The following is a 57,671-nucleotide window of genomic DNA, read 5'->3' as shown; positions in this document are numbered from 1 at the left end:
TGCGCCTTATAACCGCGGAAATCTTCCGGAAGGTGTCATCCGCTGTTATGACTGGAATGATGTTGTATGTCATATTGAGCAATTCAGCAGGAACGGTATTAACCGGTGAAGAATATTTTTTTACTTAACGCGCATGCCATATCTATGCAAGTTTACGAATAATAAGATCAAATCTTGAAGAACAGGTATTCCTCGTAAGTGAGATGCTGTTCATAGAGTTTCGTGGCCAGGTCTTGTCCGATATAGCGAAGATGCCAAGGTTCGTAGGTATATTCCGTTAGGTATTCTTTGCCCTTCGGGTAGCGGATGATAAAACCGAAACGATGAGCGTTATCTTTCAGCCAGACATATTCGTCCGTATCTCCAAATGTCTCTTCCAGACCGAAGTTAACGCTCTGGCAGGATACATCCATTGCCAGACCGGTTTGGTGTTCACTTTCACCGGGTCTCGCACTGATTTGGTTGGCTTTTTCCTCGGTCCCGTACCGCCGGGTAAAACTCGCAAATAAATCCTGCTGCGTTTGATAGGAGCGATAGCCTGATACACCATAAAAAATTACACCATTTTCTTTCGCAGCAGAAAATAATTCCTCGAGCTTCGCAGCAGCTTCCTGACGCAGCATTCTTTTCTCAGCTTTTTCCTTAAAAGTAAAAGGAATGTTGACTTCAACCAGATCCGGTGGAACATAATCGGAGGGAAGCTGATTTTGTTTATTCACTAAAACAGCGATGCTGGCAACATCGTGATAATTTATCGCTTCCTTACTCGCAGCGCCGATTCTTAGCATAAAGGTATCAACCGGAACGTTTTCTGCAGATGTTTGCGAACCCTGAGAATCAGGGGAAGCATCAGGAATGCTCATTTGAATACAACCGCTTATGAAAAAAATCCCAAATAGAATGACAAGCAAAGAAAAAATCAACTTATTTTTCATCGTTTCTCCTGTATGAATCGTCGAAGTTACTCAGCGGTTAGGAAACAGCGCTCAAGAGACCAAGTTTTGCCCCACTTTGTAAATATCACCGGCTCCGAGCGTAATAACGAGGTCGCCTTCTTCAAGGGTTTGGTCAAGATAAGAACTGATTTCGTCAAGCGTTGGAAAATAACGGGTGGTAATTCCTTTTTCTTTCATCAAGTCGGCAAGTTTTGCTGAAGAGATCGGGTTGACCCCGGCTTTTTTTTCGCGCGCCGAGGAAAAAATTTCTGCCAGCAAAACCTCATCGGCATCCTGAAAGGCCTGAGAAAACTCATAAAAAAGTTTTTCAGTCCGGCTGAAGGTATGAGGCTGAAATACTGCCCGGATTCTTCTGTCGGGGTAGGAAAGCCTTGCTCCATCCAGAGTCGTTTGGATTTCTGTCGGGTGATGGGCATAATCGTCAACAATAACTGCCCCGTGTTTTGTGCCAAGACGTTCGAATCTTCTTTTGGTACCATTAAAGCCGCTCAGCGCCTGAAGCACGGTATCCATCGATATTCCGAGCCTGGAAGTCAAGGCTATGGCAGCCAGGGCATCCAGAATGTTATGTTTTCCTGAAACAGTCAAATGCAGCTTACCTATATTTTTTTTATTCATCATCACATCGAAACAGCTTCCGTCATTATCGAAAACAACGTTTGCAACGCTGACATCAGCATCGGCCGAGAAACCAAAAGTTGTAACCGTTGCTTTGGTCTTAATCCTATCTATATTCGGATCGTCATGCCAGATAATCAGATTGCCCTCAGCAGGCAGCTTGCAGGCGAGTTCGGAAAAAGCGCAGACCACATCATCCAAATCCTTAAAATAATCGGGATGATCCAGTTCCATGTTGGTAATAATCAGGTGCTCGGGAGAGTAATTTAAGAAGTGCCTCCGGTATTCGCAGGATTCGGCTAAAAAGAGTTCTCCCTGGCCGGCATGGGCGTTGCCGCCAATACAGGGCACGTCGCTGCCTACGACAATCGTAGGGTCCAAACCTGCATCAAGCAGGATTTTTCCAGCCATGGCAGTTGTCGTAGTCTTGCCGTGAGTCCCAGTTACACAGACTCCTTTTTTCTTGGACATCAGTTTGCTCAGAAATTGAGGGTAAGTCAGTACCGGTATGTTAAGCTCTTTGGCTCGGCTAATCTCCGGGTGACTGTCGCAGTAAGCGGCAGAGGTGACAACCAAATCAGCGCCGACAACATTCTCTGGGTCAAAGTTTAGGACCTCAATGCCTGCCTTCTCTAATACAACGTCTGTAAAAAATCTTTGCGGCACATCGGATCCGGTAATCACGGCATCTTCTATCAACGGTGTAATCTGGGCAAGGGCGCTCATCCCGGTTCCTTTTATGCCAACAAAATGAATATGTAATTGCAATGTGCATCTTTCCTTCCGGTATTCTATTCCTATTACATTATACCCAAATATCTTGAAAAAGGTATCTGTCAATACGTAAATCAAAGATATTCTTCCTGAAAACAGTTAACATGAGAATTAGAGCTGTTCAGCCTTCCAACAATGCCATTAACCTCAAATCGGTAGGGAAAAGCCGCATTTAATATTATAATACAAATACGACTAAAATATAAGATTTATACGCATTTTACAGCTTAGTTTATAACTGCAATGTTCTGTCACAAGAAGGGAGGAAAAACGCAATGTCCGGATATGCAGCACTACCTGACTCTGAAATCTTAAATGGCCGGGAGCTTGACGGTCTTATCGTTAATGATAAATTTGTAAGTTATTACCAAGTAGAGTCTGCTCTTTATAATTATCCCAAAGTGTTCGAAGCAGGTGTCATCGTTAACAGCCAGGATGGTGAAAGCGTGATCCTCAAAGTATATCTTGCGCTCGAAGATTCTTTTTCGGCGAAGGAAGAAAGAGAACAGTACTGCTTGAAGGTAGAACAGTATATTAGAAACAGCTTTTCATTTAAAATGCCCATCCGGGTATTAATTCGTGAAAAACTGCCGATGACCAGATCTGGAAAAATCCTGCGCTCTGTTCTTCGTGATTATTAAGATAAAATGTTTATAATTGAGTCAAATTTAAACTAAAAAAGGACCTTCTTAAATTGAAGGTCAAAAAATGAAAATCAAGAGTAGAATTGTAATGAGACTAAATGAGTAAAACGAAGACAATATAATAATAATCATAAAATACACAAAAATCAATAAATAATATAACCATATTATCCATCTTAAACCATAATCCCCACGGAATTATGGTTTAATTTATAACTGGGAAAAATTAATATTTTAACTTTAAATAAAACAATCGAGAATCAACAAATCATAATCAACCTGCGAATATTATTGCCTGAAGCTGCAAAAGATAGTACTGGAAAAAGGGAAATACCGTAAGGTAAATAACCTTTTTCGAAGGCTATCCGCCCTGTAGCGGAAACAGATACCCGGTCAGTTAGGCTACCGGGTATCTTCATGATCGCCATGTACGGCCTAATGCCGCAGTGTCATGGATAACAAGGAGCAGCAATCTTATGCCTGATTATTATTGACGTGGATTTTGCCGCGGGAGAAAGAGAAGAAAATACCAACAGCACAAAGGCAGGCTGAGATCAGAAAAGCAAGGCGAATACTCTGTATAAATTGCGGATAGTATTCAGGGGTAATCTGGTTTTTGCCGACAAATATGGAAATCAGCAGCGTAGCTGTAGCCATACTCAGCATCTGGCCCAGAACCCTCATCACAGATAATGAGGCGGAGGCAATCCCGTAATAATGATTATCTACGGAACTCATGACTGCATTGGTATTCGGAGAAGAGAATAAGGCAAATCCAAGACCCAGCACCATCAAAGCAGCTATGATCAGGAACAGAGAAGTATGCGGGCCGATAAAGGAAAGCAAGAACAAGCCTGCGGCGGTTCCGGCCATGCCCAAAGAAGCAATTTTGGCAGGCTCTTTTTTATCGGATAGACGTCCGGCCATAGGGGAAATTAAGGACTGGATAATAGGCTGGATGATCAGGATGATTCCGGCATGCTCTGAAGACATGCCCTGGACGTACTGCAGATATAGACTCAGAAGAAAAGTTACGGAGTAGGAACCAGCATAATTGATTAATGCTGCTACGTTGGAAAAGGCAAAAACCCGGTTATTCTGAAAAAGCCTGATTTCTAACACAGGATTCGGGATCTTGAGCTGGCGTTTCACAAAGAAAACAAAACAAACAATGCTGAAGAGGATTAGGATAATCCCGAGAATATCCGGTAAAATGCTCGAACCATAGATAAGCGCAATCAGGGTAACGGCGAAGATCAGACTGCCTGGAATATCCAGTTTATCATTTTTGGCATCGGCCCAATCGCTCTTGACATATGTAATTGTTAAAACCGTGATCAGGACCCCCAAAGGAACCAATACCAAAAAAATGCTTCTCCAGCCCCAATACTCGGTTAAGAATCCGCCTAGGAAAGGCCCGACAGCAAGTCCTACATATATGGCTGAAACATTAAAGCCCAGGGCTTTGCCGCGTTCTTGCGGGGGAAAGGCCGAGGTGATCAGCGCCATTCCCGCAGTTGCGATCATCGATGCACTAATTCCCTGCAGGACTCTCATCACGATTAATAGTTCAATATTTGGGACAAAACCTGTGATTAACGTAAATGCAGTAAATGAAATTATCCCCCATTTATAAAGCCTGGTCCGGCCAAGGATGTCGGCGAGTTTGCCGATAGGAAGAAGAAACACAGCCGAAGACAACAGGAAAGATGTCGCAATCCAGCTTAAAACGACAGCATCTGCTGCAAATTCCTTTTGAATTGCAGGCAGCGCGATGTTGATAGATGAAATCATAAACGGAGTCAGAAAAGAACCTGCGGTTGCTATAAATAAAAGGGTGCGCTTAACCGTTTTGCTGTCATCGTGGGTGTGGTCATGATGGTCGTTCATAAATACTCCTTTTTGGTTACATTTTTTGACCCTTGTTCCTTTTATTAAAACAAAAACACAAGTCCTAGATTATTATAAATGATTGTTTCTAAATCGTAAATTAATGTTTTGATGTATAAATTTTACATTTTAACGACATCCTATTAATAATTAACTTTTTAAGGAGGTTGTACATGAATATCTGGCAGAAGATTGCCCTTGCAATTATTATCATCGGGGCCATTAACTGGGGAATGATTGGCTTTTTCCAATTTGATCTTGTCAATGCCCTCCTCGGGGGGATCAGTCCGCTCCCTCCGAGAATCGTCTATGCGCTGGTCGGACTCAGCGGCCTGTACTGCATCACACTCTTATTCGTACCGAATCGCGAATATGAGAGAGAAGGACGGATCCAGCATAATCCTTAACGAGTTGGCAAAATTACTTAATAAGTCCAACAGGAAAAAGGAACCGAGTATCTCGGTTCCTTTTTCCTGTTGGGTTTTAGTCTGCATTTACAATGGCGACAGGACATAGGTGTACAGTCTTTTATTCAGCAGGTTGTCGGGCGGGAATTTTCTGGTATTTTTCCCTCGATTCTTTGTAATACCTGTTAAGTTTCCTAAGATTAACCGTCCACAGGTAAATGAAATACGGTAAAAACAGCGTAAGCAGAATCGGAATTTCCGACATCAAAATAAAGTCAAAAAAACCGTGAAGCAGGATAGGAACATATAAGGATTTTTTGAGGTAAGCTCTTTCAAGATGAGGATGATTGGAGAACTTTGCCAGGGAAAGGTAGTATCCCATCGTCACACCAAGCAGCACGTGGGTCGGCACTGAGAATATTCCTCTGGAAAGGCCTACATACGGGTTGGCTGAAAAGTTTACAAGAACATACATGATGTTCTCGACTGTTGCGAAACCCAACGCGGCAAATACGGCATAGACAATCCCGTCCAGCTTTTCATCAAACGCCGGATTCCGATAGACTGTCCGCAGGACAACTGCCCTTTTGAAAAATTCTTCGGTCAGTCCGGCAACGACAAAGGCATTGAAAAAAGCTGCCGCTACCCCGGTAAAGATGTTCAGGGACGTCAGAAATTTTTCAAACAGCACGATCGGAATGACTGCCAGCGCACCCAGGATAAACACTTTTATAAGAAGAGGCAAAGGCTCTTTATCGAAACGGTCGGTATAATAGACTGCCAGGCCCAGGGCAATTACAGGAGTAAGTGCAATTACCAATATTCGCAGATCGAATAGCAAAAGATCACATCCTTTTCTGTAAGTTTATCTCCTGTGAAGTACATCTTCAACAGCAAGCAGCTTGAATTATGTTAAGTTTTATTATTTGCAGCCGGAGCATCAAACATTCCTTAAAATTTTCTCATTTTCTCATTTTCCCACATTTTTGATTAATTTACCCTTAACAAATTATTTTTCTTATGTTATACTGTTAAAGCTTATGGGTTACCAAACATGCCGATGTGGCTCAGGGGTAGAGCAGCTCACTCGTAATGAGCAGGTCGTCGGTTCGATTCCGACCATCGGCTCCAGAGAAAAACGAGACACCGCAAGGATTTGCGGTGTTTTTGCTTTTTATAAACTGTATGATTTTTGTCCAAACGTTGCAACAGCGTTGCAACCCAGTTTTTTATCGTTGCAACGCTGTCTCTTTTTCTGAAGATTTTTTCTTTTTTCTGAGATGGCCGTCGATTTTTATGGCAGCTTTTTCTTTTGATTTTCTGCGGACACGGGTATAGATTTTCGTAGTCCTAATATCCGTATGTCCGAGTATTTCTTGTATTACCCTTAAGTCTTCTCCTTCTTCCAAAAGGATCGTTGCGAAGGTATGACGGAGTGCATATAGCTTCACAGGGGGTATATCACTTCTCTTTAAGCATGCTTGAAAGGATCTGTAGAAGTTTCTATACTCTACCGGCTCCCCGGTGGGCGTAGCGAAGACATAACCCTCATCATTATATTGATCCCCTGCCAGAACCTTCTCTTTATTTTGATTGTAACGATGGATTCTGAGTGCTGCAGCTACTCTTCCGGGAATAACAAGAGTTCTTTTACTCTTTTTTGTTTTTGGATCTTGGTTAATAACTTTTGTTTTGGTTTTTGCATCAATATCTTCATTCAAAACTCTTTCCCGGGTTTCTTCAATTGTGACAGTTCTATCTTTTAGATTAACATTATGCCATTTTAAAGCCACCATTTCTCCAGGGCGCATCCCCGAACCGATCAAAAGCAAGTATCCTGCAAAATACCGATATTCCATTATGTTAGTTAGAAACCTGTCCATCTCATCATCTGCTAAAGTTTGGGTTTCTTCAGTATCGGCTTCAGGAAGATCCATATCATCAGCAGGGTTAGAGAATAGTTTTTTTCGTCTCTTTGCATATTCAAGAATACTATGCAGTATACGATTAGCTTTAATTATCGAAGCCGGCGATAACAGAAACTGCTTAAGGGGGGTACGGTAGAAGTCGGCAATCTTTTTAAGCATTTCATAATCCGGCCTATCTTTATTTTCCTCCCAAGAAACGTAGACAGATAATTCAATCCTCAGTTCTTCTGCTACATCAATTTGTTCTAATCCTTTTTCTTTTCTAAGTTCTTTTAGAATTTTACTTATCTTTCCGTCTTTCCGTGGAGTCTTTTCCATGGTATTTAAAAACACTTGAATAATGTGGGGATCTTTCTCCAGCTCGGCTAAAGTGTAATCACCTAACGCGGGAAAGATATGATTCCTTAAACAAGTTTCATAACCTCTCCAGGTGGTTCCCTTTATTCTGGAAGCGGTTTTCCAAGTGCTTGTCCAATCTTCAAAAGTTGTTTGGGATGGGTTGATAAAGGTTTTCTTATTAACCCGATCTAATGCCTCCGCAATCTGATCGGCAACCTCTTTTCTGGTATTACCATGAAACGGGGGGCGAATCAATTTCCCGGTATTAGGATCTTTCCCAAGGGTAACCTGACCTTTCCATTTACCATTTGGTAATTGGTAGATCGTACCTTCGCCGTTACCTTTTTTCTTTTTTCTCTTCTTTTCCTTTTCGGCCATAGATTTATCCTCCAACCGAATGAGAGTCTATTTATTTATTAGCTCTGTTCCCTCTTGTAAAATATCAATGTATTCCCTGAAGTTGAATTTTTTATTTCTTTGCTGGCTTGGATTGTCTAATATTCCTAAACGACAAAATTGATTCACCAAGTTGTTGGCAGTAGGATAAGATGTATCCAATAAATCAGCAACTTTACTAATTGTTATCATTGGATGTTCAAAGAGTTTATCTAGAAGCTTAATTCCGTTTGACGCGTTTTTTATCGTACGGTTTATTAAATAAGTGTATTTTTCCTTTAAAGAAAGAATCTTCTTTGCGGTATCAATGGCCTCATCGGAAACTTCTGCAATTCCTTTTAAGAAAAAGACTAACCAATTCTCCCAGTCACCCTTTAATCTAATATCCATAAGCCTATCATAATACTCAATTCTATTTCGTTTAAAATAATAACTCAAATATAGTAATGGCTTACCAAGTATTTTTTGTTGACAAAGCCAAAAGGTTATTAGTAAACGACCCATTCTTCCGTTGCCATCTAAAAAGGGGTGAATAGTTTCAAATTGGGCATGAATTAAACCAATTTTAATTAAAGGTGGTATTTCGTCTTTTTCATGGATAAATATTTCTAAATTATTCATTGAGTCTATCATGGCTTCAGGAGTAGGTGGTATAAATGTAGCGGTGGACAAAGAACAACCGGCAGGACCTATCCAGTTCTGTGAACATCTAAATTCTCCCGGGTTTCGCTCACTTCCGCGAACATTTTTTAATAGAATTTCATGGATTTCTGTAATAAGTCTTAAACAAATAGGTAAGCTATGTAATCGCTCAAGTCCATAATTCATAGATGCGATATAATTCACAACTTCTTCAACGCTTTTTTCTTTTTCTATGTTATCTTCTTCATCGAGGACATCTATTAAGGACGCTTGTGTTCCTTCAATTTGAGAGCTTAAAACTGCTTCTTTTTTTACATACATTGCTACAAATAGATCAGGGTTAGGTAAAGTTTGGGTAATTCCGTCAAGCCTACCTAGTTTTCTATCAGCTGATGATAAAAGGTTTATTAATTCAGTGTTGTATTCGATGGGATGATTTGGAGGTAGTGGGTTAGGGATATAAGCAGAATATCCTGATGATTGATAAATATATTGTCCGGCACGTTCTTTTAATTTCATAAGATTACTCCTGACCTTAAAAACTTTAATAGTAACACTTAAATTAAAGCATTATTAAAATTTTTGCCTATTTTCTTTAATAAGATTCGCTACCGGGTGTTGTTATTAAAATATTTTTTAATAAAATCTTATTCTCGGAGATCTAGTTAAAGAAATAAACAAATTTCTTTTATGACTTGAAATAGATAAGGTTGTCCCGATCGGACGGCCTTATTTTTGTTTTCGGGAAGTTTAAAACGGGATATCCCCGAAGTTATCATGAGTTGATGCTACTTGCTCATCGGCTTGTGATTCACTCCACCGTCTTAAAATTTTATTACTGAGAAACGTGGATTGACTACCGCATTTATAACAATATCTTGCATTACCGGGTAAAAGAATACCACAAGGCTCATAACTATGATTATTTTCATTATCATCATTTGTACATCTATTTACTAAATGACTCCCACAGATAATACAATGCTCTCCATCAAGAGATGTTTCCTCATTTTCACATCTCGGACAAACCTTGGCTTTACTTTTATCATCTAATTCATAACCTGAATAAATCATCTTTCCATCCCCCCAATAGACCCTTTTCTTCCCGCAGATCGGGCAATACTTGGCATTTTCGATAACAAATGAATGACCGCATATTACGCAATATTTTTTGTGGATGAAATCATGGAAATTTCTTTCGATTTTTATTTCAAGAAGGTCAGGAAATCTTCTTTTATTTAACTTGGCAGAAAAATCTTTATATCTATTTTCTGCTGCTAATCTTGATAGGCCACATAATGTTATTAACCTTGTGGCATTATCAACTTTAAGAGCCTCTAATACTATCGGAGGAGCCAAAACTCGAGAAGCGAAACAGTCTGCCTCTTTTTCTAATACTTCATATTCGGTTTTTGTTAAGCCTGCCCTTTGAACTCTGGTCTCTTCAAAGTCAATTAAATGACCTAGCCGAACATGCCCAATTTCATGCAGTAACGTCCATCTTATTCGTCCTTTACTCGCCACTCTTTCGTTATAAATAATAAACTGCATGTTATCTACGCATTTTGCTGTACCATCATTACTCTTAATGATATCCCTAATAACATGTTGAAAAGAACAATTCATAGCCATTGCGTATTCTGATGCTGAAACTATCGGTAAATCAATTCTTGCTGTTAATTTAAATGGATCTACAGGTAATCTATTTATATTTTGTTCAAGTATAAACTTCTGTGCAATACTTAACGTTCGATTATATCTTAGTTTATCAGGAATTTTTTTTGAATGCATCTGGGAATAACCTTTCAGCAAATTTTCTAAGCTCAGCTGCTTCATCGGAGGTCATGTTGTTACCGGCTCTTGCGATTTCACGTATATCTGAATTGGAAGATGTAACAACCCCTTCTTTAGAACAGCTTTCTGAGTTTATATCGATAATATCAATTCGAATTTCCTTATACTGATCTAACTGGCAAGTTATTGAATAAAACTCTTGTTCTAATTGTTCAATCTGTTTTTGCCAAATATCAATATGCATGATTAACTCTTGTTGATTTATAGTTCCTGCGTTATTTTCAAGATCTTGGATGTTTTGGCGTAATACTTCAGATTCTTTTCTCTTAACACAAATTATTTCATAAATTTCTTTTAATTTTGTTTCTAATGTAATAATTTCTTTATTTACCTCATCTAAATTTAGATATCCTGCAGCATCCATAAAATCTCTATATGTTACATTTCCGTAGGCTGTTTCAGCCAACTTTTTTAAAATATCAGGAGTTGGCGGAATATCTCTTTTTAGGTTCAAGAAATTAGAAATATAAGCACGAGAAACTCCGCTATCGCGAGAATAATCTTCATTCGATCTATCTCCACGCGCTTTCTCTAATAGATTTTTGAACTTTTCTTTATCAAACACATTAAACACACTCTCTTTCGTAAATATAATAACACTTATATGGGTTCGTGTAAATATATTTTCGCTACCTCAGTAACGTTACCCTATTGACGATATTATTTGAAAGTGTTACCATATTATCGTAAATGAAATAACGAGGAGGCGGAGATGTGAGAGCAAATATTGAAGCTGTACAAAAACATCTTGAACAAAAGTTTCAAGGCAATAAAACTAAATTTTCCGATGTTCTAAGAATCAATAGGGCTCAATTATCTAAGATTTTAACACACAACGAAGGAGCTGGAGCATTGTTCTTTGGGGAACTGATTAGGTATTGTGATGAAAATAGTCTTAATTGGAGGGAGTATATTTTTTTACCAGATGGCGTTACTATGGTTACGGATGAATTTCATAAGAATGCAGTGTAGACCTCAATAATTCAATAAATTCTGTACTTAACCAAATTGAGAACAAAGCGAGGTAAAAAAATAAATTACTGATAGAGAGGAGGCGTAGCTTTGGAGCCTGCAAAGATAATGGACTTTCCTAATCAGAAAAGGCCAGAGACGCTCTTAACTGTAAAACAAGCGTCCCAGGAATTTGGAATCGGCAGAGATCGACTATATCAGTTAGCTCATACCGTTCCTAAAACCGGATTCCCTGCCTTGTGGTTCGGCCCTAAAACGGTTAAGTTTCCACGTGAAGCACTTCGAGAGTGGCTTAGCAGCGAGAGGGGGCGACAGGCGTTATTTCAAACCATGAAGGGAAAATAAAAAGAAAGAGGAGGGTGTGTAACTATGAAGGTATACGAAAGAATTCAAAATTATTTGAGAAATAATGGGCTCAAACAAAAACATGTTGCTGATAAGGCCGGGTACACAGAAAAGCAATTCAGCGCAATGATGACCGGTCGCAGAAAAATCTTTTCTGAGGACTATATTCAGATTTGTAATGTCTTACATGTCCCGGTAACAGCATTTATACCGGAATGATAAAAGAAAGGAATAAACATGCCAAATCTAACCATGATCCAATCTGTTAAGAAGGAAAAGCCTAATCTAACACATATTTATCTTAAAAATTTAAGGCTCTGTGCAGAAAAAACGCTTTTATCAGATAATAAAAAACTTAAAGCCTTTTATTATCTGGCTAAATTCATAGTTGCCGATATGTGTACGAAAAAATTTGATCAGCAACAGAAGCTTAATCTTGTCATGACAGATAGCCTTCTGTTGGAGGGGGTTAGTGTCGATAGGTTTGTTCAATTCTTCCCGATCACAAAGAAATACAACGGTAAACACGAATGGAAAGACTATTTCAGTGTTATTGGGTCACTTAAAGAAAACGGGCCGGTCATTAAAGAACCATTTGAATTTCTTTGGGATTATGACAATTTGCTTACGAGCTTTTACCTTGTAGAAAAAATGTCCTTAATGTCGCATGCATATGAAGAGGAAGCCGCTAAAAGCATTATTGAGGAATGCTTTGGAATTAAGCCAAAACAGCTGCTCAATATAAATGGCAAAGAGGTCTTATTCGACCCAGACACAAGCAAAACAATTCCGGTAAAACCTCATAAAAGAAAGCCGAAATGGATTAAGTCGGTAAAGTGATTAAGCTTACCCGATGATATCGGGGAACCTATGAGATAAGTACCATATTTTGTGAATGTTTTAAAAAGAAAGGGGTTTCACTATGTTGAGTTTTAACCAGGATAAAATCTACACGGAGATTTATGGCCTTAGACAGAAGAATGAGTTATATAACGATGGACTTAAGGAGCTTGAGGTAGCAGTAAAAAATAATGACCATAACGATATAAGCGACGCCATTACCACACTGGAAACGGCTACGATTGATATTACTTATCACAAAGGTTTTCAGGATGGAATGCAGTTTATCTTAAATACTTTAAATGGAACTGAAGCAATTGAATTCAAATAAAAAAGCATTAACTATTCACCACAACAGTTAATACCCGCAAAAAATATTTCATTTAAAATTATAACAAGGTAAAGATTTGTAAACCTAAAAAAAGGGAGAGGTTAATTATGCAACCAAAAAATATCGTGCCAGATGAAAAATCTGATGATTTCATGAAGATTTTTAATAATGTGAATCTTGGTATTTACCCACTTAATGATATCCAGCGCACTGTCGGACAGCTTCAGGCCCAGTATTCTGATTTATTTACATTAAGCTTAGCACTATATCTATTAGGCCATATAGATGGAGTCAGAAGCGAACGTAAGCGCAGGAGAGGGAAAGTAGCAGTATGGATTGTCAACAGTAAACTAGACAGATTTGTTAAGGTAAATGGTTTTATACTCCAGAGGACTAAGGTAGCCTAGTGTTGAATGAATTCGCTTTTCATTGAACCACTTAATATAAGACTTCAATTCATTCTCTAGGTGTTCCAGTGATACAAAGCGTCGGTTTTTCACAAACTCTGTCTTAACTAGTTTGAAGGTAGCCTCGGATACGGCGTTATCATAAGGACAGCCCTTCATACTCAAAGAACGCTGAATATTAAAGGTTGAAATTACTTCATCAATTAGCTGGTTTTTAAACTCGCTGCCACGGTCTGTATGAAACATCCTAATATTATGTAGATTGGACTTCACGCTAGCAAAAGCCCGATATACCAGGGCAGCGTCTTTCGCTTTGCCACAGCTCTGTCCAATTATCTCCCGATTAAATAAATCAACGAGAAGGCAGATATAATGCCATTTGGTTCCTACTCGAACATATGTCAGGTCGCTAACAACGGTCTCCAATGGCACCGCTTTTTCAAATTCCCGATTCAATTCATTCTTGATTTCAGCTTCGTTGCATTTGGTTTTGAATGGCTTATATTGAGCTACTGTGTATGTTGAAACTAAGCCATTTTTCTTCATCAATCGACCGATTCGGCGACGAGAGACTGTTAAATTCTTCTTTTGAAGCTCAATCTTAATCTTTCTGGTACCATAGACCCGTTGATTTGATTCAAAAATCTCGATAACGTGCTGCTCAACATCGTCTTCAACTTCCTGATAGGTTGATTTGTAGTAATAACTACTGCGATTCACTTGTAGGACTTTACACATTGCTGATACCGAGTATTTGTGGGCATTTTGCCTTATCACGTCTACTTTCGTCCCATGATCAGCGCGGCTTGCTTTAAAATATCATTTTCCATCAACAAGCGCTGGTTTTCTTTGCGAAGTTTTATGAGTTCTTTCTGTTCATCACTAAGATTATCTTTTTCACGAAATGAACCTGTTTTCTCATGTTGTTTCGTCCATCTGTCAAAGGTTGAACCACCTATATCATATTCCTTCAGAATTTCGGCTCTCGGTTTGCCGTTCAGATATAACTGAACCATTTGATTCTTGAATTCATCGGTAAAAGATCTTCGTTCTCTTTTGGTCATTGTCTTTTGCTCCTTTGATTATTACTTTTAATTTACAAGACCTTAAGAAAACTGTCCAGTTTAGTGTAGCCTATTCAGTATGAACACTATAAGAGTTTTATCAAGGAAAGAAATGATCGATACCCCGGCATTTCTTACTACGGGCGAAATAGAGGACTACGGCTTTGTGGTTTTATCCGCAAAGCCGGTCCCAACAAAATGCCCACTGTGTCAGAAAGAGTTAGTTCGCTTAGGGGTAAGATCCCTATACAAAAATACAATAATCAGCTGGAAAGAAAATCTTGAACCCTGCACCTGCGAATTATCAGTAAAGAATGAAAAGTCCACACTTATGAAAGGCTTACTTAAAATTGAGATAGCAAATAAAGATGGCAATAAAGTTTTAAGTGTCCATGAGGATTCCGGAGAGCTCTATTTTAATCTATTTGAATCAGATAAAAATGGACATTCAATCTCCATGGAGAAAGAGAAATTCTTGCGATTATTTTCACGATTATTAAATCTTGATATCACGACCAAGAATAAACCAGAACATGAGCCTTTGGAACTGATGATAATGTGGTAATGCATAAATATCTAAGTAGAAGGGGTAGGAGTGCTCAAATGGCTGCGGATGTTCAAGTTGAAAACGGATACACAAGAATAGCAAACGAAATATTGGAACACATTGCTAAATTGAGGCTAAGTCCTACCCAATACAGCCTTATTTTTGTGATTTGGCGCTATACCTATGGGTTTGGTAGGAAAGAACATAATATGTCTTTAACCTTCCTTGGAAATGCAACCGGTTTCGATATTAGAAACATTCGGCGGGAACTAAAAAGATTAGAAGAGAGAAAAATTATTATCCAAACCATTAATAAAACCAAACGAGTAATTTCATTCAACAAAAACTATGATGGATGGATATTATTGCCGGACAAAACAAACATGGGTGAAATCACCCTGGGTGAAACTGCCCTGGGTGAAATAGACCATGGGCAAAATCACCCCCTAAACATGGGTGAAATCACCCAAGGATCTATGGGTGAAACTACCCACCAAGAAAGAAATAAAGAAAACTCTAAAGAAAATATATTAGGCGAAAATTTTTTCGCCGGTGAGAGTGCACCCCATAATTCCGGGCAGGATCTTTTTGAGGAACCAGTCTTAGAAGCAAAAACAAATGAGCCGTCAAAAAGATCTTATAGGACCAAGAAGAATAAGGAGGAGCGTTCATTCCCTGTCTTCGATGAGGTATGGAAGAAGTATCCCCTTAAGAGGGGAAAGGGGCAAATTAGGGATTCAACCAAAGATAGCATCGAAAAACTAGGAATTGAGATTATTGCAAGATGCATTGACCGTTATAAAAAAGCAAAGCCAAGCTGGCAACATTGGCAATATGGCTCAACATTTTTCAATTCTGGCTATAAGGATTTCTTAGATGGGAATTATGAGGAGAGAGACGGGCCAGAAAATCAATATAACGGTCCCTTTGGGGTGACGGTGGCTAATCCTGAAAAAATAATCAGACGGGATGATTACTGATGGACAGTACAGAACTCAAGGAATCATTAGGGCAACGAGCCAGAGATATTATTTTATCGGGATTAAATATTAAGCCAAACAAAACGGAATTGATCCTGTGCCCGCTACATCCCGATAAGAACCCCTCTATGTCATGGTTTAAAGACGGTCTAATGTGGAGGTGCCATGCTTGCGGCGGAAAGATCGATATTTACGATTACCTAACGAAGTTCGAAAATTTAAGTTTCATCGAAGCAAAAGAGAGGGTTGCCGACATGATAGGCTTTACCCTAGAGCCTAACCGAGCCACTAAAAAGCAATACATTCTTCCGCAAATTAAGATGCGGGAATTATCAAAAGCAGCGATTGACTTGATGGCGGTCCGTAAGATAACGAAACAAACCTTGGATGCATGGAGAGTTAAGGAATCAACCTGGAACGGCGTCAATGTATATGTTTTTCAGTATTTTCAAGATAACACCCTGAAGCATGTGACATATCGGGAAATAAAGCAGGGCGGATTAAAAGGCGGTTGTGAAAAGAATACCGAGCCAATTCTCTGGGGGATGTGGCATGTGGAAGATGGTAAGCCCTTAGTGATTACAGAGGGCCAGCCGGACGCAATGGCAATCTGGCAAAGTGGATACAAAAACGTGGCAAGCGTCCCCAGTGGAGCGAATAGCCTGACATGGATTGACACTTGCTGGGACTGGCTGAAAGGTCGAGAGGTCATCTTATGGGCCGATAATGACAAAGCTGGAATAAACATGGCCGATAACATTTCCCGCAGGCTCGACAATGTGAAAGTAGTTCACGCCGAAGACCTGAAAGATGCTAATGAAGTCCTTTACAAATACGGACCTGAAAAGGTTTTGGAAATCATTGAAAGCGCATCAAAGCAAATACCGAACGGTCTCTTGGATTTATCTCATGTCGAATACAAAATAGCCAACGAATCAGGGATTGAGACAGGTTTTTTTGAATATGACAGCCATGTCGAGGACTGGAAGGAAGGAGAATTGACTATAGTTTTCGGCAGGAACGGAGAGGGAAAAACGACTTTTATAAGTCAGATTATCGCTCACTGCCTTGAGAAGAAAGTCAAAACCTTCTTGTATTCCGGGGAAATGTCAGAATTTAAAATTCAGGACTGGCTTTATAAACAAATAGTTGGCAACAAACAAGCCCATATGCAAGAGACTCAGGCAAAGTACAGGATAAAGAGGGAAATAAAGCCGGAAATAGTCAAGCAAATTAAACAATGGCATGAAGGGATACTTTATCTATTCGATCGGAAGGAAGAGAAAATTGCTAAAGACCTGGATAAATTCTTTGAGTTGATGGCTCTAGCTGCCAAACGCTACGGAGTGAAACTTTTTATCATTGATAACCTGATGTCGAAGCTGGAAGAGAATGCAGACAGCCTTTATTCAGACCAAGCTAATTTTGTCCAACGCTGTAAAGACTTTGCCGGCAACGGCAGGGCTCATGTAGTTCTCGTAGCTCACCCGAACAAGGAAAAGTGCGAGATCAAAAAGGACGAAGGGAACCTTACTAAAACCGATATTTCCGGCAGTAACAACATCCCTAATAAGGCCGATAATATCATAGCGGTTGAGAGGGTATGGAGCCCGGATAGAGAATGTGACGCGATCATTACCAGCCTGAAAGACCGTGAATCTGGAGAAAGAAAAGCTTTTAAGTATAATTTCAGTCCAAGAACATTGAGATTTTATAACAACTGCACCAGGGAGGAAGTAATTTACGGTTGGGAAAACCGTGAGAAATACGAATGGGGAACCGAAGTACAAATACCTTGCCCTTGGGATGAGGTGGAAACATGAGCGGAATAAAAATTACCTGGTTAGGGCTTAGAAATAATCGGGAAAAGTTAATATGGGCAGATGCTTTCCGGACGGGTGTTGACGCAGGGGAACGGATGAAGGAAGAGGTGAGGGGGCTTGCCAGAGACATTGGAACTCAAGAGAGAATACAATCGACTCCTGGAGAGGCAGAAGAGGGCTGCAGAATGGATGGACTCCCCGGATCGGACGGACGACTCTCGGGTAGAGAAGTGGATGCCAGAGTTTCAGAAAATATTAGCCGGGTTAAATGACATCATTAACACGCTTGGCTTATGTAATACTACAGAGAAAGAACGCTTAAACGGTTTTCAGATATGAAATTATCCAGGAGGACAAGAGAATTGAACAATACAGAAAAAACAAACCCTTATGAGGTTTTAATCCAAGAACTAAGTGTTATTACTAACAGAGTAGAGTATCTAAAAGACTTAGAGCATCGGATTAGTAATGAGCAAGATCCCAAGGAAAAAGAGCTTATGTATAATACCTATATTTCTGTATCAAAGCTGAATTATAAAGAGCTTCAGGACTCAAGCATTAAAGCTATGGCTGCAAATATTGAGACGATTACCAGGGCAAATGATGCATCAGAAAAGTTAATTGTGCAAAATGAAGTATTAAAAGATAAGCTGTTTGAAGAAAGAGAAGCGCACGAACAGTTTTATGATCACCTTTGTTTCTGTATGATGGTTGATCCTAAAGGGACATTTGAAATGATTTTAGACCAGGTTGAGAGATCAGAGAAGATTAAAGATCAATCCGGGACGGCTTGGGAATGGTCACCTGGCTTTCCACTTATGGCTAGGGTTAGGATGGCATATAGATTGATTTTTGGGGTTAAGGAAAGAAGAGTACTTCAAGAACTACAGTAATTTTGCAGTATGACGAGGAGGGGTTAACTTGTCAAAGAAATTAGACCCAGAAGTGTTGAAAATAATTAAAACCGCAGTAAATAAAGCAGCTCAGGACAGTGCAAACGCAGTAAATCATATTGATATAACAAATCATAATTACTTCAGGGAAACAGAGATTTTACTATACAATTACCCAGCATTAAAGCTTAAGGTTTCCCAAGATGAAGAGTTCCTTTACGACCCGGAAGCTTATACTGAGCCGGAAAATAAAAGGTCAAAAGACATAGTATTATATACAAGTCGTAGTACCGGTAGCCATGGCCTTGACATAATGCAATATACTCAAAGCATTAAATCAAGCATGATGCGAACTAGGCAAGAAGTTATGAGAATTGAGAGAGCTTTAGAAACAATATATGACGACAAGTATTATGAGATCATACCGATGAAATTTTGGGATGTAATGACTATGGAAGATATTGCGGAAAGATTCGATTGTGAGGAAAGAACAATAAGGCGTAATAAAAACAGACTGGTAAATAAAATCAAGATCATGCTTTTTGGTGCTGATGCATTGAATGAAAATATCCGCTTTATGTCCGGTTCATAGCGGAAACCGTGTCCTTGTAGGGGCCTTTTACCTATGTTAGAATTTGTATGATACAAATATTATGCAATAAAAGGAAAAAGCCCCTTTATTATCGAAATACTGGAAAATAAGGGGGTTTTTGCATATGTCCAAAACAATAAAGATGAAAGAGAGAACACTTTTAATTTATAGTGAGGTAATAAAACAATACCCGGATATTTTGGAACTCCTTGGACAAAACAAAAATATTACCAATGAATTTATAGAAGGGTTACCGGAAAGACAAAAGAATTTCTTTGAAAATATGTATTTTCCTACCCTGAAAATCGCTATCGATGAATGGGAGGGTGATCTTAAAAGAATACAAGATAAGGGGCCTGATCCATCAAATTGGATGCGTTGTTCACTGGACAATGTAAAAAATAGACATATATTTTACATTGAAAATAAAATAAATAAGAATTCTCTAAATGTAGGAAGTGAGTGTATCAAACATTTTTGGGATTCTTGGAAACACGATTACAAAGGCAAAAATATAACTCAATTAAAAAAAGAAGCAACTAGAAATAGGTTATTAAGCGATTTGAATGATGTTATACCGGGAATCCATAGAATAATTGGTGAATGGAACAATAAAATCGATAACTGCGAAATAATAATACCGATGAGCTTAGAAAATCCATACTTCGAATTAGGAAACGAGGCATCCAGGTTATTGGATTATTACCTTGAGGAAAGAGTCGGTATTGACTGTTCAGAACAGTTTGGGGGCATATTGAAACGGCAGAAACAATTGATTCATGAGATTGATGATTATATTTCCGCTCATCATAACGATAAGTATATACCAACAAAGGAAATACGTTCTTGGTTAAAGATAAATGGTCAAAAGGCCATCCTCGATATGCTTAAAAAGAATGGGCGAATTACATGGGGAACAGCTCATAGAATTGAAGAACCATCCTTCATAAAGCTTATGGTTACTGAACTAAATCCCAAAATGATGGAAATTGGATTTAGAATAGATATTGATCATTACAAAAATGGATATATTTTAGAACCAGTGAACAGAGACAAGGTCCAGTTATTTTCAAAGCATTCAAAACTAATTCAATTCTGCGGATATTTATTGTTTGATGAAAAACCAATTGATGAATTTACTTTAGATAATTTGCTTAAATGTTGTTCAATTAAAGATAATGATAATATGATTTCAGTGTTACTCATACTAAACAGGATTTTGTCCCGGCATCATTATGATTTTGAGATTGAAAATTCGTATATTGAAGGCAACGAGATAATAATTCATAGCATTCTAACCGCAGAGCGTTTCATTGGTAACATTAAAGAAATTGTTGATAAATTCACGGGGCTTGCGGTAGGGAGTACGCTTATAAATGAAGATGAGTTTATAGCTTATATTGAGAATATTCCAGGGAAAAGATATTCCAAAGAGGAATTTAAAGATTATCAAGGAGTGCGCAAAGATTTTAATGCAAGATTTTAAAATAGATATATTACTATTTTGGTATATAAAAAGACCGCCTGAAATGGATGGTCTTTTTTACGATGCATAAAAACTTTGAACATTTCGCATAAAATATCATAAAGACCAATCATGAACCCGGAGTGATCAAAATATGTGTGACAGTAATACCTGTAAACAAGTTGAAGTAATAAACCCAAAGCAAAGCAAAAAAATTGTAATGGTTGATGCTTGTATAGCAGATGAGATCCAAGAATTAAACGACAAAGGTGTGTTAACTTTAGGCTGCTGTTGTGGCCATGGTAAAGCTGGGCAAATCCAGATATATCAAAATGAGTCAGGATCGTGGAAAGAAATCATTTCTCCACCTATAGCCCTTATTGATGAACAAAGCATATATTTAGCAAAAAAATTGGAATATATTCCATTCCCTTTTTATTATGCAAACGGTCAGAAATGTAATATATGGCAGATGCATCTAAAAAGTGGTTGTATTACAGAAAAAGATTGCAGGGAATGGCATCTAGTGCATGCTATCCCCTGCGTGACTTAAAGTACTAATAATTTGAGTTACCAATACACCAATAGCAATTATCAAATCCTTCATTTTTAGCCTGTTGATGGGTATCCGGATTAAAGGTTTTTACATGGCTGGTATTAATTTCATCAATTCGACATCCGGATTTTTCATTATCAAGATCGTGAACTTCATTAGTATTGGTGTTTCCGATGAAACGTTTTCCGTTAAACGGATAGGAATAACGCCTCCCCATAATATTTCCACCTCCCTTCCAAAATAAGTATAAACCTTATCGATTGCGGAGGATGTCGAAATATAGGTCAGAAGAGAGAACAATGAGCCGAAAGGCTCTTTTTTATTTGGGAAAGGAGTACATTGTCATGACAATAGGACAATACATAAAAGAGAGACAACCAATTACATACGCTAAACTTATGGCCATGATAGATAAGCCTATAGGGCTTGGTGAGATATGCGGATTGATGGCACACTCAGCGTATAAGAGAGTAGGGAGACGGTGGAGGCAAACACGAAATGGATAAAGTAAGAATAGGCGGCACAGAGTACGACATTAAAATAGTGGCCGGGCCATTATTGGTAAACAGTCGTGAATGTAAAGGTAAAATAAGCTATGACTTAGCTTTAATAGAGATGTTAGAGAGTATAGGCGATCAAGCGAAAGAAGAGACGCTATGGCATGAGATACTACACGGAATTGTCAGGGATAGAAATTTAAGCCTTGACGACGAGGAAGAAGTGGTTGAGACATTTGCCAGGGGATTACACGCTTTAGTAAAGGATAATAAATTATTGCCTGGGCAGGGTTAGGAGTTGAGAGTTATGGCTAAAAGTAAATGGCCAGATGTAAAAGAAAAATTAATACTGGTTGAAGCTTGGTGCCGTGACGGACTCACAGAGGAGCAGATTGCCGCTAAGTTAGGCATTGGAGTATCGACCCTATCTAAATATAAGGTCGAACATATGGAGATTGTAGAAGCCTTAAAAAGGGGCAAAGAAATTGCTGATGCTGAAGTCGAGAATTCGTTATATAAAAGAGCAAATGGATATAAATACGATGAGGTTACAAGAGAGCTTGTTATCGCCAGGGATCTGCACGATGAGCCGGTAAGGGATGAATACGGGGCGGTAGTCAGGGAATTAAAGGTCACCAAGGTAGTAACAAAAGAAGTGCAGCCCGACACAACAGCACAGATATTCTGGCTAAAGAATCGTAAACCGAAAGAGTGGAGAGATAAACAGGAGATGGATCTCAATGTTAAGGAAATGCCGGAGATCACTATAAAAAGGTCAGAATAAATGAAAATGTCCACTCATTAAAGACAAAAACAATAAATAGTGTCAAAAATTACGGGGGTGAGACTTAAAGTGTCCACCATAGATAGACAAAAGGGTAAAATCGAGGTTGAGGTCCTACCAATATACTTTGATTATGTCCTAGGAAAGAATTACCCCGTTGTGATACTAGTTGGTGGCCGTAACTCCGGGAAGTCGTTTTATATGGAACAACAGGCTGTAATGAACCTGAATAATAAAAAGAATTATAAGCTGCTTGTCGTTGAAGATGTTGAAACAAATATCGGCGAAGGTGTAAAAAACGGTATAGAGCAAAGAACCGGTGAATTTGGCCTGGATAATTTTTTTGGCAGCACAAAAGTACCGGCAGAGGTTACGCACAAAGTAACCGGCAATAAAGTAATATTCAAGGGCTATCACTCCGAAGCGCAGCAGAAGCAAGTAAAATCTCTTAACGAAATAACCGCTTGTTGGTACGAAGAAGGAGAAAACATAACCTATAAGCAGTTTAAGGCTTTGCGAATGCAGCTTAGGGGAGGTAACGAAGAAGATCGGCAACTATTTATAACAATGAACCCTATTATATCAGACGGCTATATCAACGAAGAATTCTTCCAAAAGCCTCCCGATAAGGTTTGTGAATGGTTTAAGGATGGCCGACCAAAAGTATTTGAGAGGATCATAAAAGTTGAAATAGAAAACGACAGCGGAGGGACAGAAATAGTCTCTCTTGTTTGTTTGGTTGTTGTTACAACATACAAAGACAATAAATACCTTACCCCGGAACAAAAGGCCGACATCGAGGAATTAAAACAAACTGATCCAGAAATGTATGAAATGCTTGGAGAAGGGAAGTTTGTAAAGCCAGCCGGAACATACTTTAAGGAGTTTACAAGAGGGATCCACGTTATCGAGCCTCACATCATACCAGAAGATCACAAGCGGTACAGAGTATTTGACTATGGTTTAGATATGCTGGCTTGTTACTGGGTGTCCGTTGATAACGAAGGGCGCGCCGAGGTCTACAAAGAGCTGTACGAAAGCGATTTAATCGTCTCTGAGGCAGCAAGGCGAATAAAAGAGGTCAACGGCAACGACAAAATTTATGAAACCATCGCACCGCCTGACATGAGAAACAAACAGAAAGACACAGGCAAGAGCTTACAAGAACTATTTTATGAAAACGGTATAAGCTTATTTATCGCCAGCAATGACCGAGTTACTGGCTGGATGAACCTTAAGGAGTGGCTAAAACCTTACGATAGGCCGAACATGGAAACAGGAGATGCAGATAAAACGTCCGATCTACGAATATGGGATAATTGCACAAACTTGATAAACTCGATATCTAAAATACAAAGGGATGAAAAGAACGCTAACGATTGCGCAACTGAGCCTCACGAATTAACCCATGCCCCTGATGCACTAAGATACTGGACGGCGGGGAGGCCGTGCCCGGCGAAACCTAAAGCGCAAGATAAACAAGTAAAGCTCATCGACAAGCTAAAACCAAAACCTAAAAGAATAATCTAACACCTTACGTGGTGTTATTTTTTACGAGGTGAAACATGGGGATAAAAGATACAGTCAGAAAAGTAGCCCAGGCAATCACGGGCAAAAGCATAGAGTTGGGCCGTATGTATGACTACTCCACAAAAGAGAGCAGAGAGGTCACAATCCCGTATCTCTATGAGTATGCCAAAACAAACCGGTCACCCCAAACGGCAAAATGGGTAATGTATGACCAGTATTACAATAACCAACATGTAGCCCAAAAAGAAATATCCGAGGCATGCAGGGAAAGAAAAATACCATACATCCCGGCAGTAATAACAGACCCCTTTATTCATGTCGAGAGTCAAATCATTCCCGATGTCCCAGACTTTGAGTTTAGCGGTAGGGATGACGACTTAGACAGCGTTAAGGCCAAACAAAGGGAGTATGTTGTCCGGTTCGTGGCTGAGAATAATAAACTTGAAAACATGAACACCGACAACGAAAGACGGTTAAATAAACTCGGTAACGCTCTATGGAAGGTTGCATTTAATTACGGCATAACCGGGCCGGGATACAATGGAGAAATCGTTATCGGCAACCCCTCACCACCAAACATCTTTCCTGACCCGTCGGCGGTAGAAGTAGATGATTGTGAATTCTTAGATTACGTTTATCCAATGCACAAGATGAAAGTAGCGAGAGAGTTTACCAAAGATTTAATCCGGTTAGGGTTATCCGTCCATGAATTAGACAGCGGAAATGATACTAAAATATTCAATTCTCAAACCCAAGACATAAATGATGATACATTAGAGATCGTCGAGCATTGGTTTAGGCAACCGGTAGAGGGCAGCGACACCAAGGAATATGGAATCGACGGCAGAACAGTAAAAAGAAAAGTATCATGGGAAGCTGGGGACATAGCCTGCTCAATCTTTATTGGCGAAAGGGAAATTCGTTATATCCCTAAGTATTGGGAAAACACCGGCAAGCAAAACAAATCATATCCGTTCGTAAAATACTGCAAAATTCCAGTAGATCAAAGCTTTTGGGATATGTCAGAGATAGCCCCGATAAAAGAACTCACAGATGCAGCTGACAGAGAGCTATCCACAACATTGCTTAATGATGCCTTTATGGGAAATGACATAATCTTGATGGAGGAGGAGGCTTTAGTTGAGGAAGTAGATGCCTTTCCGGGTGCAATATGGAGAACTAAACAAGGAAAGTCAGATGCAGTACAACGCCTTGGGGGGCTTGGAAGCTATAACGAAGGCCTTAAGGGAACAATAACTTTTATCCGAGAACTCATCCAAGAAACAGTCGGAAACTTTGATTCATCCAGCGGAAAAGAACCTGTAAGAGTGACAACGGCCTCTGGTATTGCTCAACTCAATGAAAAGGCCGATGCCAGAAAGACAATTAAAAAAGCGGACAGACTCACAGGATTTGAAAGACTATACGAATTAATAGATTGGACAGCGTTGGAATTCTATGATGATTCTCGGCTAATATTTATCGGAGCCAAAACCGAAGAGGCTAAGAAAAACTTTGGACAGACAAGAGTAGCTAATCAACCTTATCAAAATATTGACCCAACACAAGGGCCGATTTCTTTTATGTATAATGCCAATAAAATGCGGTCATTAGATATTGAACAAACAGACCTAGCGGGTGAAGCAATGTATTATTATCCCCGTATTGACGCTACAGTCCACGCTGGGGATGGAATTAAAAAGAGCAAAGCATTTACCTTGTCGGCGACTGAAAGTCTCTTAAAAATCAATATTACGCCTCAGAATTACAAGATTGTACAGGCGATGGTTGATATTATGGATCTTCCTAATCGAAAAGGAATTAAGGAAGATCTTGAAAAGCAGTTTACCCCAATGCCTCCCAATAACAATTTAGGGAATGGCGTGGTAAATAGCGAGCCTAATATTGACGATATAATGTCGCAGTTTACCCCAGAAGAAATGGAAGCGTTAAAGAATCACCCCGAGATACTTGACGGAATGTTAGGGGGTGGAATGTGAAAATGATTCATAAAGCAAGGGATTGCCCCTATTAAAGCCGCGAGGCTTATTTTATTGCCTAATCTGAGGCTGGCAACTCGGAAAGACGAGGAATTAACGGTCTGACGGGACCTTAAACACGGAAGGGAGAACCATGGCTATTGATGAAAGCGGAAATGTAACGTTCACAGCGGAAGAACAAGCAAAGGTCGATTCAATTGTCCAGGAAAGACTTGCCAGGGCAAAAGCTGAAAAGCCAGCCGACTATGACGATCTTCAAGAGATTGCAAAAGAACTGGAGGCATTTGATTTTACCGGTACTCCAGCGGAAAAAAAAGCTGCTATTAAGGCTGCCAGGGCTGAATTAACGGCACAAAAGGAACTTGAAGAGCTGCAGAAACAAGCAAAAACAGAGGGAACTTCCCCTGAACTTCTGAAAGAAATCAAGGAGTTAAAGAAGGAAATTGGAGAACTAAAGGGCGAACGCCAAGCCCAAAAACAGGCGGAGGAATCGCGCAAACAGGCCGACGAAAAAGTCAATGAGCAAATAGCAGCCATGCAGGAAAAACACTCAGATGTTGACCTGAAGGCTCTATTGGAAGATCAGAAATTCGTTAAGTTTGCCAAAGGGAAAAACCTCCCATTGGTAGAGCTGTATGAAGATTTTGTTGAGTTCGTTGGCGAAACTGAAGCGGCCACAATCGCAAAAGTAAAATCCAAAGAAGAACGTTCAACGGGGAGCGGAAAGAACAGCGGTTCACCCGGAGGTAACTACGGACTTACAGATAACCAAAAAAAATTAGCCAAAGAAAACGGCATGACTGAAAAACAGTATGCCGACTTTTTATCTCACATCAAATAAGGAGTTGATTTTTAATGTTTGAATACGCATATGATCTATCCGGCGTAACATACCCGGTAATGGGAGAACATGATATTCTTGACGCAAACGATATTAGAAAAGGCGAGTTAATTAAATTACTCGCGCCTGCTGCTTCTGTATTAGGCGGTAGAGTGACCTCATTAACCGCAACCTATACTTCGATTGCTGGAGTAGCTGCAGAAGATAAAGTTGCCAATGATGGCAAAGTAAAAATGAAAATTTATGAAAGCCCTTCGGCAGTATTTAAGGTTGATGCCATCACCACTTCGGCACTTACTGCTGGCTCTGGCTCTGGCACATGGGGATGCACCGACCTTATCTCTGGAACTACGACCGGCAGCGACGAACTGTTAAATGGCGGGAAGATCAAGATTAAAACCAAAGCAGCATCTTCCACAATGACCAAGAATGTCGGTGATGTTATCAATATTACCGCCTATGACGCAGTAAACAGCACAAACGGTATTATTACCGTAGCTGTTGGAACCCCGATCACTGGTGATGTAGCGTATCTATTCCCTCCGATTAGTGGAAAGTTCGTTCTTCCAACACCCACAGACACTGATCATAATATGGGGATTGCCATCCCTGCCGCTGGGACAGCTGCCGGAGCCTGTCTGATTGTTGTAGGCCACGACCTAGAAAACAACAAAATCTTGGTTAAAGTTGCCTCCAATGTTCACCAGTTTGCAGGCCACGCATAAACCGAGCAATTAACCTAAACGCCTTAAGGGGCGTTTTTATTATGCAAATTTTAAGGAGTGATATAACATGCTAGACGTTTTAACATGGGCTAATGATATGTATCCTGTCGTTTTAAAACGATTCCAGGATAGGTACGACAAAAGAACGGACCTTATTAAATCCGTAATCGGGTACGAAGCCCTTAAAACCTCGAACCAATACGCTGATGAAGGTATCGGTGGTTATGGGTATGTACCCGATTATAACGGCACACTCATTACCGAATTGAACCAAAAGAGAGGCTTTAAAACCATCTATACCCCGAAAGAAAAGGCCGCAAAGGCAACTGTGCATTATAAATATGCAAAGGTTGACCAATCCGGCGAAGCTAAAAAAGCGGGAAATAAGATGGCCGATTCTCTCGCTATGACTCAGGTAAGAGACTTCTATAATCTCTTTGCTAACGGATGGAATGCGGCCTATACCGGTTCAGACAGCGTTCCTTTATTTTCGGCATCACATCCGATCAATAACGAAACTGGAGCCGCAACCTATTCCAATGCTGGCACGAGTACGTTTGCAATATCGTCCATCACGGCAACTCAAACAGCAGCACAAAGATTTGTTACTTTTGACGGGCTTCCATTTGATTGCAACTATGATCTTTGTCTTATTTCCCCCGAACTTGAGCCAAAAGCTGTTGAGTTTTTCGGTAAAGAAGCAAAATTAATACCGGAATCTGCTGAGAATGGAGCAAATCCTGTTTATGGAATGAAATTTATTCCCATTAAAGGATTCACCGCAAAACAGTGGGCTGTAGCTGATTCGCTGCTCCTAAAAGAGTACATGAAGCTAGTCGAGATTACCTCGCCTATGGTTATTCCTAATAAGCCTGATAATCCCCTAATTCAGGAGTATATCGGCTATATGGACTATATCATGGGTTGGAGTGATTCAAGAATGATATACGGACATAATCCAGCGTAACAAGTGGGAGGGTTAATTCCCCTCCCTTATTCCTTTGAAGGAGTTGATAGAATGGCAACGAGATTTCCTAACGGATTTAAAGATTCAACCGGAACAAAAATTACCTCATCCCTTAGTACAGTTACTCAAACAAGCGCAGCCGGTGACGCTGATCATACCAAGATTGCCGCTGATATTGCCGCTCTAGTAGCCGCAGTAAACGCGCAAAAGACACTAATTGAAAAATTACTTTAGGGAACCTCACAGGGTTCCCTTTTACTTTGATTAACAACCCAAACAGGAGGGATAAGTCCATGTATAGCTACATCGAACCATATTCAATAAAAGATATAATCATAAATTCTTCTTTAGCGGGAACGGAAGCAACGGTTGCAATAAAATCACGCAAATTCATGCTATCTAACACCGGAGCACAGCCGATGTATTTCAAGGAAAAATCAGTCGATAATGTGGCAGCAACAGCTTCGAATGCCATGTTGGTACCTGCTAATACTGTTTTCCCGCAGGTGCTCACCGCGCAGACATTATCGCTGATTTCTAACGTAACTGGAACATCTTACGCGATTATGATTCTTGATATGTAAGGAGGATCTGAAATGCCTACAACATTCCCCACCTCAATAGATTCATTCACGAGAAAAACGGATTATATTTCAGATATCTTATCCGAAGACATAAACGATCTCCAAGATGCCACGATAGCAACGCAAACCGAATTATTAAGAGTGGCAGGAGAACTTGCAACAAATACATCAACAGCCACAAGCGCAGCAAACACAGCAAACGCAGCAAGTACAGCAGCAACAGCTGCCACGGCAGCCGTAGCAACACTTACTGAACAAGTTGAAGCACTTGACCCAGTAAAAAGTAACCAATACGGTATCAATCCGCTTTATCCGCCCGCGCCTATGGTGGCAGCTGTCGGTGACGGCATTGCAGATGATACCGCCGCATTGCAAGCAATTCTAAATACTTATGGATGGCTGGATATCCCAAGAGGAAAATACTTTAAGATCACATCCAAATTAAGTATTGTCGATAAAAGAATAACCGGCCCTGGTTGTTTAAGCGGTGGGATTATTCAATATACCGATGCCGAATCCGTAATTGGTATTGGTGGGAAATGCTATATTGCCGATTGCTATATCGGCCACGCATCTTTGCCCTCATCCCCTTATGCTTATGGATTAGAAACCGTTGCGGCGGTTGAAGACGTTTCATTTATTGGCAGACTTCTTCTCGAAAATAACTCTGACGGGATCTATAACGAAGATTTTAATATCTTCAGCGCAACGATTCAGGATATCCGCTCGACGCGGTTCACCCATTCGGGCTTTTGGTTCGGTGGTAATGGAAATACCGGTTGCTCGATAGATAACCTTTATTGTGTGAACTGGGATGACTATGGTTCTGGAACAAAACTTAGCGCGTATTGCGGAATTTATTTTGCTGGATACACCGATGGAGTTGTCGGACAAATCAATATCGAACACGGGAATTACGAGCAAGGCTTAGTAATGCCCGATTGTGAAAACTTCGTTATTAAGAGCCTGCACCTTGAGGGTTATGTCGCTGACTCCGATTATGATTCCATGATTTATGTTGGTAGCGGTAATGTACAAATCAACTCAGCAACCGCGATATTCGATACCTTCGATGCTGCAAACATAACCGATTATTCCTTTATCAAACTCGGTTATGATGCAAAAATTCGTATTGGCAGCGTAAAACATCGGGATAACACAAAAACCGGCAGCCCGACATTGCACCGTTTCTATGGGGATGGAACACAAGAAGCCGGGGCGAGCGTTTATGTAGATAATTATTCATCAGATGTCTTTACCGGCGGAGATTATTTCCCTGTAAACACACAAGCAAATCCAGTTTTGAAGAAATTGAATGACTTTGTATACTTCAGCCAATACAAAGGAAATACCGCAGTAGCTTTAGCGACCTCCGGGACGATTGCTGTTACAATGACGGACTCTGAAGTGTTTACGATAACACCGGCAGGAGCATGCACTTTCAATGCTTCGGGTGGATACGCAGGGAAAAGATGTAGCTTTATCGTAACCACAAGCGGAACAACGTCCTATACCTTAACCTGGGGAACAAACTTTAAAACTACCGGAACTCTTGCAACTGGAACAACGACAGCGAAGGTATTCGTTGTTAATTTTGTCTGCAAAGACGGAACCACTTGGGTTGAAACCGGAAGAACTGCGGCAATGTAAAGGGGAGGATATTAAATGGCCAAGTATGGACTAACGAAATACGGAGCCGATTCCCCGGGATCAACTTTATCTACCGGAAGTATGAACGGGAGCAGTCTGTTGACTGCTCTTCGTGAATTAACAGGGGAAACAATAACCTGGGATACTGCTTTGCCTTGGTTTAATGATGCCATCAGCGAACTAACCGATAAACTTAAGATTGAAGCCAAGACAACGATAACAACAACATCAGGCACAAGTAATTACCCCATACCCTCGGACTGCCTTTCTATTGTTAAATGTGATAAAACATTTACAACATGGGCGAATGAAATAAGCTTTGATTCTGACCCGGGAACCGGAACGGTAGATCTCTATTATTACCGCAAGGTAAACAAATTATCATTAGAAACAGACATTCCTACGGATATTCCCGAAAACTATCACTATGCTTTAGTGTTATTCGGCGCTATGCGGTTTAAGCAGTCGGACGAAGAAACGGAACAAGCCCAGGGATACGAAAGGCAGTTCAATAATAAAAAGTCGCTCATGATTGAGGAAATAAGAAACAAAGTAAGGCAAAAGACCGTTAAGGCGGTGTACTATGACAACTAAATCATTATACGAAGCCAAAGACCTTTCGGGGGGCCTTAACGTCGGAACAAGGCCACACTTGATCAAAGAGAATCAAGTCCAGGATTGTCAAAACGTTGATTTCCTTCCGGGAAAAGTCTCAACCTGCAAAGGGTATTCACTTTTTAATAACCGGGCCTCAGATCGAGCATATACCTTCATTAAACAGGACGGGTCAACCCAACTGGTAGAGCAGGTTGGAGATAAACTTTATATTGATGGAGTAGAAAAAAAGTCCGGGATATCCGGGTTTTTATCTTTTGAAACCTTCAAGGGGTTATTGTTCTGTATCAATGAAAATCACGCCTTTATTTGGGACGGAACATACGAGCAAGTGTGGGGAGTAGAAGCGCCTACGTCTGCATGTACGGCGACTGTAAGTGCGACAGCAGGAACACCGGCTGAACAGCGGGCCTACTATGTAACCTTTGTCAATAATAAAGGTCAAGAGAGCAATTCATCCCCTATATCAACATCTGTAACTCCAGCCAGCAAACAAGTCAATTTGACCAATATCCTGACCGGCGGGACGAACATAGTAAAGCGGAAAATATATGCCTACGCTACTTTAAGCAAGGGCGGTTCTTCTGTAACAGACTCTTGGTATGTTGGAGAAATTTCAGACAACACGACAACAACCTTTACGGATAATATCTCGGCTGAAGTGCTTGTTGTCAGTGATGTTCTAGAAATAGACAACGATCCTCCGGGTAAAGCCAAATACATCCTTCAGCATAAAAACAGGATCTTTACAGCGGTTAATTCAATGCTGTATTTTTCTAAATTAGATAGCCCAGAAGCCTTTCCTATTGATAATTATATTCTTTGCAACGACTCAGGCGATAAAATTACCGGTCTATGGCTCTTAAATGACTATATCGTAATAATCAAAGAACGTTCAGTCTTGATGCTTAAATGCGACGGAGAACCCACAGAATGGATACTCCGAACAGTCCATAACCAAAGAGGATGCCCATACCCGAACACAATTCAACTTTTGGATGACAAGATTGTTTTCTTGGGGCATGACGATTTATATGTTGTCTTCCCTTACACAGAGTATTCGACCATCCTAAAAGAAAAAAATATAGATCCAATCGGGGAAAGAGTCAAGACGTTACTTTCTGTAAGCCCTGGGGACATTCCGGTAAGTGCCGATTATGACGGCAGGTATTGGCTTAAAATCGGATCGTATATCATTATTTATGATTATCGGAGAGATAACTTCACCAAGTATGTATTCCCGAATGCCCCAAAATGGTTCCACGTTACCCCGGATTATAAACTGTACTTCAGCGTGGATGCCGGGACCATGTTATATGGAAATTCCACGACATTTAACGGGCAAATTATACAATCATATTGCATTGGCCGCGACGTAGATATGGGCCGCAGAAGCCAAAAAAAGAAAATTAAGCGGATCTATACCTACTATAAAAAACAGGCCAAGGGAGACAAAATGTATGTCCAATTCGGAACTGATGAAACCGGATATACCAATCCAATCATAATCGAATATACAGACGGCTATATGGAATGGGGTTCGGGAGAATGGGGAGAGCTATGGGGCGGATCTGACTCACCCGGTAAACAATCGAATACTTTATCTGACCAAAACAATTATTTTAGGATCAAGTTCGGTTCAACGACTGATCCTTTTGAATTTTACGGGTATGGCATAGTTTACAAACTTAAAAAGGTGAGGTGATACCATGATCTCAACTGTGACAAGACAAAACGACTTTGTCAATGGCACCCCGGCAGACGCCGAAGCAGTTGACCAAGACTTTGATGCCTTATATACAAAAGTAAATGAAATAATCTACGCTATCCTAAGTTCGGACGAAGGTCAGAGTTTGGTTGATCAAATGAATGTTCCGGAAATAGAAGGCGTCGGGACAGGATCGCTCTTAGCCATATTAAGGGGATTTAAAACCCTGATGGATTCCATTGTCTTAGGAGGACTGCCGGACAACAGTGTCACCTTAAGCAAACTCGTTACTGCTTTACAAAAGAATCTTGAGGTTATGAACAAATGTCTTGCAAACGAATTAGCCCATTTAGATCAAATTAGCCAAGAAACGCCGCAGTCTTTACCGCTCAGTAACAAAATATATGATCTTTTCGATGGCACGAATAATTATTCATCTGGAATCATTGACACGACAAAAACCTGGACAACAGCTGATATTATTTCTGGCGCGACAAGTATCACCGTAGATGATACTACGGGCTTCACCGCGAAAAAAGAGTACACAATCCAGCAATCCGATAAAAAAGAGAGCTTTATTTTAACCAGTATCACTGATAATGTCCTTACGGTCCCGGCTCTTACAAACTCTTTCGGGAAGGGAGCGGTTGTATACCGGTCAAATGCCTTATTGGATCAAGGTAAATTGCGTGCCGGTACGGTCCGAAGCAGCGTATTTCCGATTAAATTATCCGATCCTTCTTCTCTTCCTCCTGGAACCTGTAACGGCGTTGCTTTTTCGGCAGACGGTACTTACATGGCAATAGTGAGTTCTACAGCACCATATTTGGCAATTTACAAAAGATCCGGAGATACGTTTATCAAATTATCGAATCCAACCATTATGCCTGGTGCAGCGTGCTATTGCGTAGCGTTTTCACCGGATGGCAAATATTTATCCGTCGGCCACGGAAACACCTATAGGCAGACTCATTATATGTGTTCCGGCGATGACTTCACGGCGGTAACTGTTCCGACAAGCTATCCGGCAAGCGGTTATGTTTACGATATGGAATATTCCCCCGACGGAACGTATTTGGCAATGGCCTGTTCGTATACACCGTTTGTTTATATCTACAAGATCACGGACGGAGTATTCAATAAGCTTGCTAACCCAGCAACGTTACCACCCGGACAATGTAATAGTATCTCATGGTCACCCGACGGGGTATATTTGGCTTTAGCGTGTAATGTAACACCGTTCATGGCTATCTATAAGCGGTCGGAAGATACTTTTAACAAGTTGACCAACCCGGCTACAATCCCTACAGGTGCGGGCAAAGGTTGCGCATGGAGCAAAAACGGTACTTACCTGGTAATAGCACACACCACAACACCGTTTGTCTCGGCCTATAAACGGACAGGAGACATCTTTGCTAAATTGTCCAGCCCTACAGATTTACCGGCAGGGAACGGAACCGGAGTTTCATTTTCAAAAGATGGAGCGCATATGGCTGTAAGCTGTGCGATTACGCCATTTGCATCGTTATACGAGGTAGATTATTTAACAGATACTTTCACTAAAATTGTTGATCCGGTTACTGCACCGGCAGGATCATGTAATGGGGTGGTATTCGGGTTTAATGATCTTTATTTGGTTTTTGTCCATGCGACAAGCCCCTATCTGACTATCTATAAAACAGGAACCCAGGTTACAGCGGTCGATGCCCGGTATGACGTCACGCCGATAACAGCAACGGACGAAGTTGATCTGTGGCTTTATCACGAACGGGAAACTGATTTCTCGGTCGCTGCATACTTGTCTATTGTGGCTGCGGCTACTAATGAAAGCTTTTCAGAAATGACCAAAACAACCACAAATATTGACGCTGATCTTGCGGAGGGAAGATATATCGGCACAGTCGCAACAGCGGACAGTAATGTCTCGCTTAAATTGACAATTTCCCGCTTGGCAACATCAACCAAGGTACTGACAAAATTACTCGGTAATGTGGTATAAGGAGGTGGAAGCATGGCTACTATTGACAATGTAAAAAAGGCTCTTATAGCCTACAGCTCCGCTAAAAACTCCGGGAGTGTTTCAAGCAAAGGTGCATCGCAAGATAACTCAGGATTCAGTTCTCTTACGAATTATACAGGCGGTGCGGGGGTTAATTCCATTCCAAATTACACGGGTGGGGCAAATCTGGAACTTCTTTCTGAAAATTTAAACCAGAATAACTACCAAAGTACGCCAAGTGTATATGCCACTCAGAAAGATTATGATTCAAATAAGAGTAAAGACCCAAGCCTGCAACTTTACGATCCAAACAAAACTACTTTTAAAGCGGGTGACTATTTTTTAGGTGGATCTGCTGCGGTTGGATCACCAACGGATGATTATCTGAAATCCCTCGGTATACAAAGAATCTATGGTAATGACGCGCAAGGAACAGGCACTGCCTACGATAAGTACCTTGCTACTAATCAGGCTAATATGCAATTGGCCCCTCAGATAGCAGCCCTAAAAGCCAAATTAAATAGTGGTAAGAGTGAATATGACTCAACCATAAGCCAGTTAAGAGACAGCCTGTCTGGAAATGTCGCTTCGCTCAATCAAGGGATAGATGCAGCCAAGGGACAAAACCTTGTGTCAATTGCTCAAGTCAGAAGGCTTATGGATAATAACCGAGATAGAACAAATGAAAATCTAAACTCCCAAGGTCTGTTAAATTCCGGGATAAGAAACTATGAACAAAGACAAATCAATTCTCAAGAATCAGGTTCTATTCAAGATAAACAAGCAGAACTAGCTAACACCATCCAACAGATTAAAGCCAAAATAGCTGAAGCGCAGGCAGCAGAAGCTAACCAGGAACAAAGCTTACTAAATGAGTACAATACAAATTCAGGTGATTTAAACAGCCAGATAGCTACGTACCAAGCTCAGATTCCTACACTGGCAAATCAGATTTATACGGATAAACAGTCGGCGAATTCTGCTGCTGAATACCAGACGGCAAAAGATCAGCGGGAATTGGCTTTAAAAATTGCTGACTTGATGGGGTATTATGATGGGCAGCCGACAAGAGCGACAATAAATGATCAGAATGACTATGCTTTGTCCCGGTATAAAGCATATAGCTCGGGAAATTCTGGACTAAGCTTATCTGAGCAAAAATATTATGACCAAAAAGCCGGGGACCAAAATATAGCCATGGCCATACAGGGATTAGAAAATATGGCTAATGGCACCATGGACGGTAATAGGTATGGAAGATCGGATATCTTAAATTACATTGTTAATAACGCTTATGATCTTACCGCAAACGGTATTGACGTCAACGACCTGTATAATTGGGCCTCCAATAAATATACCTGGGATAGAAATTCTTCAGGAAATTGGTACGATACATCAGCAAAGGACGATCTTTCGAGCTTATTAAAGTGAGGTGTTTTGAATGGCCAGATCAGTTGAAGAAATATTTAATATGAAACCAAACCAAGGCACCTCCGTAAGTTCTACGCAAAAACCGAAGACGTTACAAGAAATATTCAGCCCACAAAAGCAAAATACACTTACCAACGGTAATAAAAATCTTCAAACACTCCAGCAGATTGATGCGAAGATCAATCCTATTAGCCAACAGAACATTAAAACAGAACGCCAAAAAGCTGAAGAGGCTATGAAAGCTAATAATACTTTGGCTAACAGGATGGCATATGCCAAGGCTGTAAATTCTGAAGTAGATCAATCTATGTCCAAATCCAAGGCGACAAATACACTGGCCGAAGGTTCAATAGCTAAGAGTATGCAGGATCAAACCCTTAAGGATTCCGTCAATGCCAAGACATCTTTCCAAAAGTTTTTAGCTAGGGAACGTGCATCCAGGAACGAAATACTAACCGGAACAACCATGCAGAAGCCCGATTCAAAACTTTCATTATTAGCCGATCTTTTAGGGACTGTCGAGGGTTTTGCCGCAGGAGGGAAAGGATCGCCAGCTTCAGCCGGTAGTATGTTGTATAAAGGTGCAGAGACAGCCGCAGAAAAAACCTTACCTTTAGCTGCTAATCTTATCGGGAAAGCATCACCAAAGGCGGCTAATCTTCTTTTGAATCCATTAGCTAAGACTGCAATTACACAGGGAGCAGCCGGGGCTGGATATGAAACAGTAAATTCACTCGCGAACAATGAAAAGATGTCCGGGAAAGACATTGCATTGGCAGCGGGAACCAATGCGTTATTACCTGTTCTTGGCAAGGGAATAGGGAAAACCGTAGGAAACCTGTCAAAGAATAAACTTCCCGAAAACACCTTTATTCCTGACGTACAGAACGCGTACAAAAATGCCAGGGTTGAAGAGTTACCAAAACCAGACTTAAAACCGAAATCCTTCAAGCTGGGAAATCCTCTGAAAGTAGATGAACTTAGGCCAAAATACGCATCTGCGAATGTCAAAAATACTACATTTACGCCGAAAGACTTGGCAAAGTATGCGGATGCTAAAATTGAAACGCCGGTGACGAACATTGAATTCAGAAAGAATGATTTACTCAGGAAAGAAACGCCCAGCATTTCTACTGGTGAATCTAATCTTACACCAAATATCATGGACTTGAAGATTGAAAGGCCAGAATCTGAAACTGTAACAATGTATGGAGAAGCAGCAAAAGCAAAGCAGCCCGGCAAGCCTATTCCTGAACCCGTCATAGCAGAGGGGTTTAAAGAACGTGGATTCGGGCGTAATGTTCGTACTGATGCGAATATGAAAGATGAAATTCGTGACAGCGTTACTAAAGATCCCTTAGTTTATGAACAGTTAGGAAACAAAAAAACATTAGAAAGCGCACAAAAAAGATTTAATGAAGGTTACGAAGTAGCATTAGAAAAATGGAATAACTCTCTGTCCTCAGACTCATTCCGCGCTGATGATATTCCCTTGGCTCGCATGTTGGCAAACGAAGCTGTAAATCGTGGAGAAATAGCCGGATCAAGGAAGATTATTGCCGATGTGTCGGAAAAACTTACTCAGGCCGGGCAATTTTCCCAGGCAGCTAGAATTTTAAGAAATGCCGAGGACCCTGGAGCCTTTAGGGTATTTGTTGACCGTCAGCTTAATAAGCTGAATCAACAGGGTAAGCAACAGTACGGCGGCAAGTGGCCAGATATCCAATTGACCGATGACGAAATCAAAATAATTAACAATTGGAATAAATCAGATTCGGCTGGACGCGAACAAATTATGGAAGATATTTATACTAGGATCCAAGATCAAATCCCGGTATCTAATCTTGAAAAATTTGACACATGGCGTAGGATTGCTATGTTGTTAAATCCTAAAACCCACATTAGAAACACCGTGGGAAACGCTATAATGTCTGTAACACGCAAGACTGCTGACACTATGGCGGCATCTTTGGAGCGTGTTGCAAGACTTCCAGAAGGGCAGAGGACTAAATCTATAGGATGGAGCAAAGACAAGAACCTTGTTAATACTGTTAATAAAGAGTGGGAATCCAATAAAACCGACTTGATGAAGTCCGGGCGCTGGGATCTTGAAAACCTAAAATTTGGAATGTTAAATAGAGATAAAAGAATCTTCAACAATAATGCACTTGATTTTTTGGATAATCTAAGCAAAGACACCTTAAATTTTGAAGACGCTGTATTTATGAAACGCGCTTATACGGACGCATTAGGCCAGTACATGAGCGCGAATAAGATGACCGCAGTAACAGACGCAGCTAAAAACTATGCACGGCGTAGAGCGTGGGAAGCCACATTCAGACAAGCTAACTGGTTATCCGATACAATCCAGGGATTAAAAAGAAAAGGCGGGATCATTGGTAAAGCGACTGATATAGCCATACCTTTTAGCAAAACACCGGCTAATATCATGCAAAGAGCAGTAGAATACTCCCCGGCAGGCTTAATCAAAGCTTTGTACTCAAAAGCAAAAGGGAAATCAGCAAATGATGTTATTGAGGACTTAGCCAAGGGCATGGTGGGCACCGGAATAGCGTCACTTGGATTTTTACTTGCAAGTATGGGATGGGCTAGAGGCGAAAAAGAATCTAGTAAAAACGCTGAAGCTATACTAAGCCAACTTGGGGAACAAGCATATTCTATCAGCACGCCTCTCGGAAGTTATACCTACGATTGGGCACAGCCCATATCCGTACCTTTTGCAATGGGCGTTGCTGTGTATGAATCATTAGAAAAATCTGCACGCAAATCAGAAGGAGAAGAGGGGCTAGATGGTTTTACAAGAGCTTTAAACGCTGCGCAAAGTGCCGTCACTACAGGAGCAGAGACAATTTTCAATCTTACGATGATGCAAAATATTCAAGACCTCTTAGGGGGTGGGTACGGCAGTGTTTCAGAATCTTTGCTATCCCTACCATCCGACTATATAAGCCAAGCCTTCCCGACATTATTTGGGCAAGGGGCGAGAACGGCAGATGATACCAAACGTAGTACGTACGACCCCAATCAATTAAAACAGATGGCAAATACATTTATTGCAAAAACACCGGTGGCCTCAAAGACATTGCAACCAAACCTTGATGTATTTGGGCGCGAACAATCTCAAAGCGGAGGATTGCCAAGAGGAATTCAACAGTTTTTAAATCCAGGATACTCAAAGAAAAAAACAAGCGATCCGGTAATATTAGAGGTTGCAAGGTTGTATAAATTAACAAAAGAAACAGATATATTACCTAAAGTTGCACCAAGAAATTTCTCATCTGGTGGTAAAAAAATAGTTCTTACGCCACAACAATTAACCAACTTTCAACGCAATATGGGGCAAAAAAATTACGATGGTATTAAAAATCTACTCGCCGATCCTCTTTATGAGAATGGAACAGAGGAAAAGAAAGTAGAACTCATGAGCAAACTTGTACGTAAAAATTATGACCTTACTAAAAACGATTTACTCAAAAAATAAGAGCAGAAGCATCAACTCTTCTGCTCTTATTCTAATTCTCTCAATTTTCTTTGCTTAGTGTAATGTTCTTCTAATTGTTTATCAATAACTTTAAACAACTCTATTGCAAATTTTAATGTTATGAAAATAATATAAACACTTAATATTATGCATAATAAGGTGTTATTGTATTCTTTTATTATGGCTATTACGGGGAAATATGTTAAAAATATTATAAATCCCAGAACTGTGTCTATACCATTTTTGTGAAAATCATAAAAATCTTTTATCTTGTCAATCATATTTCCTCACTCCAACCCCAACATAAAACCACGTATCATTACCCGTAATATAAGCTATACCAGCCAATAAGAAAGATATTCCTAAAAGAACCATAGGTTTCATACAATCACCAAGTTCATATTACCAACAATGGCAGGAAATTACAATCCTGTCTTTTTATTTGGGCCTGTCGTGATGATAGCCCCGCCAGCCTCCTTGAAAGCTTGGCCATCATAACCGAGCTTTCTTTAATTTAATATTCTGACTACTTAAAATCCATAGGGTTTACAGTTGTCAGAACCGAAAACTAAGGAGGAACAAAAATGAACGAATTTTTAACACTAGGAATCATTTCTAAAAAAGAAAGGGCACTTGTTAGTAGCCGAAAGATAGCAGAAAGATTTAATAAAGATCATGCAGAAGTATTAAAAAGAATCCATGGATATGACAGGAACGGCAAACACGTTAACGGTATACTCGATGACTTCGAACCAAGTGTAAATACACTTCGTTACTTTATTCCTTCTGAATACAAGGACTCAAAAGGCGAAACTAGAGCTGAATATTTAATTACTAGGGATGGATTTTCCATTCTCGCTATGGGGTTTAATGGCAAGGAAGCATTGAAGTGGAAAATAAAATACATCAATGCTTTCAACGCAATGGAAGATTACATCAGGGAAAAGAAATCAGCAGAGTGGCAACAAGCGAGATTGGACGGCAAACAAGTCCGCCGTGAAGAAACTGACGTAATCTTAACTAAACTTATCCCATTGGTAGAATCTCAAGGCAGCCAGAACGCCGGTAAACTGTACATGGCCTATTCTAAACTGGTCAATATGATACTGGGGATAGAATCCGGACAGCGTGAAAACTTGCCCTTGTCTTACATCGAAGCGATTAAGTTCCTCGAAAGAGCCATAGAAAATATTATATCCCTGGAAGTGGAAAAGGGAACCCATTACAAAGAAATCTATCAAGTATGTAAAGCGAAATGCCAGATCATCAAAGACTTGGCATTTTTGCCATCATTAAAACTTATTTCATAAGGGAGGCGAGAACCATTGGAAAAAGAATATAGTTTCAGCGCAATTGTGGCTACGGTCGGAACATTCATAAGCTACTGGCTGGGAGGGTGGGATGTAGCATTGCGCGTGCTTATTGCTTTTATGGTTATCGATTACATTACGGGGTTCCTGGGGGCAGTAAAGACACATAAGGTTGACAGCGAGGTTATGTTCTGGGGTGGAATCAGAAAAGGGATCATAATTATGGTCATAGCAATTGCCGTCATGCTAGATCAGTTGCTGGGAAACGATGAGCCGATCTTCCGGATGATGGCTCTTTATTTCTATATTGCCAGGGAAGGAATATCAATAACTGAAAATCTCGGTATTCTTAGGGTGCCGTTACCGCCGCCGATCAAAAAGGTGTTAGCCCAACTACAGGAGAAAGGAGGGGAATAGGCTATGGCTATGCCAGTTAAAAATGCTAAAATAACAAACTGCTACAAGGACCCACTGTGCAAAATCAAATACACCAAAGGTTATCATACCGGAGTTGATTTCATCGGCGCAGACGGTCAATACGTCCCTGTATGCGCCTTTAGAGATGCATCCGTGCTTAAAGTCGGTTGGGACCCGGCAGGATGGGGTAATTATATCATCCTGAGATATGCTGGAAAATACGACGTGGTCCATGCTCACTTATCGAAAGTTCTCGTCAGTCAGGGCGCAGCAGTCAAGGAAGGTCAGCAGATCGGAGTCATGGGGACTACCGGCAACAGTACCGGCGTACATCTGCATTTTGAAGTCAGAGTTGCTCCATGGACTAATCGCAATGACATCAACGCATCTAATTTCTTAGGGATACTTAATCAGCGCGGACCGGTCCAGGATAAACCGATCATGATACCGGAAGTTATTTTTAGTAGCCCTGGTGATGATGAAATGGCTGCTGCTTACCTCGCGCGATTTTTAAAGGCCGAGAGAAGGGCGCTGACGGCTCCGGGCGATCTCGCCAATGTAGAACATGCCTATGTTATAGGCAGCCCTGTCAAGCCGATCCAGAACACTACAAACATCGTAGGTACAGACCGGTTTGATACGGCAAGGAAAACTTTAGAGCTGTGTAAATAAGCCGCCTGAGAGCGGTATTTTTTATGGAGGTATATCATGGATACTCAAGCCTTAATTCAAGCTCTATTAAACGAGCTATTACAGATTGTCATTACTATTGTCATTCCTTTTGTCGGTGCTTATTTGGTATCGCTAATTAAAAAGCATTTGACCGCAAAGCAGATTGAAATCGCTAAGAACATTGCCGGTATTGCGGTTAAATTTGCCCAGCAAAGCGGACTCGCAAACGCCGACAAATTCCAGCTCGCGTTTAACACCGTTAAAAGTATGGCGTCACAGCATGGGATTAAGCTGACGGATGAGCAATGGACATCATTGGTTGAAGCAGCTGTAAACGAATTTAAGAAAGATTGGAATACGGTAACACGTACCGAATCTGTAACACCCACACCAGAAATAACAATGTAATGTGAAAAGGCCCCGAGGGAGAGATCCTTCGGGGCTTTTTTGCCGCATTTTTCTAAAGATCAAAGATTTTATTAATATTTTTAAAAAATATGTTGACTAACCAGTGGTATAAAGCATATATTTATAGTACAAAATAAATAATAAGTTCAGTAAAGAACTAGTTTCCTTTTTATCGGAGATTACTCCGGTCACGAAAACGGCCCTACGAAATGGGGCTGTTTTTATTTTGTAAAAAGTTAGAAATTAAGCTAAAATATTGGTATAGATTAGGAGGGGTGTAAAGAAAATGTCTTTTGCATACGCGCAGAATAATGTTGTTGGATTATACGGGGATAAATTAGGATGGGTTAATGTCGTTGATCTTAAGAAAAAGTTTTATCAGCTCACAGTAAATGAAAAATATGATCAGATTATCCTTGATCTTAGTAAAGTGAGATTGATTTATCCAAATGGAGTAGTTCCTTTGATAGCGGAGATGGATAGACTAAAGAATACAAGAGGTACTGTAATTCAAGTAATTCCACCTAAAGATAGAGAAACAACTGGATATGCCGAAAGACTGGGCTGGCTACACTACTTAGATCCGGAAAAATATGATTTTCCACATGGTAATAGGTATCAAAATTTTGCGTTACATTCTTTCAGAAATGATGAGGAACTAAATGAGGTAATAAATGGCGCAATAGGAGTTTGTTTACAACAATTAGTTTTTGCAGACGGAGTACCTCAAGCTTTTGAATGGGCCTTAAATGAAATAGCTGGAAATATTTTGGTTCATGCAGGGGTAAAGGTTGGATGGCTTCAAGTGCTAATAAATAAAGATAGACATATGATGTCAATAATTGTGTGTGATTCAGGAGTCGGAATCCCGCATAATATGAAAAAAGTTTTTCCAGAAATTGAGTCAGATAGGTTTTTAATAGAACACTCTATTAAAAAGGGGATAACTAGTAATCCAGCGAATGGTCAGGGAAATGGACTTGCAGGTACTGTAGCAATTGCACAAGCTAGTGAAAGTTCTTTAAGTATATATTCAGGTAAAGGCACTGTGTATGTAAACGGTGGAAGAATAAAATCACAAAGGCATTTTCCGCCGACTTACGGTACCATGGTAGATTTACAGTTTAATACTGAAAAACCAATTGATTTACCGAAAGCATTATGGGGGCATAACCCAATAAATATTTTTGAAACTATGTATGAAGATGAAAAGGGCGATTTAGTTTTTAATCTCCATGATTATGCTTCCAATTTTGGAAATCGTCCAACTGGAGAACGGATTAGGAATCTCGTCATAAATCTAATGAAACAAAATCCTGGATTTGCTGTCAGTATTAACATGTCAGAAGTTGGAGTTCTCTCATCGTCATTTGCGGACGAGCTTTTTGGGAAATTGGCTGTAAAATTTGGAATACTGGACTTTTCTAGATTCGTCAAACTTATTCAAGTAAATCCACTATGCAAAAATATTATTGATGTTGCTATTAATCAAAGGATTGCACAGAGTTTTGACCCTGGCCAAATTACTATGGTAAAAGACTTTTCTTAATATCCATAAGTTTTCTCTTTTTCAAAGATCGGATTTATATAAAGGCCAGCCATGCGCGATCAGCTAATGGCGGGTTCTCGCTACCTTCCTGGAGCGGATCAGGATTATCCGTTTTTGGCTGTACAAAGCCCTGTAACCTTACTGAGGACAAAGCATATATTATAGTGTGTCGATGACCTTAATATTCCGTATATCGGTCAGAGCGCCGCTGGAAGCAGAAATCCGGTCTGGGTTGTTGGGGCCGGAGTTCTGCTTATTAATACAAAAAGGACGGAACCCCTTCTATTTATTTTAGAGTTCCGTCTTCAATATATGTCGTTTGTAATATATTACCATAAAAAGGTATAAATAGTAAATATATGAATAGATAATAACTTCAGCCCGGATCACTCCGGGCTTTTCTTATTTTCTAGGGTGCATATATCCCTACCCTTACTTTTTAACGCCTTACAGGGCAAATATGAAGGAGGTATTTTTGGCTTATTTTAGGCAATCTTTAAAGTAGTCCGGGAATATGTATTCGACAGTCCCACCGAGAGCAATAGATATTTTAGACGCGGTTCTCAATGTAAGATCAGGCCTTTTTTCGGCGGCGATCCGACTTACTTCCGACTGAGGTATCCCAATAATTAAAGCAAGTTCTTCCTGGGTCATATTTAATTCGTGGAGCCGTTGTTTAATTCTGTTCATGAGGAAAAGGATCAGTTTTGTATAGATGCATATGTCATATTTTTTTTTCCTTCGACATTGTTTACCTTACATCGACCAGGAATTTAGCCTAGAATACAAATTATAAAAATATAAACGGTTTGGAGGTGGAAAAGGTGGCTAAATATACTGATGAAGAAATAAGGAATTTTAAAAGAATCACCTGCAAAATTGCAGCTGACTATTTAGGAATATCACCAATGGCAGTAAGTATTGGAATGAGAAATGATTTGTTACCAATTGGATTTGTTATTCATGACAAAGATAAATACTCTGATAGTTGGAGTTATCAGATAATTGCAGAACGACTGATAGCATATAAGTATGGCAAGATTACCAATCTACAAATTCGAAATATAGAAAATAATCTAAACACTATTATTTCTCAGTTTGAAGAAATGAAAAAAGACCTGCTTTTTATCTTAAGCGAAGACGCGGAGCAAGAGACATAAAATTATTTGAATATGCGTTTTCGCTTTCTTGGGATTCGGATTCTTCGCAAGAAAATTAAAGTCTGACATAGTTCTCTTACCGTTGAAGTACCCAGAGAAAAGAGGGATTACGGTGTCAAAGGATCAATTTGTCGTGTTGCCAAGGGAGCAATTATATAATGAGGTATGGAAAATATCAGGGACCGGCGTTTCAAAGAAATATAACGTGCCATATGCTGAGCTACTGAGGCGTTGCAAAGAGGCAGATATTCCCCTTCCTCCATCCGGATATTGGACAAAACTAAATTTTGGTAAGCAAGTTACACAAATACCTCTACCAGAGTCGCAGATTACTGAAGTTGCACTATCCACTGACATTACTTCTAAACGATCCAGTCATGCAACTACTTCTGATGATCGTAAACCAATAGTAGATACTATGCAAACTGAAACTTCAGACATTTTGCAGGGAGATGCGGAACAAATTAAAGAATCTGAAATACAGACATCAGATCTAATAAAAGATATGCCTCAACAGGAAGAGTCTACTTACCGTACGCTTTCTGATGAGTATAATATTTATAGTCGAGAAAAATTATATGAAGAGGTATGGACTGAATCCGTCGTTCAAGTAGCCAAACGATACGGAGTATCTGATGTAGCAATACATAAAGTTTGTAAATCACTCAATATACCTGTTCCTCCTCCTGGTTACTGGGCAAGGGTACGTGCGGGACAAAAGCTTAAAAAAACCCCGCTACCACCGTCAAACGGAATATCAGAGAAAATAGGGGCAAGAACTTATGAAGGTAAAAAGGTAAGTAATGAACTTCCACAAGTCCTTTCATTCTTGACCGAAGACGAGAGACACAAAATTTTTACGGCTGCGCAACATATTCAAATAGGGCCTGAAGATACGCCACTGCACAAAAAAATTAATGCATATAAGTCCGCAGTTAGAGAATGGAATAAAAAAGATACAAGAACTGAGGGTGCGAAAAAAAGCTTGAAAAACTATTACAATCGCCCGCCGTTTCTTGCTGGGGTTATTTCAGATGAGACACTCCCGCGGGTGTACCGTATCCTTGATACTCTTTTCCGTGCGGTTGAAAAACTTGGCGGATCTGTCAATGATGGTCTTTCGCTCCAAATTCGAAATGAACATGTTGAGCTTGAAATCTTTGAGAACCAAGATGAAGTCAACCATATACTAACGAGACAAGAAGCGCAGGAAAAGATTATATATGAGGATGCAAAACGTCATGATCGTTGGGCTTCAAAGCCAAATATCCGCAAGTATGATTATGCCTTCAATGGACGACTGAGAATTTGTATTCGAAAGAATAGATATTTTAGAGACTCGGACAAAGTCAATATTGAATCTAGACTTGGAGAAATGCTAATTGAACTATATGAAGAGTCTGAAGTGGTACGAATTGATCGTGAAGCACGGGAGGAAGCTAAAAGGAAAGAGGCTGAGGAAAAAAGGCTACGCGAAGAGCATAGGGAGCGATATAATGAAGAAGTTGATAAAACTATTGCATTAACAAATGAGGCTCAGGATTATGATCTGGCATGTAAGATAAGGGCTTATATTACTGCCTTGGAGCCTAAATTAGATATGAATGATAAAAATACTGTCGAGTATGTTGATTGGGTAAGGAAAAAAGCCGATTGGTTTGATCCAACTGTAGCCAGGGAAGACGAATTGTTTGGAGAGAGAGCCCATGAGGAAAATGAGGAGCGAAAAGCACTTAAGAAAAAATATTACTCGCCTTGGTAGAACAAATGTAAAAGTCTTGATCGACAATAAATATTTTCATTAAAAATCGTTGCAACCGCCGTTGCAACCCAGTGCAAAAAAGGTAGTAAAAGCCAGTTTGTAACAGTTCTATAAAACTGTAAAACCAGCTATTTATCAGCACTTTAGAATCAGATAGTTTACTTACGGATACCCAACAAGGTTCTCGTAATGAGCAGGTCGTCGGTTCGATTCCGACCATCGGCTCCACTAGAAACAAGACCTCTAGGGTTTTTCCTTGGAGGTTATTTTCGTGTTTGTATGCGTATTGTGTGTCAGAAAAATTTACAATTTATTAATAGTTTTTTACTCAGTTTTACAAATCGACCTTTGAAGTTAACCTTTTTTACTTGTGCATGAAAACCTGCACCAAACGCAAGATTTTTTAATAAAAGTTTATGCATTACTATTGTAACGCAAAATGCCATTGATTACCAAGGATCATGCAGGTTTTGATAGTTTTAAGTAGCCACTATTTTGCTAATTGCTAAAATAAGCAGTAGGTGGAACGAATCTGGTTGCTTTTTTAATATCCGAATTTATTCTAAATGTCATCCTTTTGGCTCCTACTTCGGAATGCTCCTATGTCCCGATCAGTGAGCCGGTATTGTGACTTCTCAAAATTGAAGTTCAGATCGAAGGACTTTAGTTTCCCGCATCGATCTTCAATATTCTGTACAATTTTTGTAGTAGTTTCGCTCAACATAAGACATAGATCGTCTTTTGTAAATCCATTTTTTCTGATTATCATTTTGCAGCCCTTTACTAATATATTTATAGACGGAGTTTCCTGTGAAAGTGGTAATCCTTCATCTGGATAGGCATAATATCAATGGTGACATTTTGGTTTGCTATAGCCAATGCAAAAAAGATGGAATAATCCATGATAATGCATAGAACCATACCTAGAACTGTCTTGACAACATAAAGAATACATGATAGATTTTAGTTTAATTAAATTGCAATGTATCTGCTCTCAACTCGTTTGTCTGGAGATACAAGGCTCGTTTTTTACCCGACCGCAAGGTATATCCGAGTGGAAAGGCGCTCATCCGGCATGTGTGTTTTCTTTTTTTGCCGTTTTGCTCCCTTTCCGTGGCTTGCGGAAAGGGAGTTTTTGATTTTTGAAGGAGGACAAACCTATGAACAAAAGAATTGGTATTATCGGTATTGTGGTTGAAGATCTCTCTTGTGTGGAGCATATCAATGCGGTTCTGCATGAATATGCCGGACTGGTCGTCGGACGGATGGGAATTCCCTACGGAGAACGGGGCGTATCGGTTATCTCGCTGATTGTCGACGGCAGTAATGATGAAATCAGTGCGCTGACTGGCAAACTGGGCCGGGTCTCCGGCGCGTCCGTTAAATCCATGATTACAAAAAGCAATAAGTAATTTGAAAGGGACGCAAAATATGAATTTTCTCAATAAATATCAAAAGGAATTCGATGAGTACGACAAGCTTGACCATGATTTTATTGACGACGATAAGATATGGGAACAGCTGAATAAATGGCACAACCCATCTAGAGAAGACGTGCGGCGCGTGCTAAAAAAAGCGGAGCAGTGTGTACGGCTCGAGCCGGAGGAAACAGCGATTCTTATCCAAAACAAGGATGAGGATACGATACAGGAGATGTATGAACTAGCCCATCAGCTGAAAGAAGAGGTTTACGGAGACCGTATCGTGTTTTTCGCGCCGCTTTATATCAGCGATGAATGCGCGAACAACTGCAAATACTGCGGTTTCCGCGCAAGCAACACCGCGATGCACCGCAAAACGCTCAGTATGGATGAAATCGAGCAGGAAGTGCGAATCATGATAGAAGAAGGCCAGAAACGTACTGTACTCGTTTATGGCGAATCTCCCGCAACCGAAGTGGATTTCATGTGCGATACGATCAAAAAAGTCTACAGCGTAAAAACACAGCACGGTGAAATCCGCCGCGCAAACATTAACTGCGCGCCGCTCACCGTCGAAGAGCTGAAAAAACTTCAGGAAGTCGGTATCGGCACGTTCCAGGTCTTTCAGGAAACCTACCACCATGAAACTTATCATAAAATACATCCGGCCGGGACCATCAAGGGGCATTACCGCTGGAGACTTTACTGTATGGACAGGGCACAAAAGGCCGGCATCGACGATATTGGACTCGGCGTTTTGTTTGGCCTGTACGACTGGCGTTTTGAGGTCATGGCCCTTTTATACCATACCATTCATCTGGAGGAAACTTTCAACGGTGTGGGACCACACACGATTTCATTCCCCAGGATCACTCCGGCGACCGGTACGCCATTCTCCGATCACCCCGAGTATGCGGTCAGCGACAGCGACTTCAAAAAGCTTGTTGCCGTCTTGCGCCTGTCCGTCCCATATACCGGCATGATTTGTACTGCACGTGAACCGGAAAAAGTACGTAGGGAGGTAATCTCGTTTGGGGTTTCACAGATCGATGCTGGAACGCGCATTGGCGTCGGCGCTTATGCACAGTCCAAAAACGCAAACCAGCTTCCCGACAAGGAACAGTTTTCCATCGGCGACTCGCGGGCGCTGGATGATGTTGTCGGTGAAATATGTGATATGCATTTTATTCCCTCTTTTTGCACCGCGTGTTACCGTGCAGGCCGCACGGGGGAACATTTTATGAAGGTCGCAAAATCTAGGTTCGTACATAACTACTGCATACCGAACGCCATTTTCACGCTGAAGGAATACCTGCTCGACTATGCGTCGGATGAAACAAGGGCCAAAGGCGAAAAAGTTCTCAAACAGCATGTCGAGCGGTTTAAAGGCCATCCAGCCTACGACACGATACTTGAGAATTTAAAGCGGCTGGAAAACGGCGAACGTGATTTACGCCTGTAGGAGAAGTCTATGGATTTAAGTCTAAAAGACCCGGAAGGGTTCTCAAAATGGATGAATTCAGCCGGAAAAAAGGAACTTTCCGAGATTATCCGGTATTCTTTTGAGGAAGCAACCGCAGAAGAATGGTCGGTGATGTCCTCTTATGCAAATGAGCTGCGGGAAAAGTATTATGGCAGAAAGGTTTACTTTCGGGGGCTGATCGAGTTTTCCAGCTTTTGCAGGAACGATTGTTTCTACTGCGGACTTTGCAGAAGCAACCGAAGTGTCAAAAGGTACCGTTTGACGCCGGAGGAAATTTTTGATTGCTGCCGGACGGGCTATGATCTGGGTTTTCGCACCTTTGTGCTGCAAAGCGGCGAAGATAAGTATTTTACAGACGCGCGGCTGTGCAACATCATATCAGGGATCAAGGAGTTTTTTCCAGATTGTGCGGTGACCCTCTCAATGGGAGAGCGAAGTTTCGCTTCCTATAAATACCTATTCGATGCTGGGGCCGACCGGTACCTTCTGCGTCATGAAACGGCCGATGAGGCCCATTACGTCAAACTACATCCGCCGGAACTCAGCTTAAAAAACCGCAAACAGTGCCTATATTATCTAAAGGAAATCGGCTATCAGGTCGGAGCCGGCTTTATGGTGGATTCCCCTTTCCAGACCTTCGATACACTGGCGGAGGATTTTCTGTTTCTGAGGGAACTGAAACCCCAAATGATCGGCATCGGTCCGTTTATTCCGCAAAAGAATACAAGGTTCCGGGGTTATTGCACGCCGTCCTCCAGTCGGACATTGGCCTTGCTGTCCCTTATCCGGATCATGCTGCCGAAAACCCTTCTGCCTGCTACTACAGCGCTCGGCACCGTCGATCCCCTGGGGCGTGAAAAAGGACTGAAGGCCGGTGCCAATGTCGTCATGCCCAATCTTTCCCCGGTTAAGTACCGCAGGGATTATGCTTTATATGATAATAAAATCTGTACCGGCGAAGAGGCGGCCGAATGCCTTTCCTGCCTTGCACGGCGTATTACGTCGGTCGGTTATATACCTGATTTTTCACGCGGGGACTATATAGACTTTTAGGGAAAGGATTTATTATGCGAATAGAACAAGATATGCTGGGTGAGATGCAAATCAGTGATGGCGCGTATTATGGAATTCACACGGCGCGCGCGATGCAGAACTTCAAAATTACGGGCGTGCCGATTCACGCCGCGCTGGTTGACGCACTGGTATGCGTCAAAAAGGCCGCGGCAATTACAAACCGCAACATCGGCGCTTTGGACGGAAATATTGCGGGCGCGATCATAGCGGCATGTGACGAAATCCTTTTGGGTGCACTCATGGATCATTTTGTTGTTGACTGCATGCAGGGTGGAGCGGGCACCTCCGCAAATATGAATGCAAACGAAGTGATCGCAAACCGCGCCATCAAACTGCTTGGCGAACACAAGGGCGACTATGCCCTTGTTCATCCATTGGATCATGTGAACTTTCATCAATCGACAAACGACGTGTTTCCAACCGCGGTGCGCATTGCCGCCATTCGTCTGCTTAAGCCTGTTATGGATCAGTTCGCTGCATTACAAACCGCGCTTCAGGAAAAAGAGGAGGAATTCTCCGATATCTTAAAGGTAGGCCGAACGCAGCTTCAGGACGCAGTCCCCGTCACGCTCGGTCAGGAATTCGGAGCGTGGGCACAGGCCGTTTCACGCGATCGCTGGCGGCTTTATAAGGCGGAGGAACGGCTCCGGCAGGTCAATATCGGAGGAACTGCCGTGGGAACCGGAATAAACGCCCCCAAAGCTTACATTTTCGCAATGATCGAACGTCTGCGGGAGCTCACGGGAATCGGCTTGTCACGGGCTGAATACATGATGGACCCTACGCAAAACTGTGACGTATTTGTCGAGGTTTCCGGCCTTTTGAAAGCGGCGGCGGTCAGCCTTACAAAAATTGCAAATGACTTACGGCTTTTGTCCTCGGGTCCGTGCGCGGGAATCGGCGAAATTGTTTTACCCGCCATACAGGCCGGCTCCTCGATCATGCCGGGTAAAGTCAATCCCGTGATGTGTGAAGCCGTAAATCAGGCAGCTTTTCAAATCATGGCGGACGATATGGCGGTAACTCTGGCGGCACAGGCGGGGCAGCTTGAATTGAACGCCTTTTTGCCCCTGATTGCAAAAAACCTATTTGACATGCTTGATCTGCTTGGGTCTGTGCTTCCCCTCTTCATCGACCGTTGCATCAGAGGAATTCAGGCTGACAGAGAAAGCTGCCTGCGAGAATTGAATGCTAGCTTTACCCTGGCAACGGCTCTGACCGGATACATCGGTTATGACAAAGCGTCCGAAGTCGCCGCGCTGTGTCGAAAAACAGGCAAGCCGGTAGGGGAAATCGTGCTGGAACAACGCCTGATGGACAAACAGACGCTGAATGAAATTTTAAAGCCGGAACGGCTTACGTCACCCGGAGCCGCAATGGAAAAGGAGAAAGGGCAATGGAAAATATGAACGCAACACCTATGGCAAGCCGGTTTGCTATAGGGCTTTTCGGAAAGCGGAATGCCGGGAAATCCTCTCTTATCAACGCTATCACCGGGCAGGACATTGCGATTACTTCCGATGTGCCGGGGACGACGACGGATCCCGTTTATAAGGCCATGGAGCTTTTGCCGATCGGGCCGGTCGTATTGATTGATACCGCGGGGCTCGATGACGTGGACGGACTTGGAGCGCTACGTGTTGAGAAAACCTATGAAGTTTTGCGAAAATGCAACCTCGCAATTGTTGCCGTTGATGTGCAGTTAGGCATCTCGGAGTTTGAGGCGGAATTCATTGAACAACTCAAGCGAAGGAAGGTTCCGTCCGTTTGCGTACTGAATAAATGTGACAAAGGAGTGCTGGATGCAGGCGAGCTTGAGAAGCTGAAAGAGCTTGCCGGGATCCCGCTGATATGCGCAAGCACAATAAACGGATTTGGGATTGATGAAATAAAAAAGCAAATCGTTGCAAATTCTGGATTTGAGGATGCGGAACCGGCGTTGGTCAGTGATTTGATCCACGCGGGCGACATTGCCGTACTAGTGACACCCATCGACAAGTCGGCTCCCAAAGGTAGGCTGATACTTCCTCAGCAGCAGACGATCCGCGATATCATCGAAAGCGATGCGATGGTGATCGTAACAAAAGAGCACGAGCTCAAGCTGACGCTCGAACGTTTAAAGACGCCCCCCGCCATCGTGATTACGGATTCACAGGCCTTTCTTAAAGTGTCCGCGGACACCCCTCCCGGGATTCCCATGACATCGTTTTCAATTCTGTTCGCACGGCAAAAAGCGGACCTCGCGGAAATGGTGCGGGGTGTCAGGCGCATTGAAAAGCTGGCCCCTGGGGACAAGGTTCTCATTGTCGAGGGCTGTACCCATCACCGTCAGTCGGACGACATCGGTAAAGTAAAAATCCCGCGCTGGATACGCCAGATCGCGGGCGGAGGAATTGAATTTGAATGGGCAAGCGGCGCCTGTTTTCCAAAGGATATCTCCGGATATGCCGTGATCATCCACTGCGGCGGTTGTATGTTGAACCGCAGGGAAATGCAGTACCGCGTGCAAAAAGCGCGGGAACGTAGCACATCGGTCACCAATTACGGAATATTGATCGCATACGTAATGGGCATTCTCCCAAGGGCATTAAGGCCCTTCCCCCCCGCAAATCTGGCTTTGGAAGAAGTTGAGCCGATTAAATAAGCAAACATTTAACATGGATCGGAATGTGGATAACGTGTATCCAACCACGGGGTTACCGGCGACAACCTTGTTAAATATGCATGCGTTTGGCTAGTTCTGCCTTGATATTTTCCCCTTGAAAGATCAGGATCGCAGACAGGAATATGATGCTGACGGCAACAGAGATTACGGAAGGGTATAGCACATGGATCCAGTCAAACAAGAGAAATATTACCGGAATGATGCCGAGAAGACCATCTAACAGAAAATAAGTAATGTAATCTCTGGCCCTGAGCTTCATAATTTTCGCCGTTACATACAGCACGAACATGGCGGAAACAAACAAAATAGGAACAACAAAGTCTAGGGACCAGCCCCGCCAGCCGGTTCCCCAGTCCCAGACAACACTAAGAAAAGATAAAATGGTTACCTGCCACATGATATTCTTGGTAATATGATGCCTTTTCCTGATGACGATAATTAAACTCAGCCACATGCTGATGAGGCCGAATAAAGCAAAAACAGGCCAGTTTATACTCGAGGGAAATAACGCATAGACCACAAAACTGACGACCAGAGCAACGACAGAGGCAAAAATCATAATCCGCAAGGCCAGATGCCGTTCATAGAAAGGAGGAACCACCGGATAGATTTCCTGCTGATCGTAGGCACCATCGTCTTCCGGCAGAATATTTCCACATAGGGGACAATTCCTTTTATTGCCGCGTATGCGGACCTGGCAATGGCTGCAATATTGCATAAAGATGATCCTCTCTGTTAACTCGATTAAAGATTGCATGTAATTTCAATGTCGATGCCGTTTTCTGAAAGGAACTCAAAAAAAGTACGTTGAATTTCAGTTTCTCGGAAGGGTGAACTAAAACTTACAGCCAGCCTGTCGTTGTAGGAGCATATGCTGATATGAGGCATTCTGGCGCTGCTGCAAAGGCTAAACTGCCGAATATAGCGTTTGAATTCTTCTGGAAGCAAGATTTGACCGATATTCGTTATTGCCGCAGTGATCCCCCTGTCAGCAATTTTGCTGGCCAGGCGCAGCGAATAATCCTTGAAAGGCAAAGGAATAATCCGGGTCAGAAGATTCTTTTCAATTGACATTAATTGATTTAAGCGTTGATTTAAACTTTCTGCAGTAAGCTCTTTTCGGAAGTCCTCACTTACACCTCGAATCACGTCTTGAAAATTGGGGCTTTCTTGGCCAAAGGGATAACCAATATTCATCGTGCTGAAAAAATTTCTGGTTGTCTCAGATTGAAAAAAATTCCGCAAATTAATCGGGACGGACAAAACCACGGGATCATTCTTCGTGCGTACAGGCCTTTCTTTATGTAGGGCATAAATAAACAAGGCGGCAATAAAAACAGTCAAAGTAGCATTATATTCATGTGCTAATCCCAAAGCTGCCTTGGTAGACATCGAACCTTCGATTACTTTCACTTTGTTTTCATCCAGCCTGGTTCCACGGATGCGATAAGTCCGGGCTGTTTTCGCCTTGTTCGGGTTATCCATCAGCTTCAGAATATCCAGATCCCGGCCTTCAAAATATCTGCCGAAACTGTCATCCATTTTTTCGCTGATCGAGGCGTTTGGCTTGAATTCAGGGATTTGGTCCGCAAAGGCTTCCTTATACCGCAGACGGATATAATGATAGACCAGGGTTTTCATGAACCAGAGCGCCCCAGTACCGTCAGATAAAGCATGAAAAATTTCCAGATTGATTCTGTTGTGGTAATAGGATATCCGGAAAAGCAAATTCTTTCTGTCATCAAGATAGATCGGCGCACAGACCGGATCAGACTCCCTTTCAACTACAGGATGTAGGTCGCTGGTCTGAAAATAATACCAGAATACGCCTTTCCGTAAGACGGATTTGTAAAACGGAAAATAATCCATCGTGATATTCAGGGCTTCCTGCAACATTTCAGGATCTACAGCGTTATAGAGTTCACAGGCCAGCCGGAATACTTTCGTGTCTTTATTGCTGCATGTTGCCGGAAAGATCTTAGAGGCATTATCCAGTCTAGTCCACTCAACGCTCTTTCGCTGTCTCATTCGATCACCTTTCTGATATGGTACTATGTTAACCCTAAAATTAGAATATTGAGAATCTGCTCGTCATCATATTATATTTTTTAGGTTGACAATGTACTGCCATCTAAAAAAGAATTAATCACTTTATAGCATGTGATGAGTTGCTCCGTGTTCCATGCCAGCGAGAAGAAACCATGAACAGCGTCTTTCATTCGGTATATCCTGACATCGTTGCCGGATTCCCTCAGACGCATTCCATAAGCCTCCCCCTCATCACGGAGTGGGTCAAATTCAGCCGTGATAATCAGTGTCTGGGGCTGATTCGATAAATCTTTAGCTAAGAGTGGTGCTGCGTAAGGGTTGTTGCGGTCTTCTTCTCTTTGAACATATAGATCCATATAATCCTGAATGCGTTTGGCAGTTAATATATAATCTGTACCATTTTCCCGTATAGACGGAAATGGAGAGCTTGGGCTATGATCAATATAGGTTGCGGGATAGATGAGTATTTGACGGGGGGGCAGAAATTCACCCCTGTCTCTGGCCATTAAAGACACGGCTGCTGCCAGATTGCCGCCCGCACTGTCCCCAATCAAGGTAATATCCTTGGGACTGCATTGCAGTAGATCATGGCGTAAGGATAACTCCCTGGCAACATGATAACATTCCTCAATGCCGGCTGGGAAGGGGTTTTCCGGCGCTAAAAGATAATCTACGGAAATAACCGTATGATTGGTCTGATCCGCCATTTTGGCACAGACATTGGTGTAGGAATCAATGTCTCCAGTAACCCATCCTCCGCCGTGAAAGAAGATTAGAACTCTGGGGATTTCTTGGTTTTCAGGACGAAAAATCCGCACCGGGATTTCTCTTGAAGCAACAATGATCTTATGGTCCAATAAATTGTACAGCGGCTTAAAATATGGATGTACAACCTTCTGGACTTTCCGGTAGATCTTATAGGTCTTCTTAATATTTACATCCGGATAGGATAGTGCTTTTAAAAGCCTTTTTCTGAAGCGTTTCATTGAACGACAACGACCTCTCTTTCTCTGTGCTATCCTATCCTGATTCCATTATAATCGAAAAACGCAAGTTTATCGATTATAATTCCACATTCGCTGGCGGCAATTTGTTCCCTTATTTGATGCTTGTCCATATACTGATGAAGGGGGGGATTGGAATGAATGATCCCTGCGATTTGAACCATCAGATAAGGACACAGCGTCTGGCCCTCCAAATAGCGAGGAATTTAGGTATTGTCAAAGAGGAACAATTAAAGCCAATTAGTATTGCTTCACGACTTCACGATATTGGGAAAATAAGCATCCCCTCAGACATTCTCCTGAAACCCGGAAAATTAACTGATTCAGAATTTGCGGTCATCCGGATGCATCCCGAAATTGGTTGTGCTGCAATATCTAGGGTCAATTTCCCATGGCCAATCGCTGAAATCATTCTTGAGCACCATGAAAATATGGATGGCTCGGGGTATCCCCGCGGTTTAAAGGGGCAGGAAATACGATTTGAAGCCAAAATTATCAGAGTCGCGGATACAATCGATGCGATGGCAAGTGATAGAGCATACAGGGCAGCCCAGCCGAAGCAGGAAATCATTTCGGAGTTAAACCGCGGAAAAGGACTCAT

The 57,671-nt window shown here is 41.3% G+C and carries 58 protein-coding genes and 1 tRNA gene (2 of these 59 cut by a window edge); 45 read left to right on the top strand and 14 right to left on the bottom strand.

Annotated elements, in window-relative coordinates; genetic code table 11:
* On the top strand, positions 1 to 109 hold the end of the coding sequence (locus DHBDCA_RS08860) for a 5' nucleotidase, NT5C type (protein WP_015043883.1). It extends 470 nt beyond the left edge of the window; the window shows 109 of its 579 coding nt (coding positions 471-579); the start codon falls outside the window, past its left edge; the stop codon is at positions 107 to 109.
* A gap of 58 nt (positions 110 to 167) precedes the next feature.
* Here DHBDCA_RS08860 and DHBDCA_RS08855 read toward each other — a convergent pair whose 3' ends face one another.
* The gene (locus tag DHBDCA_RS08855; protein WP_015043882.1) at positions 168 to 935 is read right to left on the bottom strand and encodes a M15 family metallopeptidase; all 768 of its coding nucleotides are present in this window, start codon (positions 933 to 935) and stop codon (positions 168 to 170) included.
* A 51-nt stretch (positions 936 to 986) separates the two neighbouring features.
* Entirely contained in the window at positions 987 to 2,342 is a 1,356-nt protein-coding gene (gene murC, locus DHBDCA_RS08850; protein WP_015045339.1) for a UDP-N-acetylmuramate--L-alanine ligase, read from the bottom strand.
* A 281-nt stretch (positions 2,343 to 2,623) separates the two neighbouring features.
* Here murC and DHBDCA_RS08845 point away from each other — a divergent pair, with 281 nt between their 5' ends.
* Positions 2,624 to 2,989 (top strand): AMP-binding enzyme, encoded by a 366-nt coding sequence (locus tag DHBDCA_RS08845; RefSeq protein WP_015043880.1) that lies wholly within the window; start codon positions 2,624 to 2,626, stop codon positions 2,987 to 2,989.
* Positions 2,990 to 3,466: 477 nt separating this feature from the next.
* Here DHBDCA_RS08845 and DHBDCA_RS08840 read toward each other — a convergent pair whose 3' ends face one another.
* Positions 3,467 to 4,882, bottom strand: a complete 1,416-nt coding sequence (locus DHBDCA_RS08840; RefSeq protein WP_015043878.1) for an MFS transporter — start codon at positions 4,880 to 4,882, stop codon at positions 3,467 to 3,469.
* Between the two features lie 173 nt (positions 4,883 to 5,055).
* Between DHBDCA_RS08840 and DHBDCA_RS08835 the strand changes: the two genes are divergently transcribed.
* The gene (locus DHBDCA_RS08835; protein WP_015043877.1) at positions 5,056 to 5,289 is read left to right on the top strand and encodes a DUF378 domain-containing protein; all 234 of its coding nucleotides are present in this window, start codon (positions 5,056 to 5,058) and stop codon (positions 5,287 to 5,289) included.
* A 121-nt stretch (positions 5,290 to 5,410) separates the two neighbouring features.
* Here DHBDCA_RS08835 and DHBDCA_RS08830 read toward each other — a convergent pair whose 3' ends face one another.
* The gene (locus DHBDCA_RS08830; protein WP_015043876.1) at positions 5,411 to 6,130 is read right to left on the bottom strand and encodes a PrsW family intramembrane metalloprotease; all 720 of its coding nucleotides are present in this window, start codon (positions 6,128 to 6,130) and stop codon (positions 5,411 to 5,413) included.
* Positions 6,131 to 6,345: 215 nt separating this feature from the next.
* Here DHBDCA_RS08830 and DHBDCA_RS08825 point away from each other — a divergent pair.
* Positions 6,346 to 6,420 (top strand) — tRNA-Thr (locus DHBDCA_RS08825).
* A 98-nt stretch (positions 6,421 to 6,518) separates the two neighbouring features.
* Here DHBDCA_RS08825 and DHBDCA_RS08820 read toward each other — a convergent pair.
* The 4 genes from DHBDCA_RS08820 to DHBDCA_RS08805 form a co-directional block, all read right to left on the bottom strand.
* Entirely contained in the window at positions 6,519 to 7,934 is a 1,416-nt protein-coding gene (locus DHBDCA_RS08820; RefSeq protein ID WP_015043875.1) for a tyrosine-type recombinase/integrase, read from the bottom strand.
* Positions 7,935 to 7,961: 27 nt separating this feature from the next.
* Positions 7,962 to 9,113, bottom strand: a complete 1,152-nt coding sequence (locus DHBDCA_RS08815) for a Fic family protein (RefSeq protein ID WP_015043874.1) — start codon at positions 9,111 to 9,113, stop codon at positions 7,962 to 7,964.
* Between the two features lie 231 nt (positions 9,114 to 9,344).
* Positions 9,345 to 10,430, bottom strand: coding sequence for an ImmA/IrrE family metallo-endopeptidase (locus DHBDCA_RS08810; protein ID WP_242824885.1), 1,086 nt, complete (start codon positions 10,428 to 10,430; stop codon positions 9,345 to 9,347).
* Complete coding sequence (locus DHBDCA_RS08805) at positions 10,363 to 11,013, bottom strand: transcriptional regulator (RefSeq protein WP_015043872.1); 651 nt, start codon at positions 11,011 to 11,013, stop codon at positions 10,363 to 10,365. The genes DHBDCA_RS08810 and DHBDCA_RS08805 overlap by 68 nt, the downstream gene beginning before the upstream one ends.
* Positions 11,014 to 11,162: 149 nt before the next feature.
* On the opposite strand from DHBDCA_RS08805, the gene DHBDCA_RS08800 reads away from it, so the two are divergent.
* The 5 genes from DHBDCA_RS08800 to DHBDCA_RS08780 all read left to right on the top strand — a co-directional run bounded on the left by DHBDCA_RS08800 (position 11,163) and on the right by DHBDCA_RS08780 (position 12,936).
* Complete coding sequence (locus DHBDCA_RS08800) at positions 11,163 to 11,420, top strand: hypothetical protein (RefSeq protein WP_015043871.1); 258 nt, start codon at positions 11,163 to 11,165, stop codon at positions 11,418 to 11,420.
* A 90-nt stretch (positions 11,421 to 11,510) separates the two neighbouring features.
* Positions 11,511 to 11,765 (top strand): helix-turn-helix transcriptional regulator, encoded by a 255-nt coding sequence (locus DHBDCA_RS08795; RefSeq protein ID WP_041225792.1) that lies wholly within the window; start codon positions 11,511 to 11,513, stop codon positions 11,763 to 11,765.
* A 24-nt stretch (positions 11,766 to 11,789) separates the two neighbouring features.
* On the top strand, positions 11,790 to 11,984 hold the full coding sequence (locus tag DHBDCA_RS08790; RefSeq protein WP_015043870.1) for a helix-turn-helix domain-containing protein: 195 nt from the start codon (positions 11,790 to 11,792) through the stop codon (positions 11,982 to 11,984).
* Positions 11,985 to 12,002: 18 nt separating this feature from the next.
* Positions 12,003 to 12,605 carry a hypothetical protein gene (locus tag DHBDCA_RS08785; RefSeq protein WP_015043869.1) on the top strand — a complete coding sequence of 201 codons (603 nt, stop codon included), beginning with the start codon at positions 12,003 to 12,005 and terminating at the stop codon, positions 12,603 to 12,605.
* Between the two features lie 82 nt (positions 12,606 to 12,687).
* Positions 12,688 to 12,936 (top strand): hypothetical protein, encoded by a 249-nt coding sequence (locus DHBDCA_RS08780; RefSeq protein WP_015043868.1) that lies wholly within the window; start codon positions 12,688 to 12,690, stop codon positions 12,934 to 12,936.
* A gap of 350 nt (positions 12,937 to 13,286) precedes the next feature.
* Here DHBDCA_RS08780 and DHBDCA_RS08770 read toward each other — a convergent pair.
* Positions 13,287 to 14,407 (bottom strand): IS3 family transposase gene (locus DHBDCA_RS08770; RefSeq protein WP_144020267.1). Its coding sequence is split into 2 segments (ribosomal slippage): positions 13,287 to 14,158 and positions 14,158 to 14,407, totalling 1,122 coding nucleotides; the frame shifts between segments, so codons are not numbered across the junction.
* A gap of 79 nt (positions 14,408 to 14,486) precedes the next feature.
* Between DHBDCA_RS08770 and DHBDCA_RS15795 the strand changes: the two genes are divergently transcribed.
* From DHBDCA_RS15795 to DHBDCA_RS08725, 8 genes are all read left to right on the top strand, one after another.
* Positions 14,487 to 14,972 carry a hypothetical protein gene (locus DHBDCA_RS15795; protein ID WP_242824884.1) on the top strand — a complete coding sequence of 162 codons (486 nt, stop codon included), beginning with the start codon at positions 14,487 to 14,489 and terminating at the stop codon, positions 14,970 to 14,972.
* A 38-nt stretch (positions 14,973 to 15,010) separates the two neighbouring features.
* Entirely contained in the window at positions 15,011 to 15,934 is a 924-nt protein-coding gene (locus DHBDCA_RS08755) for a replication protein (protein ID WP_015043866.1), read from the top strand.
* Entirely contained in the window at positions 15,934 to 17,757 is a 1,824-nt protein-coding gene (locus DHBDCA_RS08750; RefSeq protein WP_015043865.1) for a DnaB-like helicase C-terminal domain-containing protein, read from the top strand. The genes DHBDCA_RS08755 and DHBDCA_RS08750 overlap by 1 nt, the downstream gene beginning before the upstream one ends.
* Positions 17,754 to 18,029 (top strand): hypothetical protein, encoded by a 276-nt coding sequence (locus tag DHBDCA_RS08745; RefSeq protein WP_015043864.1) that lies wholly within the window; start codon positions 17,754 to 17,756, stop codon positions 18,027 to 18,029. The genes DHBDCA_RS08750 and DHBDCA_RS08745 overlap by 4 nt, the downstream gene beginning before the upstream one ends.
* A gap of 90 nt (positions 18,030 to 18,119) precedes the next feature.
* Entirely contained in the window at positions 18,120 to 18,650 is a 531-nt protein-coding gene (locus DHBDCA_RS08740) for a hypothetical protein (RefSeq protein WP_242824883.1), read from the top strand.
* A gap of 28 nt (positions 18,651 to 18,678) precedes the next feature.
* Positions 18,679 to 19,242, top strand: a complete 564-nt coding sequence (locus tag DHBDCA_RS08735; protein ID WP_015045338.1) for a sigma-70 family RNA polymerase sigma factor — start codon at positions 18,679 to 18,681, stop codon at positions 19,240 to 19,242.
* Between the two features lie 124 nt (positions 19,243 to 19,366).
* On the top strand, positions 19,367 to 20,728 hold the full coding sequence (locus DHBDCA_RS08730) for a hypothetical protein (protein ID WP_015043861.1): 1,362 nt from the start codon (positions 19,367 to 19,369) through the stop codon (positions 20,726 to 20,728).
* Between the two features lie 133 nt (positions 20,729 to 20,861).
* Positions 20,862 to 21,260: a hypothetical protein gene (locus tag DHBDCA_RS08725; protein WP_041225790.1), complete on the top strand. Its 399-nt coding sequence runs from the start codon at positions 20,862 to 20,864 to the stop codon at positions 21,258 to 21,260.
* A gap of 4 nt (positions 21,261 to 21,264) precedes the next feature.
* Here the strand turns inward: DHBDCA_RS08725 and DHBDCA_RS08720 are convergent, their stop codons facing one another.
* Positions 21,265 to 21,480, bottom strand: a complete 216-nt coding sequence (locus tag DHBDCA_RS08720; RefSeq protein WP_015043860.1) for a hypothetical protein — start codon at positions 21,478 to 21,480, stop codon at positions 21,265 to 21,267.
* A gap of 281 nt (positions 21,481 to 21,761) precedes the next feature.
* Between DHBDCA_RS08720 and DHBDCA_RS08710 the strand changes: the two genes are divergently transcribed.
* The 15 genes from DHBDCA_RS08710 (at position 21,762) to DHBDCA_RS08640 (ending at position 40,096) form a co-directional block, all read left to right on the top strand.
* Positions 21,762 to 22,055, top strand: coding sequence for a hypothetical protein (locus tag DHBDCA_RS08710; RefSeq protein WP_015045337.1), 294 nt, complete (start codon positions 21,762 to 21,764; stop codon positions 22,053 to 22,055).
* 12 nt (positions 22,056 to 22,067) lie between these two features.
* Positions 22,068 to 22,544, top strand: a complete 477-nt coding sequence (locus DHBDCA_RS08705; protein WP_015043859.1) for a transposase — start codon at positions 22,068 to 22,070, stop codon at positions 22,542 to 22,544.
* 69 nt (positions 22,545 to 22,613) lie between these two features.
* Entirely contained in the window at positions 22,614 to 24,074 is a 1,461-nt protein-coding gene (locus tag DHBDCA_RS08700) for a PBSX family phage terminase large subunit (protein ID WP_015043858.1), read from the top strand.
* 35 nt (positions 24,075 to 24,109) lie between these two features.
* Positions 24,110 to 26,074, top strand: coding sequence for a hypothetical protein (locus DHBDCA_RS08695; protein ID WP_015043857.1), 1,965 nt, complete (start codon positions 24,110 to 24,112; stop codon positions 26,072 to 26,074).
* Positions 26,075 to 26,207: 133 nt separating this feature from the next.
* The gene (locus tag DHBDCA_RS08690) at positions 26,208 to 26,915 is read left to right on the top strand and encodes a hypothetical protein (protein WP_015043856.1); all 708 of its coding nucleotides are present in this window, start codon (positions 26,208 to 26,210) and stop codon (positions 26,913 to 26,915) included.
* Between the two features lie 14 nt (positions 26,916 to 26,929).
* On the top strand, positions 26,930 to 27,640 hold the full coding sequence (locus DHBDCA_RS08685; protein WP_015043855.1) for a hypothetical protein: 711 nt from the start codon (positions 26,930 to 26,932) through the stop codon (positions 27,638 to 27,640).
* 67 nt (positions 27,641 to 27,707) lie between these two features.
* Positions 27,708 to 28,607, top strand: a complete 900-nt coding sequence (locus DHBDCA_RS08680) for a hypothetical protein (RefSeq protein ID WP_015043854.1) — start codon at positions 27,708 to 27,710, stop codon at positions 28,605 to 28,607.
* A gap of 51 nt (positions 28,608 to 28,658) precedes the next feature.
* Positions 28,659 to 28,841, top strand: coding sequence for a hypothetical protein (locus DHBDCA_RS08675; RefSeq protein ID WP_015043853.1), 183 nt, complete (start codon positions 28,659 to 28,661; stop codon positions 28,839 to 28,841).
* A 59-nt stretch (positions 28,842 to 28,900) separates the two neighbouring features.
* A complete protein-coding gene (locus tag DHBDCA_RS15460) occupies positions 28,901 to 29,191 on the top strand; it encodes a hypothetical protein (protein WP_041225788.1) in 291 nt (96 codons plus the stop codon).
* A gap of 12 nt (positions 29,192 to 29,203) precedes the next feature.
* On the top strand, positions 29,204 to 30,841 hold the full coding sequence (locus tag DHBDCA_RS08665; protein ID WP_015043851.1) for a hypothetical protein: 1,638 nt from the start codon (positions 29,204 to 29,206) through the stop codon (positions 30,839 to 30,841).
* 15 nt (positions 30,842 to 30,856) lie between these two features.
* Positions 30,857 to 31,435 (top strand): phage adaptor protein, encoded by a 579-nt coding sequence (locus DHBDCA_RS08660; protein ID WP_015043850.1) that lies wholly within the window; start codon positions 30,857 to 30,859, stop codon positions 31,433 to 31,435.
* Positions 31,425 to 33,161 (top strand): hypothetical protein, encoded by a 1,737-nt coding sequence (locus DHBDCA_RS08655; RefSeq protein WP_015043849.1) that lies wholly within the window; start codon positions 31,425 to 31,427, stop codon positions 33,159 to 33,161. Before DHBDCA_RS08660 ends, DHBDCA_RS08655 begins: the two co-directional genes overlap by 11 nt.
* A gap of 4 nt (positions 33,162 to 33,165) precedes the next feature.
* A complete protein-coding gene (locus tag DHBDCA_RS08650) occupies positions 33,166 to 35,163 on the top strand; it encodes a WD40 repeat domain-containing protein (protein ID WP_015043848.1) in 1,998 nt (665 codons plus the stop codon).
* Between the two features lie 12 nt (positions 35,164 to 35,175).
* Entirely contained in the window at positions 35,176 to 36,594 is a 1,419-nt protein-coding gene (locus tag DHBDCA_RS08645; protein WP_015043847.1) for a hypothetical protein, read from the top strand.
* 10 nt (positions 36,595 to 36,604) lie between these two features.
* Positions 36,605 to 40,096 (top strand): hypothetical protein, encoded by a 3,492-nt coding sequence (locus tag DHBDCA_RS08640; protein WP_015043846.1) that lies wholly within the window; start codon positions 36,605 to 36,607, stop codon positions 40,094 to 40,096.
* Between the two features lie 26 nt (positions 40,097 to 40,122).
* Here DHBDCA_RS08640 and DHBDCA_RS08635 read toward each other — a convergent pair whose 3' ends face one another.
* On the bottom strand, positions 40,123 to 40,377 hold the full coding sequence (locus tag DHBDCA_RS08635) for a hypothetical protein (protein ID WP_041225787.1): 255 nt from the start codon (positions 40,375 to 40,377) through the stop codon (positions 40,123 to 40,125).
* Between the two features lie 303 nt (positions 40,378 to 40,680).
* On the opposite strand from DHBDCA_RS08635, the gene DHBDCA_RS08630 reads away from it, so the two are divergent.
* The 12 genes from DHBDCA_RS08630 (at position 40,681) to hydF (ending at position 53,996) form a co-directional block, all read left to right on the top strand.
* Complete coding sequence (locus tag DHBDCA_RS08630) at positions 40,681 to 41,406, top strand: Rha family transcriptional regulator (RefSeq protein WP_015043845.1); 726 nt, start codon at positions 40,681 to 40,683, stop codon at positions 41,404 to 41,406.
* 15 nt (positions 41,407 to 41,421) lie between these two features.
* Positions 41,422 to 41,823: a phage holin family protein gene (locus DHBDCA_RS08625; RefSeq protein ID WP_015043844.1), complete on the top strand. Its 402-nt coding sequence runs from the start codon at positions 41,422 to 41,424 to the stop codon at positions 41,821 to 41,823.
* 3 nt (positions 41,824 to 41,826) lie between these two features.
* Positions 41,827 to 42,495: a M23 family metallopeptidase gene (locus DHBDCA_RS08620; RefSeq protein ID WP_015043843.1), complete on the top strand. Its 669-nt coding sequence runs from the start codon at positions 41,827 to 41,829 to the stop codon at positions 42,493 to 42,495.
* A 36-nt stretch (positions 42,496 to 42,531) separates the two neighbouring features.
* The gene (locus tag DHBDCA_RS08615) at positions 42,532 to 42,903 is read left to right on the top strand and encodes a phage holin family protein (protein WP_015043842.1); all 372 of its coding nucleotides are present in this window, start codon (positions 42,532 to 42,534) and stop codon (positions 42,901 to 42,903) included.
* Between the two features lie 286 nt (positions 42,904 to 43,189).
* Positions 43,190 to 44,452: an STAS-like domain-containing protein gene (locus DHBDCA_RS08610; protein ID WP_015043841.1), complete on the top strand. Its 1,263-nt coding sequence runs from the start codon at positions 43,190 to 43,192 to the stop codon at positions 44,450 to 44,452.
* Between the two features lie 824 nt (positions 44,453 to 45,276).
* Positions 45,277 to 45,612 carry a hypothetical protein gene (locus tag DHBDCA_RS08605; RefSeq protein ID WP_015043839.1) on the top strand — a complete coding sequence of 112 codons (336 nt, stop codon included), beginning with the start codon at positions 45,277 to 45,279 and terminating at the stop codon, positions 45,610 to 45,612.
* A gap of 112 nt (positions 45,613 to 45,724) precedes the next feature.
* Entirely contained in the window at positions 45,725 to 47,374 is a 1,650-nt protein-coding gene (locus tag DHBDCA_RS08600; RefSeq protein WP_015043838.1) for a hypothetical protein, read from the top strand.
* 1,160 nt (positions 47,375 to 48,534) lie between these two features.
* The gene (locus DHBDCA_RS08590; RefSeq protein WP_015043836.1) at positions 48,535 to 48,786 is read left to right on the top strand and encodes a TM1266 family iron-only hydrogenase system putative regulator; all 252 of its coding nucleotides are present in this window, start codon (positions 48,535 to 48,537) and stop codon (positions 48,784 to 48,786) included.
* Positions 48,787 to 48,805: 19 nt separating this feature from the next.
* Positions 48,806 to 50,257: a [FeFe] hydrogenase H-cluster radical SAM maturase HydG gene (hydG, locus tag DHBDCA_RS08585; protein WP_015043835.1), complete on the top strand. Its 1,452-nt coding sequence runs from the start codon at positions 48,806 to 48,808 to the stop codon at positions 50,255 to 50,257.
* Positions 50,258 to 50,266: 9 nt separating this feature from the next.
* Positions 50,267 to 51,331, top strand: coding sequence for a [FeFe] hydrogenase H-cluster radical SAM maturase HydE (hydE, locus tag DHBDCA_RS08580; RefSeq protein ID WP_015043834.1), 1,065 nt, complete (start codon positions 50,267 to 50,269; stop codon positions 51,329 to 51,331).
* Between the two features lie 14 nt (positions 51,332 to 51,345).
* Positions 51,346 to 52,761, top strand: coding sequence for an aspartate ammonia-lyase (locus DHBDCA_RS08575; protein WP_015043833.1), 1,416 nt, complete (start codon positions 51,346 to 51,348; stop codon positions 52,759 to 52,761).
* Positions 52,749 to 53,996, top strand: coding sequence for a [FeFe] hydrogenase H-cluster maturation GTPase HydF (gene hydF / locus DHBDCA_RS08570; protein ID WP_015043832.1), 1,248 nt, complete (start codon positions 52,749 to 52,751; stop codon positions 53,994 to 53,996). Before DHBDCA_RS08575 ends, hydF begins: the two co-directional genes overlap by 13 nt.
* Positions 53,997 to 54,066: 70 nt before the next feature.
* Here hydF and DHBDCA_RS08565 read toward each other — a convergent pair whose 3' ends face one another.
* The 3 genes from DHBDCA_RS08565 to DHBDCA_RS08555 form a co-directional block, all read right to left on the bottom strand.
* A complete protein-coding gene (locus DHBDCA_RS08565; RefSeq protein WP_015043831.1) occupies positions 54,067 to 54,735 on the bottom strand; it encodes a DUF6320 domain-containing protein in 669 nt (222 codons plus the stop codon).
* A gap of 26 nt (positions 54,736 to 54,761) precedes the next feature.
* Positions 54,762 to 56,045 (bottom strand): hypothetical protein, encoded by a 1,284-nt coding sequence (locus DHBDCA_RS08560; RefSeq protein ID WP_015043830.1) that lies wholly within the window; start codon positions 56,043 to 56,045, stop codon positions 54,762 to 54,764.
* A gap of 80 nt (positions 56,046 to 56,125) precedes the next feature.
* A complete protein-coding gene (locus DHBDCA_RS08555; protein WP_015043829.1) occupies positions 56,126 to 57,052 on the bottom strand; it encodes an alpha/beta hydrolase in 927 nt (308 codons plus the stop codon).
* 155 nt (positions 57,053 to 57,207) lie between these two features.
* On the opposite strand from DHBDCA_RS08555, the gene DHBDCA_RS08550 reads away from it, so the two are divergent.
* Positions 57,208 to 57,671, top strand: partial view of an HD-GYP domain-containing protein gene (locus tag DHBDCA_RS08550; protein WP_015043828.1) — the 5' portion only. The gene runs 55 nt beyond the window's last position; 464 of the gene's 519 nt are visible here — the first part of the coding sequence; it begins with the start codon at positions 57,208 to 57,210; the stop codon falls past the right edge of the window.

The organism is Dehalobacter sp. DCA (assembly GCF_000305775.1).
Lineage (GTDB): Bacteria > Bacillota > Desulfitobacteriia > Desulfitobacteriales > Syntrophobotulaceae > Dehalobacter > Dehalobacter alkaniphilus.
The sequence above is the reverse complement of the archived record's forward strand: the minus strand, read 5'-3'. Positions and strand labels throughout refer to the sequence as shown.

What these genes read in the sequence shown, in the direction of transcription:
- DHBDCA_RS08750 (WP_015043865.1), top strand. Translation starts at nt 15,934, where the DNA reads ATGGACAGTACAGAACTCAAGGAATCATTAGGGCAACGAGCCAGAGAT.
- DHBDCA_RS08690 (WP_015043856.1), top strand. Translation starts at nt 26,208, where the DNA reads ATGGCTATTGATGAAAGCGGAAATGTAACGTTCACAGCGGAAGAACAA.
- DHBDCA_RS08555 (WP_015043829.1), bottom strand. Translation starts at nt 57,052, where the DNA reads ATGAAACGCTTCAGAAAAAGGCTTTTAAAAGCACTATCCTATCCGGAT.
- DHBDCA_RS08620 (WP_015043843.1), top strand. Translation starts at nt 41,827, where the DNA reads ATGGCTATGCCAGTTAAAAATGCTAAAATAACAAACTGCTACAAGGAC.
- DHBDCA_RS08780 (WP_015043868.1), top strand. Translation starts at nt 12,688, where the DNA reads ATGTTGAGTTTTAACCAGGATAAAATCTACACGGAGATTTATGGCCTT.
- DHBDCA_RS08695 (WP_015043857.1), top strand. Translation starts at nt 24,110, where the DNA reads ATGGGGATAAAAGATACAGTCAGAAAAGTAGCCCAGGCAATCACGGGC.
- DHBDCA_RS08710 (WP_015045337.1), top strand. Translation starts at nt 21,762, where the DNA reads ATGGATAAAGTAAGAATAGGCGGCACAGAGTACGACATTAAAATAGTG.
- DHBDCA_RS08855 (WP_015043882.1), bottom strand. Translation starts at nt 935, where the DNA reads ATGAAAAATAAGTTGATTTTTTCTTTGCTTGTCATTCTATTTGGGATT.
- DHBDCA_RS08655 (WP_015043849.1), top strand. Translation starts at nt 31,425, where the DNA reads ATGACAACTAAATCATTATACGAAGCCAAAGACCTTTCGGGGGGCCTT.
- DHBDCA_RS08815 (WP_015043874.1), bottom strand. Translation starts at nt 9,113, where the DNA reads ATGAAATTAAAAGAACGTGCCGGACAATATATTTATCAATCATCAGGA.
- DHBDCA_RS08685 (WP_015043855.1), top strand. Translation starts at nt 26,930, where the DNA reads ATGTTTGAATACGCATATGATCTATCCGGCGTAACATACCCGGTAATG.
- DHBDCA_RS08840 (WP_015043878.1), bottom strand. Translation starts at nt 4,882, where the DNA reads ATGAACGACCATCATGACCACACCCACGATGACAGCAAAACGGTTAAG.
- DHBDCA_RS08720 (WP_015043860.1), bottom strand. Translation starts at nt 21,480, where the DNA reads ATGGGGAGGCGTTATTCCTATCCGTTTAACGGAAAACGTTTCATCGGA.
- DHBDCA_RS08810 (WP_242824885.1), bottom strand. Translation starts at nt 10,430, where the DNA reads ATGAAGCAGCTGAGCTTAGAAAATTTGCTGAAAGGTTATTCCCAGATG.
- DHBDCA_RS08745 (WP_015043864.1), top strand. Translation starts at nt 17,754, where the DNA reads ATGAGCGGAATAAAAATTACCTGGTTAGGGCTTAGAAATAATCGGGAA.
- DHBDCA_RS08675 (WP_015043853.1), top strand. Translation starts at nt 28,659, where the DNA reads ATGGCAACGAGATTTCCTAACGGATTTAAAGATTCAACCGGAACAAAA.
- hydE (WP_015043834.1), top strand. Translation starts at nt 50,267, where the DNA reads ATGGATTTAAGTCTAAAAGACCCGGAAGGGTTCTCAAAATGGATGAAT.
- hydF (WP_015043832.1), top strand. Translation starts at nt 52,749, where the DNA reads ATGGAAAATATGAACGCAACACCTATGGCAAGCCGGTTTGCTATAGGG.
- DHBDCA_RS08705 (WP_015043859.1), top strand. Translation starts at nt 22,068, where the DNA reads ATGGCTAAAAGTAAATGGCCAGATGTAAAAGAAAAATTAATACTGGTT.
- DHBDCA_RS15460 (WP_041225788.1), top strand. Translation starts at nt 28,901, where the DNA reads ATGTATAGCTACATCGAACCATATTCAATAAAAGATATAATCATAAAT.
- DHBDCA_RS08785 (WP_015043869.1), top strand. Translation starts at nt 12,003, where the DNA reads ATGCCAAATCTAACCATGATCCAATCTGTTAAGAAGGAAAAGCCTAAT.
- DHBDCA_RS08820 (WP_015043875.1), bottom strand. Translation starts at nt 7,934, where the DNA reads ATGGCCGAAAAGGAAAAGAAGAGAAAAAAGAAAAAAGGTAACGGCGAA.
- hydG (WP_015043835.1), top strand. Translation starts at nt 48,806, where the DNA reads ATGAATTTTCTCAATAAATATCAAAAGGAATTCGATGAGTACGACAAG.
- DHBDCA_RS08680 (WP_015043854.1), top strand. Translation starts at nt 27,708, where the DNA reads ATGCTAGACGTTTTAACATGGGCTAATGATATGTATCCTGTCGTTTTA.
- DHBDCA_RS15795 (WP_242824884.1), top strand. Translation starts at nt 14,487, where the DNA reads ATGAACACTATAAGAGTTTTATCAAGGAAAGAAATGATCGATACCCCG.
- DHBDCA_RS08660 (WP_015043850.1), top strand. Translation starts at nt 30,857, where the DNA reads ATGGCCAAGTATGGACTAACGAAATACGGAGCCGATTCCCCGGGATCA.
- DHBDCA_RS08845 (WP_015043880.1), top strand. Translation starts at nt 2,624, where the DNA reads ATGTCCGGATATGCAGCACTACCTGACTCTGAAATCTTAAATGGCCGG.
- DHBDCA_RS08565 (WP_015043831.1), bottom strand. Translation starts at nt 54,735, where the DNA reads ATGCAATATTGCAGCCATTGCCAGGTCCGCATACGCGGCAATAAAAGG.
- DHBDCA_RS08650 (WP_015043848.1), top strand. Translation starts at nt 33,166, where the DNA reads ATGATCTCAACTGTGACAAGACAAAACGACTTTGTCAATGGCACCCCG.
- DHBDCA_RS08590 (WP_015043836.1), top strand. Translation starts at nt 48,535, where the DNA reads ATGAACAAAAGAATTGGTATTATCGGTATTGTGGTTGAAGATCTCTCT.
- DHBDCA_RS08635 (WP_041225787.1), bottom strand. Translation starts at nt 40,377, where the DNA reads ATGATTGACAAGATAAAAGATTTTTATGATTTTCACAAAAATGGTATA.
- DHBDCA_RS08615 (WP_015043842.1), top strand. Translation starts at nt 42,532, where the DNA reads ATGGATACTCAAGCCTTAATTCAAGCTCTATTAAACGAGCTATTACAG.
- DHBDCA_RS08730 (WP_015043861.1), top strand. Translation starts at nt 19,367, where the DNA reads ATGTCCAAAACAATAAAGATGAAAGAGAGAACACTTTTAATTTATAGT.
- DHBDCA_RS08630 (WP_015043845.1), top strand. Translation starts at nt 40,681, where the DNA reads ATGAACGAATTTTTAACACTAGGAATCATTTCTAAAAAAGAAAGGGCA.
- DHBDCA_RS08645 (WP_015043847.1), top strand. Translation starts at nt 35,176, where the DNA reads ATGGCTACTATTGACAATGTAAAAAAGGCTCTTATAGCCTACAGCTCC.
- DHBDCA_RS08610 (WP_015043841.1), top strand. Translation starts at nt 43,190, where the DNA reads ATGTCTTTTGCATACGCGCAGAATAATGTTGTTGGATTATACGGGGAT.
- DHBDCA_RS08790 (WP_015043870.1), top strand. Translation starts at nt 11,790, where the DNA reads ATGAAGGTATACGAAAGAATTCAAAATTATTTGAGAAATAATGGGCTC.
- DHBDCA_RS08665 (WP_015043851.1), top strand. Translation starts at nt 29,204, where the DNA reads ATGCCTACAACATTCCCCACCTCAATAGATTCATTCACGAGAAAAACG.
- DHBDCA_RS08835 (WP_015043877.1), top strand. Translation starts at nt 5,056, where the DNA reads ATGAATATCTGGCAGAAGATTGCCCTTGCAATTATTATCATCGGGGCC.
- DHBDCA_RS08575 (WP_015043833.1), top strand. Translation starts at nt 51,346, where the DNA reads ATGCGAATAGAACAAGATATGCTGGGTGAGATGCAAATCAGTGATGGC.
- DHBDCA_RS08640 (WP_015043846.1), top strand. Translation starts at nt 36,605, where the DNA reads ATGGCCAGATCAGTTGAAGAAATATTTAATATGAAACCAAACCAAGGC.
- DHBDCA_RS08560 (WP_015043830.1), bottom strand. Translation starts at nt 56,045, where the DNA reads ATGAGACAGCGAAAGAGCGTTGAGTGGACTAGACTGGATAATGCCTCT.
- DHBDCA_RS08725 (WP_041225790.1), top strand. Translation starts at nt 20,862, where the DNA reads ATGTGTGACAGTAATACCTGTAAACAAGTTGAAGTAATAAACCCAAAG.
- DHBDCA_RS08755 (WP_015043866.1), top strand. Translation starts at nt 15,011, where the DNA reads ATGGCTGCGGATGTTCAAGTTGAAAACGGATACACAAGAATAGCAAAC.